The organism is Hoeflea marina, assembly GCF_003182275.1.
GTDB classification, from domain to species: domain Bacteria; phylum Pseudomonadota; class Alphaproteobacteria; order Rhizobiales; family Rhizobiaceae; genus Hoeflea; species Hoeflea marina.
In genome coordinates, this window is record NZ_QGTR01000008.1 from 57,672 (window position 1) to 102,481 (window position 44,810).

General features: G+C 62.9%; 42 protein-coding genes and 1 tRNA gene (1 of these 43 only partly in view). 22 read left to right on the forward strand and 21 right to left on the reverse strand.

All coding sequences use genetic code 11. The features are described 5' to 3' along the window. From DFR52_RS22790 to DFR52_RS22810, 5 genes are all read right to left on the reverse strand, one after another. On the reverse strand, positions 1–455 hold the 5' portion of the coding sequence (locus DFR52_RS22790; protein ID WP_110034389.1) for an ABC transporter ATP-binding protein. 340 nt of this gene lie to the left of the window's left edge; the window shows 455 of its 795 coding nt (coding positions 1–455); its start codon is at positions 453–455; its stop codon lies beyond the left edge, outside the window. Then, on the reverse strand, positions 448–1,380 hold the full coding sequence (locus tag DFR52_RS22795; protein WP_110034390.1) for a branched-chain amino acid ABC transporter permease: 933 nt from the start codon (positions 1,378–1,380) through the stop codon (positions 448–450). Before DFR52_RS22795 ends, DFR52_RS22790 begins: the two co-directional genes overlap by 8 nt. Positions 1,381–1,383: 3 nt before the next feature. After that, on the reverse strand, positions 1,384–2,271 hold the full coding sequence (locus DFR52_RS22800; RefSeq protein ID WP_158285028.1) for a branched-chain amino acid ABC transporter permease: 888 nt from the start codon (positions 2,269–2,271) through the stop codon (positions 1,384–1,386). Between the two features lies 1 nt (position 2,272). Next, on the reverse strand, positions 2,273–3,433 hold the full coding sequence (locus DFR52_RS22805; RefSeq protein WP_110034392.1) for an ABC transporter substrate-binding protein: 1,161 nt from the start codon (positions 3,431–3,433) through the stop codon (positions 2,273–2,275). Between the two features lie 229 nt (positions 3,434–3,662). Beyond that, entirely contained in the window at positions 3,663–4,442 is a 780-nt protein-coding gene (locus DFR52_RS22810; RefSeq protein ID WP_110034393.1) for an IclR family transcriptional regulator, read from the reverse strand. 214 nt (positions 4,443–4,656) lie between these two features. Between DFR52_RS22810 and DFR52_RS22815 the strand changes: the two genes are divergently transcribed. Beyond that, positions 4,657–6,264 (forward strand): FAD-binding oxidoreductase, encoded by a 1,608-nt coding sequence (locus DFR52_RS22815; protein WP_210205900.1) that lies wholly within the window; start codon positions 4,657–4,659, stop codon positions 6,262–6,264. A 48-nt stretch (positions 6,265–6,312) separates the two neighbouring features. Here the strand turns inward: DFR52_RS22815 and DFR52_RS22820 are convergent, their stop codons facing one another. Together DFR52_RS22820 and trhA are read right to left on the reverse strand one after the other, a co-directional pair. Next, positions 6,313–7,098 carry a hypothetical protein gene (locus DFR52_RS22820; RefSeq protein ID WP_110034394.1) on the reverse strand — a complete coding sequence of 262 codons (786 nt, stop codon included), beginning with the start codon at positions 7,096–7,098 and terminating at the stop codon, positions 6,313–6,315. Between the two features lie 589 nt (positions 7,099–7,687). After that, positions 7,688–8,323: a PAQR family membrane homeostasis protein TrhA gene (trhA, locus tag DFR52_RS22825; protein WP_110034395.1), complete on the reverse strand. Its 636-nt coding sequence runs from the start codon at positions 8,321–8,323 to the stop codon at positions 7,688–7,690. Positions 8,324–8,609: 286 nt separating this feature from the next. Between trhA and DFR52_RS22830 the strand changes: the two genes are divergently transcribed. Next, the gene (locus tag DFR52_RS22830; protein WP_110034396.1) at positions 8,610–9,485 is read left to right on the forward strand and encodes a hypothetical protein; all 876 of its coding nucleotides are present in this window, start codon (positions 8,610–8,612) and stop codon (positions 9,483–9,485) included. A gap of 355 nt (positions 9,486–9,840) precedes the next feature. Here the strand turns inward: DFR52_RS22830 and DFR52_RS22835 are convergent, their stop codons facing one another. From DFR52_RS22835 to DFR52_RS22855, 5 genes are read right to left on the reverse strand one after another with little or no spacing between them, the layout of a single operon-like run. Beyond that, positions 9,841–10,830 (reverse strand): sugar-binding transcriptional regulator, encoded by a 990-nt coding sequence (locus DFR52_RS22835; RefSeq protein ID WP_110034397.1) that lies wholly within the window; start codon positions 10,828–10,830, stop codon positions 9,841–9,843. A gap of 37 nt (positions 10,831–10,867) precedes the next feature. Continuing rightward, on the reverse strand, positions 10,868–12,148 hold the full coding sequence (locus DFR52_RS22840; protein ID WP_110034398.1) for an acetoin dehydrogenase dihydrolipoyllysine-residue acetyltransferase subunit: 1,281 nt from the start codon (positions 12,146–12,148) through the stop codon (positions 10,868–10,870). Beyond that, positions 12,148–13,158 carry an alpha-ketoacid dehydrogenase subunit beta gene (locus DFR52_RS22845; RefSeq protein WP_110034399.1) on the reverse strand — a complete coding sequence of 337 codons (1,011 nt, stop codon included), beginning with the start codon at positions 13,156–13,158 and terminating at the stop codon, positions 12,148–12,150. The genes DFR52_RS22840 and DFR52_RS22845 overlap by 1 nt, the downstream gene beginning before the upstream one ends. Continuing rightward, on the reverse strand, positions 13,155–14,159 hold the full coding sequence (locus DFR52_RS22850; RefSeq protein ID WP_110034400.1) for a thiamine pyrophosphate-dependent dehydrogenase E1 component subunit alpha: 1,005 nt from the start codon (positions 14,157–14,159) through the stop codon (positions 13,155–13,157). Before DFR52_RS22850 ends, DFR52_RS22845 begins: the two co-directional genes overlap by 4 nt. Then, entirely contained in the window at positions 14,152–15,483 is a 1,332-nt protein-coding gene (locus tag DFR52_RS22855; RefSeq protein WP_110034429.1) for an NAD(P)H-dependent oxidoreductase, read from the reverse strand. The genes DFR52_RS22850 and DFR52_RS22855 overlap by 8 nt, the downstream gene beginning before the upstream one ends. A gap of 237 nt (positions 15,484–15,720) precedes the next feature. On the opposite strand from DFR52_RS22855, the gene DFR52_RS22860 reads away from it, so the two are divergent. The 7 genes from DFR52_RS22860 to DFR52_RS22890 are packed head-to-tail and all read left to right on the forward strand — an operon-like array spanning position 15,721 to position 22,430. Beyond that, a complete protein-coding gene (locus DFR52_RS22860; RefSeq protein WP_110034401.1) occupies positions 15,721–17,274 on the forward strand; it encodes an ABC transporter substrate-binding protein in 1,554 nt (517 codons plus the stop codon). A 32-nt stretch (positions 17,275–17,306) separates the two neighbouring features. Beyond that, positions 17,307–18,251 (forward strand): carbohydrate ABC transporter permease, encoded by a 945-nt coding sequence (locus DFR52_RS22865; RefSeq protein WP_245415457.1) that lies wholly within the window; start codon positions 17,307–17,309, stop codon positions 18,249–18,251. 3 nt (positions 18,252–18,254) lie between these two features. Next, the gene (locus DFR52_RS22870; RefSeq protein ID WP_110034402.1) at positions 18,255–19,100 is read left to right on the forward strand and encodes a carbohydrate ABC transporter permease; all 846 of its coding nucleotides are present in this window, start codon (positions 18,255–18,257) and stop codon (positions 19,098–19,100) included. A gap of 3 nt (positions 19,101–19,103) precedes the next feature. Continuing rightward, the gene (locus tag DFR52_RS22875) at positions 19,104–20,153 is read left to right on the forward strand and encodes an ABC transporter ATP-binding protein (protein WP_110034403.1); all 1,050 of its coding nucleotides are present in this window, start codon (positions 19,104–19,106) and stop codon (positions 20,151–20,153) included. Positions 20,154–20,183: 30 nt separating this feature from the next. Next, the gene (locus DFR52_RS22880; protein WP_110034404.1) at positions 20,184–21,158 is read left to right on the forward strand and encodes a carbohydrate kinase family protein; all 975 of its coding nucleotides are present in this window, start codon (positions 20,184–20,186) and stop codon (positions 21,156–21,158) included. Positions 21,159–21,202: 44 nt separating this feature from the next. Further along, on the forward strand, positions 21,203–21,832 hold the full coding sequence (locus tag DFR52_RS22885; RefSeq protein WP_110034405.1) for a hypothetical protein: 630 nt from the start codon (positions 21,203–21,205) through the stop codon (positions 21,830–21,832). A gap of 1 nt (position 21,833) precedes the next feature. Further along, positions 21,834–22,430, forward strand: coding sequence for a hypothetical protein (locus DFR52_RS22890; protein ID WP_110034406.1), 597 nt, complete (start codon positions 21,834–21,836; stop codon positions 22,428–22,430). Positions 22,431–22,652: 222 nt separating this feature from the next. Here DFR52_RS22890 and DFR52_RS22895 read toward each other — a convergent pair whose 3' ends face one another. Further along, on the reverse strand, positions 22,653–23,786 hold the full coding sequence (locus DFR52_RS22895; protein WP_146215656.1) for a ubiquitin-like protein: 1,134 nt from the start codon (positions 23,784–23,786) through the stop codon (positions 22,653–22,655). A gap of 416 nt (positions 23,787–24,202) precedes the next feature. Between DFR52_RS22895 and DFR52_RS22900 the strand changes: the two genes are divergently transcribed. The 4 genes from DFR52_RS22900 (at position 24,203) to DFR52_RS22910 (ending at position 28,115) form a co-directional block, all read left to right on the forward strand. Beyond that, positions 24,203–24,400, forward strand: coding sequence for a hypothetical protein (locus DFR52_RS22900; protein ID WP_110034408.1), 198 nt, complete (start codon positions 24,203–24,205; stop codon positions 24,398–24,400). A gap of 84 nt (positions 24,401–24,484) precedes the next feature. Next, positions 24,485–25,651 carry an ABC-three component system protein gene (locus tag DFR52_RS22905; RefSeq protein ID WP_110034409.1) on the forward strand — a complete coding sequence of 389 codons (1,167 nt, stop codon included), beginning with the start codon at positions 24,485–24,487 and terminating at the stop codon, positions 25,649–25,651. After that, complete coding sequence (locus DFR52_RS24350; protein ID WP_146215657.1) at positions 25,652–26,152, forward strand: three component ABC system middle component; 501 nt, start codon at positions 25,652–25,654, stop codon at positions 26,150–26,152. A 1-nt stretch (position 26,153) separates the two neighbouring features. Further along, positions 26,154–28,115, forward strand: coding sequence for a DUF3732 domain-containing protein (locus tag DFR52_RS22910; protein ID WP_110034410.1), 1,962 nt, complete (start codon positions 26,154–26,156; stop codon positions 28,113–28,115). A 284-nt stretch (positions 28,116–28,399) separates the two neighbouring features. On the opposite strand, the gene DFR52_RS22915 is transcribed toward DFR52_RS22910, so the two are convergent. Further along, a tRNA-Met gene (locus DFR52_RS22915) sits at positions 28,400–28,476 on the reverse strand. 988 nt (positions 28,477–29,464) lie between these two features. On the opposite strand from DFR52_RS22915, the gene DFR52_RS22920 reads away from it, so the two are divergent. Then, positions 29,465–30,430, forward strand: a complete 966-nt coding sequence (locus DFR52_RS22920; protein ID WP_110034411.1) for a Gfo/Idh/MocA family protein — start codon at positions 29,465–29,467, stop codon at positions 30,428–30,430. Between the two features lie 44 nt (positions 30,431–30,474). Here DFR52_RS22920 and mnmA read toward each other — a convergent pair whose 3' ends face one another. Continuing rightward, on the reverse strand, positions 30,475–31,668 hold the full coding sequence (gene mnmA / locus DFR52_RS22925) for a tRNA 2-thiouridine(34) synthase MnmA (protein WP_110034431.1): 1,194 nt from the start codon (positions 31,666–31,668) through the stop codon (positions 30,475–30,477). Between the two features lie 258 nt (positions 31,669–31,926). Between mnmA and sciP the strand changes: the two genes are divergently transcribed. Then, positions 31,927–32,202 (forward strand): CtrA inhibitor SciP, encoded by a 276-nt coding sequence (sciP, locus tag DFR52_RS22930; protein WP_110034412.1) that lies wholly within the window; start codon positions 31,927–31,929, stop codon positions 32,200–32,202. Positions 32,203–32,381: 179 nt separating this feature from the next. Here sciP and DFR52_RS22935 read toward each other — a convergent pair whose 3' ends face one another. Continuing rightward, a complete protein-coding gene (locus DFR52_RS22935; RefSeq protein ID WP_245415458.1) occupies positions 32,382–32,900 on the reverse strand; it encodes a paraquat-inducible protein A in 519 nt (172 codons plus the stop codon). Between the two features lie 159 nt (positions 32,901–33,059). Between DFR52_RS22935 and DFR52_RS22940 the strand changes: the two genes are divergently transcribed. Next, a complete protein-coding gene (locus tag DFR52_RS22940; protein ID WP_110034413.1) occupies positions 33,060–33,341 on the forward strand; it encodes a GNAT family N-acetyltransferase in 282 nt (93 codons plus the stop codon). 618 nt (positions 33,342–33,959) lie between these two features. Here the strand turns inward: DFR52_RS22940 and DFR52_RS22945 are convergent. After that, on the reverse strand, positions 33,960–34,316 hold the full coding sequence (locus tag DFR52_RS22945) for a flagellar export protein FliJ (protein ID WP_110034414.1): 357 nt from the start codon (positions 34,314–34,316) through the stop codon (positions 33,960–33,962). A 432-nt stretch (positions 34,317–34,748) separates the two neighbouring features. Between DFR52_RS22945 and ctrA the strand changes: the two genes are divergently transcribed. Next, positions 34,749–35,450, forward strand: a complete 702-nt coding sequence (gene ctrA, locus DFR52_RS22950; RefSeq protein ID WP_110034415.1) for a response regulator transcription factor CtrA — start codon at positions 34,749–34,751, stop codon at positions 35,448–35,450. A 109-nt stretch (positions 35,451–35,559) separates the two neighbouring features. Here the strand turns inward: ctrA and DFR52_RS22955 are convergent, their stop codons facing one another. After that, positions 35,560–35,922 (reverse strand): response regulator, encoded by a 363-nt coding sequence (locus tag DFR52_RS22955; RefSeq protein WP_110034416.1) that lies wholly within the window; start codon positions 35,920–35,922, stop codon positions 35,560–35,562. A 114-nt stretch (positions 35,923–36,036) separates the two neighbouring features. Beyond that, entirely contained in the window at positions 36,037–36,678 is a 642-nt protein-coding gene (gene chpT, locus DFR52_RS22960; RefSeq protein WP_110034417.1) for a histidine phosphotransferase ChpT, read from the reverse strand. 284 nt (positions 36,679–36,962) lie between these two features. Between chpT and DFR52_RS22965 the strand changes: the two genes are divergently transcribed. Together DFR52_RS22965 and DFR52_RS22970 are read left to right on the forward strand one after the other, a co-directional pair. Continuing rightward, the gene (locus DFR52_RS22965; RefSeq protein WP_425351251.1) at positions 36,963–37,508 is read left to right on the forward strand and encodes a DUF1134 domain-containing protein; all 546 of its coding nucleotides are present in this window, start codon (positions 36,963–36,965) and stop codon (positions 37,506–37,508) included. 163 nt (positions 37,509–37,671) lie between these two features. Further along, entirely contained in the window at positions 37,672–38,886 is a 1,215-nt protein-coding gene (locus DFR52_RS22970; RefSeq protein ID WP_146215658.1) for a coiled-coil domain-containing protein, read from the forward strand. Positions 38,887–40,229: 1,343 nt separating this feature from the next. Here DFR52_RS22970 and DFR52_RS22975 read toward each other — a convergent pair. After that, a complete protein-coding gene (locus tag DFR52_RS22975; protein ID WP_110034420.1) occupies positions 40,230–41,060 on the reverse strand; it encodes a TrmH family RNA methyltransferase in 831 nt (276 codons plus the stop codon). Position 41,061: 1 nt separating this feature from the next. Continuing rightward, entirely contained in the window at positions 41,062–41,448 is a 387-nt protein-coding gene (locus tag DFR52_RS24555; RefSeq protein ID WP_158285029.1) for a hypothetical protein, read from the reverse strand. A 30-nt stretch (positions 41,449–41,478) separates the two neighbouring features. On the opposite strand from DFR52_RS24555, the gene DFR52_RS22985 reads away from it, so the two are divergent. From DFR52_RS22985 to DFR52_RS22995, 3 genes are all read left to right on the forward strand, one after another. Continuing rightward, a complete protein-coding gene (locus DFR52_RS22985; RefSeq protein ID WP_110034421.1) occupies positions 41,479–42,510 on the forward strand; it encodes an RluA family pseudouridine synthase in 1,032 nt (343 codons plus the stop codon). A gap of 159 nt (positions 42,511–42,669) precedes the next feature. Then, positions 42,670–43,569, forward strand: a complete 900-nt coding sequence (gene rpoH / locus DFR52_RS22990) for an RNA polymerase sigma factor RpoH (RefSeq protein ID WP_110034422.1) — start codon at positions 42,670–42,672, stop codon at positions 43,567–43,569. A gap of 579 nt (positions 43,570–44,148) precedes the next feature. Next, the gene (locus DFR52_RS22995) at positions 44,149–44,442 is read left to right on the forward strand and encodes a GIY-YIG nuclease family protein (RefSeq protein ID WP_110034423.1); all 294 of its coding nucleotides are present in this window, start codon (positions 44,149–44,151) and stop codon (positions 44,440–44,442) included. Positions 44,443–44,810: the final 368 nt, after the last annotated feature.

Sequence of the window (44,810 nt, forward strand, 5' to 3'; positions counted from 1 at the left end):
CCGGCGCGATCGGCCATGCCGACGCGCTCGAGAAGGTGCATCGCGGTCTCGCGGGACGCCTTCCATTTCCGGCGCGCGTCCGGCGTGCCGAGGAAGGAGGCGAAAAGGCTGGTCCCGCGCCCGAGATAGCAGCCGGTCAGCACCTGTTCGAGCACCGACATGCCGCTGAACAGGCGGACATTCTGATAGGTCCGGCTGATGCCGAGGGCCGCGATCCGGTGCGGCTCGAGCGTGTCCGTGCGCTGCCCCTGAAACAGGATGCTGCCGCTGCTGACATCGAACAGTCCGGTGATCAGGTTGATGACCGTGGTCTTGCCGGCGCCATTGGGGCCGATCAGGCCGTGCACGGTGCCCCTGTTGACGGTCATCGAGAGGTCGTTGACCGCCGTGACGCCGCCGAACCGCTTGACCACGTTGCGGAGTTCGTGAAGCACTGGGGTGTCGGAGCTAGTCATGGGCGTGTCCTGCCGTGCTGCTGCCCGGTCGCGCCTCGACCGCGTCGGAGCCGTTCAGCGCCGATTGCTGGCGCTGGCGGGCGGCCTTCCGCAATCCGCGCGCCCGCGGATCGATCAGCCCGCGCGGCAGGTAGATCATGATCACCAGCAGGACCACGCCCTTGGCGATGTCCTGGATCTCCGGCAGCACCGCCTGGGTGATGGTGGGAAGGGCCGTGAACACGAAGGCGCCGACGATCGGGCCGAACCAGAAGAAGGAGCCGCCGAGCACGGTCGAGGCGATCATGGTGAAGGCCACGCCGAGATAGAAGGTGTCGGCCGAGATGTACTGCAGCGTGGTGGCCATCGCCGCCCCTGCAAGGCCGCCGACCACGCCGCTGATCAGGAAGGCGATCATCTGGATCTGGCGCGCGCTCACCCCCATCGTCGAGGCGGCGGCGGCATCCTCGCGCACGGCGCGGATCGCCAGCCCGTACCAGGACTTGTGCAGCCTGAAGAACACCAGCGAGACGATGGCGAGCAGCACGGCGAGTTCCAGCACCGACGCCCGCACCGGCACCACCATTCCCATCACGCCGCCCGTCAGCGAGGGCGTGTTGAGCACCACGACCCGCGAGATCAGGATCAGCGCAAGGCTGGCGAGCGCCATCCAGTGGGTTTCGAGCTTGAGGAAGAGGGCGGCGATGATCGCCGAGGCAAGCCCGCCGAGCAGGCCGGCGATGACGACGGCGAGCCACAGCGGCAGGCCGAACGTACCCATCATCTGCGCGGCGGCAAAGCCGCCGACGGCCGCGAACACCACCGTGGTGAAGCTCAGGATCCCCGCCGACAGCACCGAATACATGCTCAGCGCAAACAGCGAGTTGACGAGGCCGAAGGCGAGCGTCGCCGAGTAGGCGTACCAGAAATCGAGAAGTGCTTCCATGGATCAGGCTCTCATGAAATCACGGCTGCCGAACAGGCCGCGTGGCCGCGCCACCAGGAATGTCAGCAGCAGAACATAGGTGAATCCGTCCCGGTAGGTGGTGGACAGATACTGGGCGACGAAGACCTCGCAGATTCCGAGCAGGATGCCGGCGATGACGGTGCCGCGCACATCGTCGAAGCCCCCGACCACGACGGCGGCAAAGCCCTTGAGCAGCAGGCCCTCTCCGAGCATGTAGGAAATGTTCGAGGTGGCAGCGCCGCCGAGCACGCCGGCGAGCCCCGAGGTGGCGCCCGCCAGGAAGGCGGTCAGCAGGATGACGATCCGCGGATTGACGCCGCTCAGCGCCGCGGCCTCGGCATTCCAGCCCACGGCGCGCATCGCCGCACCGATCCCCGTCTTCTGGATCAGCGCATAGATGCCGCCGCCGCAGACCAGCGTCGCGACGATGATGATGATCTGCATCTCGGGGATGCGGATCAGGCCGAGGTCGACCATCCCGGAGGGAAAGCTCGACGACGGGAAGGCCCAGCTCTGGTGGTTGGTCGCCATCCCCGCCAGGCTGTCGAGAATGATGAGAAAGGCGATGCTGGTGATCAATGCCCCCAGCATCCCCGTCTTTCGTCCCCTGAGCGGCTGGAAGCCGATCTGGTCGACGGTGACGGCGATCAGGCCGCCACCGAGAACCCCGATCGCAACGGCCGCCGGAAACGGCACGCCGAAATAATCGACGCTGAAATATCCCAGGATGGCCGCCCAGCTCGCATAGGCGCCATGGGCGACATTGAGCACGCCGAGCGTCGCGAAGACGAGCCCGAACCCGATGCCGAACAGGGCATAGAGCGACCCGAGGGAAATGCCGTTCACCAGCTGCTCAAGGAACAGGGTCATGTTATGGCTTCTCCCACAACTTGACTTCGCCATCCTTGGTCCAGTTGACGATCAGCGTGTTGGGCGTGCGGGCCTGGCCGCTCTCCATCGGCTGGCCGCCATAGGGATTGACCGCGATGTCGCTGGTGCCCCACATCGCCTTGGCCAGATCCTGGCGCGTCGGCTTGCCGCTGAGCGTCTTCAGCCCCTGGGCGATGAACTGGATGGCCATGTAGCCCTGCGCTGCATAGACGTCCGGCAGGGCATTGTACTGAGCCTTGTAGGCGTCGATGAAGGCCACGGCGGCCTCGCTGTCCGAGACGCCCGGCTGGAACGACAGGGCGAAGGGAATGCCGGTGATGGTCTCGCCGGATTTCTTGAAGATCGCCGGCGGCGACAGCACTTCCGAGGTCACGATGGTGCCTTCGTAGCCGCGCTGGCGCAGCGCCGTGATGATGCCGACCGTCGGCTGCTGCGTGGTCATGACGACGATGAGGTCGGGATCGGTGGCGATGCCCTGCGTCGCCGGGCCGGTGAAATCGGTGTCCGCGCTCAGCGTCGAGATTTCGGCCACGGTGGCCGCGCCCGACTTCTCGATGACCTCCTTCATCGCCATGGCCCGCGCCTTGAAGATGTCGTTGTCGCCCGAGAGGAAATACGCGACCTTCTGCGGCTTGAGCTCGGCGGCGAGCCGCTCGGACATCGCCACTTCCTGCGGACCGGGCAGGGCCACGACCGAGGTGACATAGGGCTCCTGCGGCAGCGAGGCGCGGGTGGCGCCGTAGATGACCAGCGGCACTTCGTTGCTCATGGCAATCGGGCTCACCGCGGCGGCAATGGCGCTGAGGATGCAGCAGGTGGTGGCCAGAATGCCGCGGTCGGACCCGAACTGGGTCATCGCCTGCACGGCGCGGGCGGCGTCCGAGCCGCTGTCCTTGATGTCGAGCGCCAGGGTGACGCCCTCGCCCGCCAGGCCCTTGCTGTTGATTTCGGCCACCGCGATGTCGGCGCCCTGATGGTAGGACTGGCCGGCGGAGGCGATCGGGCCGCTGTCGTCGGAAATCATGCCGATGCGGTACTCGCCCGCGTCCGGATCGGCGTGGGCCGGCGCGGCAATGCCGAGCGCGACCGCCATGTAGACAGCAGACAGCAATGTCCGCTTACTGGTTTCAAGCATGTTCATAGTGACCTCCCAAGCTCCTGTGCGATGGTCTCAGGAGGAAGTCTCACATGAATGTCGGGCGGGCGTGCCGGTGCGGCAGCCTGCGAACCGACACCGAAGTCCCCTCCCGAAGCCTCCCGTGCATGCTGATGCAATGCCTGCACAGACTAGGCAGGCAGCCACCCACAAGTCAATCCACAAAATTTGGTTCACCTAGTGAAACGTCGATGGAGCCCGTTTTGCGACCCGCCTACGCCTCGATGCCGGCGCGCACCGCATCCGCCGCGGCCTGCAGCCGGCGCAGGTAGACCGGCTTGCCGCGTTCCACCATCTGCGGCGTCAGCCCGGCCATGCTGACGCAGCATGTCACCCGGCCCTCGGCGTCGAAAACCGGGACGGCAAGCGCGGTGATGCCGACGGCGACGTCGTCGATCGCGCACTCCCAGCCGCGCTTGCGGATGGTGCGCAGCTGGCCGCGCAGCACGTCCGGATCGGTGATCGACTTGGCGTTGAGCTTCTCCAGCGGACCCGAGAGGATCTGCTCGATCACCTCCTCGGGCTGATAGGCGAGGAACACCTTGGGCGCGCCGCCGCAATTGAGCGGCAGCGTGCCGCCGATCGCCCACCAGTGCACCTCGATGCCGCGCATGTCATGGACGCGATCGAGGCACACGGCGCTGTTGTCCTGGAAGACCGAAATGAAGGCCGTCACGCCGAGCTCGTTGGCCAGTTGCAACAGGATCGGCTGGGCGATGGCGCGCAGGTCCAGGCTGTCCTCGACATTTGCCGCCAGCTTGCGGATGGCCGCACCCAGCCGGTAATGCTGCGTGACCGGGTCCTGGCTGATGAAGTCGCTGTGCATCAGGGTGAGCAGCAGCCGGCGCGTCGTCCCCTTGTCGAGCCGCGTCGCGGCGCTCACCTGCGCCAGCGACTGCAGGCCCTTGCCCGCAAACGAATTGAGCACGGAGAGCGCGCGGGTCACGGCTCGGACATTCTGCACCGCCGCCACCTTGGTGTCTGCTTCTTCCATCACGATGAATTCGCTCCCAGATTGTAGTCCGCCCGTCGGGCCGCGTCATGATCAGCTTGTCTGATACCCGATTGGCCCGCTTTGGCCAAGATGCCGCGGCGTTGCCGGAGTATAGGCGAAAATATCACCACGTGAAATAAAAATTGCCTGTTGACATGCTGCGGGCGCCGCGATTTGCTGCGCGGGAAATCGAGCACCGTGGAGGAGACCAGGCATGTCGATCAGTGAACACATCCGTGCCGACGATCTGATGGCGCTCGAGACCCTCCGGCAGGCGCTCGGCGACGGCATGGTTCGCCACGACGTCGAGACCCGCACCTATTACGCCAACGACGTCTTCTGGCAGCCCGGCATCGCGCCGCTGGCGGTCGTGCTGCCCGGGACGGCGGCGGAGACCGCGCTCGCCGTGCGCACGGCCACCGACTGCGGCCTTTCGGTGGTGCCGCGCGGCGGCGGCATGTCCTACACCAAGGGCTACATTCCGGACCGGACCGACTCGGTCATCATCGACACCCGCAAGCTCAACGCGGTCATCGAGGTCAACGCGGCCGACCGCTATGTCACCGTCGAGGCTGGCGCCACCTGGAATGAGGTCAACGCCGCGCTCGAGGGCACCGGCCTGCGCACCGGCTACTGGGGGCCGCTGTCGGGCATCAACGCCACAGTCGGCGGCGCGCTGTCGCAGAACAGCGCGTTTTTCGGCTCGGCGCTCAACGGCACCGTCGCCGACAGCGTGCTGGGCGTCACCGTCGTGCTGGCGGACGGCCGCATCGTCACCACCGGGTCGGGCAACCGCAAGGGCGCCAGGCCGTTCACCCGCTACGGCGGGCCGGATCTGACCGGCATGTTCCTCGGCGACAACGGCGCCTTCGGCATCAAGGTCTCGGCCACGCTCAGCCTCTGGCCCCGGCCGGAGGAGGTGGAGTTCCTGTCCTTCGGCTTCGCCAAGTTCAGCGACATGGCGCTGGTCCAGGCCAGGATGGCCGAGACCCGGCTGGTCTCGGAGGGGTTCGGCATCGACCGCACCAAGGTCGAGCACTCGGCCAGCGTCAACAAGCTCTCCGACGGGCTGCAGGCGCTCGGCAATGTCGCGACCTCCGCCAAATCGCTCCTCTCCGGCGTGCGGCAGGCGGTCAATGTCGCCACCTCCGGCACCGCGTTCCTGAAGGACCATGCCTTCACATTGCACATCGTCACCGAGGCGCGCTCGCCGGCCGCGCTCAGCGACAATGTCGCCAGGCTGCGCGCCATCGCCAGGAACACCGGTGTCGAGTTGCCCAACAGCGTGCCGAAGGTGATGCGCTCCAAGCCCTTCGGTCCGGTCCGCGGCATGCTCGGGCGCAACGGCGAGCGCTGGGTTCCCATCCACGCAGTCTTCCCGCTCGGCGAAGCCGTCAGGATCGCGGAGGCAAATCAGGCCTTCTTCGCCGGCGAGGCCGGATTCCTCGAGCGCCACGGCATCGTCTATTCGGTGATGACGATGACGGTGGGCAACGAGTTCTTCATCGAGCCTGCCTTCTACTGGATGGACGAGATCACGCCGCTGCACGCGCGCAGCGTCGGCGAGGCGACCGTGGCGCCCTGGATGGACCGGCCCGCCAACGCCGCCACGCGCCAGGCCGTGGCCGAACTGCGGCGGCGGACACAGGAATTCTACGCCTCGATGGGCGGCATCAGCTGGCAGGTGGCCGGCGACTATCCCTTCCGCGAGACCATGGATCCCGACAGCTACGCCATGCTCGAGGCGGTCAAGTCGGCGCTCGATCCGCGGCGGCTGATGAATCCCGGCATGCTCGGCCTCGACACCGTCCCGCGGCGCTGAGCGGCGCCCCGAGCGCGCGGGTCAGAGCCCCGCTCGGCCGCCCTCCGGTCAGCCGGACGTCCCGGCCCTGAGCGTGGCGATGCCGCGCTGGCGGCAGTCCTTGAGGATTGAGCGCGTGCTCGCCGCCACGTCCTGGGCGACGAACAGCTTTGCCCGTTCATCGTCGAGAAAGTCGGTGCCGAAATTCTTCGTCAGGTGCACCGACACGTAGGACTCGCCGTCGAAATCCTCGCGGCTGAAGTACCACGACTGCTGGTAGCCGTTGATGTCCACATAGCGGCCGATCGCCCATTGCAGGTCGGCCTTCAGCGGCGCGAGCCGGTCATCGCCCTCGGCGGGAAAATAATAGGAAATGGTGATCTCCCCGACATTTACCTGGCAGCGCAGCCGGATCGCCGCCTCGGTGGTCCTGATGAGGTAGGAGGCGGCGTTCTCCCCGGGATTGTGGCTCATGCTGATCTCGGTGGGTGAAGCGCGGATGGTCCGGGCGATATGCCGGAGGCCGAGATCGACCTCCTTCCAGGGGCGCATTCCGGCCCGCGGCACATCGATATAGGCCATCATCCGCGGCAGCGTGCGGCACAGAAAGCGGTCGGCCTTGAGCTGCAGTCCGATGGCGCCGACATCGCGCGCCGAAAAGAAGATCACCAGGGCGACGACCAGCCCGGAGGCGGCGATCTGCGCCAGCGAGAGACCGAGCAGCATCCAGTCGGACCGGTCCTGGCCGAGATAGTACCAGACCACGGCGAGGGCGAAGACCAGCGTGATGCCGAGCACGGCGAGCGCGGTGATCCGCACCCAGAGCGGCGCATGCAGAAAATTGTTGCCGTCCAAAATGACCTCCTCGTCTGGCGATGCGCCGGCTCGAGCCTGTCCGGACGAAGTCGATTCCCCTTCGTCGCGGGACAATGCGACAGGACCGACAATCCGGAGCGCTTGCGCGATTCCCCCGGAAAGCAGAACCGCTCTACCCCATCCGCGGCGCCCGGACCACCCTGCCCCTTCCCTCATCCTGAGGAGCGACCCTGAGCCTGTCGAAGGGGAGCCTGCCGAAGGGGAGCCTGCCGAAGGGGAGCCTAGAAGGGCGAGGGAAGGCCCGTTCGGCGGATGGCCATTGCGGCAGGTCCGGTGGCTTCACCCTCGCCCTTCGAGGGTGGCTCGCGCGGCCGCCTTAGGATGAGGGTGAAGAAGTGGCGCGGATGCCCACGTCCGCCATCATACCGGGCTTGACCCGGCATCCAGCGGGCTCGCGTCCGCGAGCCGGGGGACCCGTTGCGGAGGTGGGGGACAGTTTACGTCTGGCGCTGTGCCCGCTCGCCTGGTGCGGTGCCGAAAGTAAACTGTCCCGGGCATCCCGAATCCCGTGCGCCAAACACGACGGCGCAGCATCCCCTCCCCGCGCCGCCTCATCCGGCGCGGGCAGCTACAGCGAACCGGCCTCCATCACCTGCAGCGCGATGGCCGCGAAGAAGCAGGCCGAGGCGGCGATGACGAAGCCGTGCCAGATGGCGGTGGAAAACCGCATCCGCTCGGCCGCATGGAAGATCACGCCGACGGTGTAGAGCAGGCCGCCGGCGACGATCAGGCCGGTCGGCAGCTCCGACCAGGACGACCAGATCAGCACGACGCTCATCCAGCCCATGACCAGATACAGGGCGGGGCCGGCGCGGCCCGGCGTGCGCCAGAACGCCACCTTGAGCGTCATGCCGACGAGCGCCAGCGCCCAGACGATGCCGAGCACCACATAGGCAAGCCCGCTGCCGACCATCACCACCAGCGGCGTGTAGGTGCCGGCGATCTTGAGATAGATCGCCGCATGATCGATCCGGCGCAGCACCGGCCGCAGGCCCTCCCAGGGCGCCAGGTGATAGACGGCCGAGGCCGAGAAGGTGGCAATCAGCGTCACCGCATAGATCGCCACCGCGGTGATCTCCCAGGGCGAGTCGAGCCGCGCCGACCACATCAGCATGAGCGCCGCCCCCGACAGGGCGCCGATGACGCCGATCACATGCATGCCGCCATCGGCGACCCGCTCTGATGGCGTGTGGACAGGGTACATTGCGACCTCCCGGTTTGGGTCGTTGTGGCGTCAAGCGGGACAGGCCGCAGTGGTGCAGGGAATATGGGGGCGGATTGCCGGGCCCGCCAGTGACACGCGGTCGCGGGCGGGGAAATGATGGAGGGAGGTGGGTGGCGGGGCTCGGGATGGGCGGTAATGCTGGTGACATTATGAGCAGGGAAAGGTGATGAGCAAATCGTCCGAGCATTCTCAATTCGCTGCCGTGGATTTATCAAATCTTTAGACGGCAAGGATAATTTTTGCGGCGTCTTCAGAGGGTTAGCGTATGCGTGCAGTTCAACAATTCACCTATCCGACTTTCATCGGCGTTTGCTCGATACTCGCAGCATTTGCCGACATTCTGCAAAATCAGGCAATTTTCTACAGTGTACTCGTGATCCTTGTCATGCTGGGGGGCCTCACAGCCCTTCTCTCCTGGAATGTTGTGGCAAGCAAAGTGCCGGAGAAGTGGCTGTCGGAAGACTTGCTTCGGAGTTATGGCGTCGATCCCTCAATCAAGAAGGCTCTTCTTCCGTTTTCCTGTTCCTGCCTGATTCTGGCGGCGGGGATTTATGCGTTTTCGGCAATATCTGCAAAAGCCTCGGAAGACGGTGGGGAAGGCGCGCTGACCAGTGTATTCCCGATCCTTCAGGAGGTTCAGGTAACGATGGGACGCATCGAGCGGGATGTCGCTGAAGTCAAACAGCAGTCCGCTGCAATAAAGCAGGATACAGGGCAACTGGTGGAGACGGTGGTCAAATGGATCAGTATTGACGTCAACCTTGGCAGCTATGAGCGAACCACGACCGCTGGTGAAAAACACCATTTCCAAAGAGGAATTTACGCCAATTTCTCAAACGAAACGGGCCAAATTTTCGAGGACGTATCCTTCCTGGTCACCGATGGCAGCAGGGAACTCATTGCTGAAACCGTGAGAATATTGCCGCAGAACGGCTACAAGCATAATTCCCATGATGACGGCGAACCCTACGACAAAATCAGCGTGTGCTTGACTGCCAAGCGCCGGGGCCGTGATGAATGGGTGCAGGAATACCGCGTTTACAAAGCCAAACAGGCGCGGCTGACCGACGAACCGCAGTTTGAATTGATTGATGCTACCGGACAGAGGGTGCTGGAGCAGAAGCCGAGTTGCTCCATTTGATGTCGCAACGCGTGTTGCTGCAGAGGACAGCTCGTGGGCAGAAAGAGCGCAGATCGCAGGGACCAGCCGGCACCGGCACCGAACATTTTCAAGTCCTGTCGTTGTGAACGAGAGACAACTGCGAGGCAGACCAGGACTGTCAGTTGTTTGTTTGTGGCCGGTCTGTTGAGCATCACGCCGCCGTGGTTCGGATGAAGCGCTCGCCGAAGATAACGTCGGGCTGGGCTTGAGCCATTGATCACTCGCGTGGCGGCATTTCCACTCTTTCTCTCCCCGTTTCAAGATCAGGTTTGTGGCGGCATCGCCGACATCCGGGCGTGTGCCGACAAGGCCTCGGCTCCGCGGCCGCAAGCTCTCAATGATCACCCGCCAGCAGGCGCCTGGCTGTGGCCTCATCGGTGACGAGAGTGTTTGGCTTCACCGATTTCAAGGTTGCCTGGATGATGTGCGTTTTCTCTATACCGCCGGAAATCAACACCTTGTTCGAAAGGCGCGACAGGCGATCGACGGAAACGGAGATGCAGCGCTCATTGACCGGGTGGGGAACCGGCTGTCCGTCCTTGTCAAGAAAGTTGTACAGGACATCCCCCACCGCCCCTGCCTCGATGAGAGACATGCGTTCGGCTTCCGAAACATGGCCGGTTCGGTAGGATGTTGTCAAAGTCGAGATTCCGCCGCAGGACAATAGAACGACATCGCAGGTTTCGGCCATGCCCATGATGTGGTCGAGGCCACAATGTTCAAGCAGAGCATGCTTGGTCTGGGGGGAATCGACGATCGCCGGCGCGGGGATCAGAAAGCCCTCTGCGTCAAACAGCTCAGCAAACTGCCAGGCGAATTCTGCCGGATTGAAGCGGCGTGCCTGAGCGATCCCGCCAAGCAGCGACACCACCTTGGCGCCCTCGAGGCTGCGGCCCTCGACATAGGGGAGCATGGTGTGGAGCGTTCGCCCCCATCCGACGCCAATGGTTACGTTGTTGCGCATCAGACTCGAAATATATTCGCCTGCAGCCGCAGCGATGACCCGTGTCGGATCGCCGTCGTCATCAGGGAATGGCGCAACAATTGCCTTGGCCAGTCCAAACGCTTCCTCGAGCTGGATCTGGGCTTCGACCAAGGGTCCGAGTTTCGATTTGATCCTGATCACGACTTCGCCGCGTTTGCGGGCTTCTGACAGCAGCCGAGTGACCATGATGCGGTTGACCCCGAGCCGATCCGCCACGTCCGACTGGGTCAGGCCCTCAATATAGTAGAGCCACGCAGCCCGGACCCGCAATTGGCCTTGCGGATCGGTCACCGGTTTGCCGCGGCCGGCTGCTGCATTTGTCGGTGAGACTGATGACATGAAAAATTCCCGCACTGATAATCGTATTTCTCAGCCATCATAGATGGGCGCGCAGGAGTTTTCCAACCTCGTCGGGAATTTCGAATTGCGGAATGTGCCCGACATTGTCGAACAGGTGCAGGCTGACCCGGCCCGGAGCCCTCAGCGCGTGCTGCCAGGGAATGATCCGGTCTTGCTTGCCCCAGACGATTCGCGTCGGCACCTCGATCCGGTCCAATGCGGATTTCAGGTCAAAAGCCTGCACGCCATCGGGAAAGACCGCATCCGCGAGAGCGCTTTGAGCACTGCGCAAGCCGGCATCGGCACGCGCGGACATTGCCGCGCGGACATATCCGTCCGAGATCAACCGCTCATTACAAACCATCAGCTTCAGCCAGGGCCCCAGGCTTTCGGGGCGCGTGGCGTTGCCGAGTCCGGCAAGCGCCGCACCATTGATATCGGGGCCAAGGCCGGCGGGAGCCAGAAGTGTCAGGGAGGACACAGTTTTGGGCCGGGTGTCGGCGATGGCGAGGGCAACGGCGGCGCCAAGACTATGGCCAATCAGGTGCGCCGAGCCGAGATCGAGCTTGTCGAAGGCGCGCCGCACTTCACACACGAGATCGGCAAACCCGGATATGCGAAGCTTGGGAGACTTTCCGTGGGCCGGCAGTTCGATGCGTATGATGGGATGGTCGCCAAGGTGGCGTTCCAGAGGCCCCCAGGATTTTGCATCACTGGCAAAGCCATGAAGCAGGATGATCGGCGTTCCGGCCCCACCTATGCTCCGGGAGACTGCCAAGGGCCCGTTCTCTGCGGTGAAGCCCGCCGGTGCCGCACCCTTCGAAGGCGGAGGCTGGTGCAGCTCGCCACGCACATCCTCGGCCTGAACCCGGCCGCGAGGTCCACTGCCCGCAATTTCACCGATGTCGAGCCCGGCCTTGGCGGCCAGATGGCGGGCCAATGGCGTGGCGCGGGTTTTCGCGTGCGGCTCCGGCGCAGGAACTGTCTCTGCTGCCCGCTCGGATGCAGGTCCCGGCCCCGCTTCGGCTGCCGTGCCGGCGGCCGACCGTGCCGCAGCTTCGGGCGGGGCGCCGACATCCTCGCCCTCGGCATAGATCCAGGCCACCGGCTGACCGATTGGTACATCGGTGCCTTCGGCAACCCGATGATGCAGATATCCGCTCGCGGCGGCTTCGACCTCCATGGCAGCCTTGTCCGTCTCGATATCGAAGAGCGGATCACCCTGGCCAACCCTGTCGCCCGCCGCGACATGCCAAACGGTGATCTTGCCGCTGGCCATATCCATGTCGACTTTGGGCATGATGACTTCAACAGGCATCAGACACGGCCTTTTGCGATGTTGCGAGCGGCTTCCAGAATGTCAGGCACCTGCGGCACCACAGCCTTCTCCAGCTCGGGATTGTAGGGAATTGGGCTTTCCGCCCCGCCCAGACGAAGGATGGGCGCCTCGAGGAAATCGAAGGCGTCGCTCTCGGCAACCATGGCCGATATTTCTGCGCCCACACCCAAAGTCTTGACGCCCTCATAGACGCAGATCAATTTTCCGGTTTTGCGCACGGACGCCAGAATTGTCTCGCGGTCCATCGGCCGCACGGTGCGAAGATCGATCACTTCGACATCAATGCCCTCGCCGGCGAGCGTTTCCGCCGCGGCCAATGCCTTGTGCACCATCAAGGACGTGGCAACGATGGAGACATCGGTGCCAGGCCGGCGGATCGCGGCCTTGCCGATCGGCGTTGTATAGTAACCCTCGGGAACATGGCCCTTCATCTTGTAGAGGATCTTGTGCTCGAAGATCATCACCGGATCGGGGTCCTCCAGGGCCGCCAGCAGCATGCCCTTGGCATCTTCCGGCGTCGACGGCTGAATGACCTTGAGGCCGGGAACATGACCAAACCACGCCTCAAGGCTTTGCGAATGCTGCGCAGCGGCCCCGGTTCCCGATCCGGCAGGAAACCGCATCACCAGCGGAACCGAAACGGCGCCGCCAAGCATGTAGCGGATCTTGGCCGCCTGATTGACGATCTGCTCCATCGCCAGGGCGGCGAAATCCGAGAACTGAAATTCGAAGATCGGCCTCAGCCCAGTCAGGGCAGCCCCGACGGCCACGCCGGCGCCGCCAAGCTCGGAGATCGGCGTGTCCATTACCCGGTCCGTGCCGTATTTCTCGACCAGATTGCCGGTCACCTGGAAGGCACCGCCATATACCCCGATGTCTTCGCCCATCAGAATTACGCGCTCGTCGCGCCCAAGAGCGATGTCCATCGCCTCGCGGATAGCCTCCGCGTAGGAGAGTTCCCGCAGTTCCTCTCTGCTGTCAGCGCTCATGCCGCGGTCCCTTCGTTGTAGACGAAACGGATGGCATCCTCGATTTCCGGCGCCGGACTTGCTGCCGCGAACTCGATCGCGTCCTTGATCACTTGCGTGGTTTCGGCCTGCAGCGTCTCGACCTCGGCTTCCGAGATGACCTTGTGGGAGAGAAGCAATTCGGTCATTTGCAGGATCGGATCGCGTTCCATCCAGTCGCTGATTTCCTCCTTGGTGCGGTAGCGATTGCGGTCGGACTTGGAATGTCCCCGCCACCGATAGGTCAGGTTTTCGACAAGACTCGGACCGTTGCCGGCCCGTGCATGAGTCACGGCGGTGTCGACGGCTTCACTCACGGCAGAGAAGTCATTGCCGTCGACCGTCACGCCCGGCATGGAATAGGCAGCCGCTCGCTCGGCTATGTTCTTGACCGCCGTCGATCTTTCCGTGGAGGTCGACATGCCGTATTTGTTGTTCTCGCAGACAAAGACCACCGGAAGCTTCCAGACCGCAGCCATGTTCAACGCTTCATGGAAAGCCCCCTCATTGTTGGCGCCGTCGCCAAAGAAACAGATCGTCACTGCTCCCGTCCCCAGGCGTTTGGCCGACAGAGCTGCGCCCACGGCGATCGGAAGACCCCCGCCGACAATGCCGTTGGCGCCGAGATTGCCCTTCGCCACGTCGGCGATGTGCATCGAGCCGCCCCGCCCCCGGCAATAGCCGGTATCCTTGCCAAAGAACTCGGCGAACATCTTTCCAAGATCGGCATTCTTGGCAATGCAGTGGCCATGGCCGCGGTGGGTCGAGGTGATCTTGTCCTCATCGCTCAGCGACATGCACGATCCGACCGCGGAGGCTTCCTGCCCGATCGACAGATGCATGGTTCCGTGGATCAGACCGCGGGTATAGCAGTCTTCCGCGCCCTCCTCGAATTTGCGGATCAGGATCATCTTGCGCAACGCGGCTTTCAGGGCCTCCGGGCTGTAGGCACGGATGGCATAGGGGATGTTGACTTCAGACATTGGCCGCGACTTTTCCATAGAGCATCTCATCCTGGCGGCGGCGGAGCTCGACAATCTTTGCGTTTGGCAGGGTTACGTTAAGAGCCGTGATCAATTCACCCTTGCGGATCGGCGCAATCACCGTTGCGCCGGTCAGAAGTCCGGCCGGGTGCGCGAGCGCCGCCCGCGCGCGGGAAACTTCCATCGCCCATGCGCGATAGGTGTATTCGCCGATCTGATCGAGCCTTTCGCCCGGCTTGAGATCGCGCTTGGCCACTGCCGCCACCTCGGCGACAGGCCTGTCGAGTGGAACCATGTCGGCCTTGCCGTAAAGCACGGCGCGGGCGCAGGTCAGCGGCACTTCCAGCGAGGTCAGATGATAGGGACGTATGAATTCGAAATAGGGCCCATCGCCCATCTTCAGGTCGGTCAGGCGCTCGCGGATGCGCGGGTGCTCCGCTTCGATAATGACGAACACACCGGGAGAAACGCCTTTGCCGATCGAATAGTCGACCCGGCCGACCCCTTTCAGCAGCCCGCCGTCCTTTTCAGGGATCAGCATCTTGGCCAGATCTTTCGGACCCGCGGCAGGGCCATGCATGCCATCGCAATCCGGTATCAGGCCGGTGGCGTTGGCGATGGCGGACATTTCCACCATGGTCTTCGAACCGTCGACGAACTCGACCAGCAGGCGCGGATTCATATGGCGCTGCAGGGCTTCGGCCTCATAGGCATCAGGGGTCGCATCGATGTTGAGCGGGTTGTTCTTGCCCTTCCCGGCGCAGATGATCTTGTGACCCATGGCCGAAACGAATTCGATCAACTCCATGCAGGACGACGGCTCGTCGCCGGCACCCAGGCTGTAAACCACTCCCAGCCGCTCTGCCTCGCGCCGTAGATAGGATCCGATGGTGACATCGGCCTCAACATTCATCATCACCAGATGCTTGCCGTGCTCCATGGCGCGCAAGCCGATTTCGGCGCCAACCGCCGGTACGCCGGTCGCGTCGATGACGACGTCGATCAGGCCCGACTGCAAGATTGCCTCGGCGTTGTCGGCGATCGCGATCTTGCCGCTCTCGATTGCCGCATTCAGAGCGTCGGCCGTGTTTGCGTCCTGGCTGTACCCTTCCGCTCGTCGTGCAATCGCCACCGCCCGGTGCGCCGCCGCGGGATTGATCTCAGCAATTGCCGCAACGTCGACCCCGTCCATCATGGATGCACGCGTGACGATATCGGTTCCCATTTCGCCTGAACCAATCAGGCCAATTCGCACAGGCTTGCCGCTGCTTGCCCGCACCGCGAGATCCCTGGCCAGTCCCGTCAGTGCTATGTTTGACCCCATTTCATTCACCTTCCGCTGTGCAATTGCTGCGCGGAGCATCGTGAACTTTCGTTCAAGTGTCAACTCAATTGTACATATTGATCGGCGCTTTTTGGTTGACTTGCCGAAAAAAATGAACAAACTTAAATTTATGAACTCAAATGTTCTGGCATTGCCAAAAGACCGCAACTGCCTAATACGTAATCCCGGGGAGATTGCGATCCGGGCACTCAAGCGAAAACTAGGGAGGAGAACCTAATGGAATTCAGAGGCAAGCTCTCACGACGCACTTTTCTGCGAAACAGCACAGCGACTGGAATTGCGATCGCCGGCACCACGTGGGGCACTCCACTGCTCGCGGCGTCCAATCTTCCAGATCCGCAAAGCGTGCTCGACGATATTTCCATCTCGAAATACGTGCGCAAGGACTATCAGAAACTCTACGGAATGTCTGACGACAAGCCGATCTGGGACAACAGCAAGGACTGGATCCGGACCGTAGACTGGGAAGCCGTCCGCAGCGAGCTTTCGGGCACCACCGTTCGCTTCGCAGTTGGCGCCGCCGACGCGGAATCCGCGGCTGAGGGCCTTGTGCCGTTCGAGAAACTTTCCGGCATCAAGGTCGAGCTGGTTCCGATCCCGGATGACAGCTTCTACGACAAGGCGCTGGCCGAATTCATCTCCGGCAACGCGTCCTTCGACGCGCTGCAGTTCTTCTCTCCCTGGCTCGGAGATTTTGCCGCGCCCGGCTTCCTCCACGAACTGGATGGTTTCGCCGACAAGTGGAAGTTGCCGCTCGACGATTTCTATGACACCTACCGGATGAATTACGGCTTCTTCAACGGCAAGATGTACGGCATCCCGTTCGACTGCGACGTTCAGATGGTTCATGTCCGCAAGGGCTACATGGAGAAGCTCCTGGGCGGCGAAGTCGACCGCGTGAATTCGATCCCCACCTACGACGAACTCATCCGTGTTTCGCGCGAGCTCAACAAGGTTGAGCCGGGCGTCTCCGGCATCGGTCTGATGGCGGCACCTGGCTTCTGGTCGACCTACACCTGGGAGCATGTATCGGCCCAGGCCGGCATGATGCTGTTCAACGAAAACTGGGAGCCGATCTTCAACGGCGATGCCGGCATGAAGGGCCTCGAGATCATTCTCGAACTCTCCAAGAACGCCAATGAAGGCTTTGCGGGCGCAGGATGGCCGGAGAACCGTGCCGCCTGGCTGGGTGGTCAGGTCGCCACCAACATCAGTTGGCAGGATTCGGGCACACAGGCCATGCGTCCGGACCAGTCGCAGATCGTCGACGACTTCGTCACCATCTACGAGCCCCGCATCGCCGGTGGCCGCTTCGCGCCGCCGAACATCGCAGGATCCACCTCCTGTGTCGCTGCATCAGCCCAGAACGCGGAAGGAGCATTTCTCATGCTCGCCTTCCTCACCACGGGCTCGATCATGGCCATGAACGAAGCCAATGCCAACGGCGTCGCGCCGGGATACAAGTCGGTGCTGCAGAACCCGAACCTGCAAGCCGTTTCCCAGCCAGCCAAAGTCTGGGCCGATTCGCTTGAGCACGCATGGTGTTCGCCGCGTTTGCCGGGAGCTTTTCCGATCGAGCAGGCCATCGGCAACGAAATCAACCGGGCCGTCGTCGGCCAGATCACGGCCAAGGAAGCCCTCGACAACGCCGCAACGGCCGTCAAGGCGATCATGGCGAGCAACGGCTTCTATCAGGGCAAGGATCCGGTCGACTACGCCGAAGCCGCACCCGGGCTCTATGTCGGCGAGGGCAAAGCCCTTCCGTTCTGACCGGACCAACAACAGACAGACAGGATCTCACTGTGAGCAAATCCTCCCTGTCGGACACCGGGGCGACCATGGTCGCCCCGGGAGCGCCGACGCATCAGAGAGCAAGGCGGCGAAGCAAGCGCCTCAAGGCGTGGTTCCCCTATCTGCTGGTGGCGCCCGCGGTCCTTTACCTCATGCTGATCACGCTCTATCCCGGCGTATATGCTGTCATACAGAGCTTCCATCAGGTGAAGTTCGGACCATGGCAGCCTGTCGGTCTGGCCAACTACGCACGCCTGTTCCAGGATCACCAATTCTGGGGAGCAATCTGGAACACCCTGGTGATCGGCTCGTTTTCACTGGTCCTCCAATGCGTTCTGGCTCTTGCGGTTGCGTTCTATGCCTATCGCGACCCCTGGGTCAAAGGATGGCGGATCATCTTCCTGGTTCCGATGCTGTTCATGCCATCGGCAGTGGCATTCATCTACAAATTGTCGTTTCTCGACGCCCGCGTCTTTGCCGATCTTCTGATGAGGGTCGGCCTGATTGACGGCAACATTGCCTATCAGTCGTCAATCTGGATGAGCCGCGGGATCCTGATTCTGGCCGATGTCTGGCAATGGACGCCGTTCCTCTTCATCATCTTCGTCGCCGCCCTGCAGGGTCAGGACGAAGAGGTCGAGGAAGCTGCACGGCTCGACGGCGCATCCTGGTATGCCATTTTCTGGAACATATCACTGCCGATGATGAAGCCGGTGATTGCGGTTGCTCTCATCCTGCGCGCCATCGACATCACCACCATGTTCACCAATGTCTTCATCATCACCAAGGGCGGACCAGCCTTCGGCACGGAAACCATCAGCTATTTCATCTACCGAACCGGCTTCAAGTTCTTTGATTTCGGCTATGCCTCTTCCGCCTCGGTGGTCATGCTGGTGATCACCGTCATTGTTGCGCAGCTTGTCGTGAAGCGCGCCTTTATCTCGGCGAGGAGCTGACCCATGGCCTCCCAACGCAAGAATTCCCGAGGCGAAAGCCTGCTGCTGCGTTATGCGATCCTCGGAGCCTGGGCCTTGTTCTGCCTGGCTCCGGTGCTGTGGTTCCTGTCCATCGGGCTTCGTCCTCGAACGGAAATCATCACACCGCAACCCATCTACTGGCCGAGTTTCTCGCTTGATGCCTGGCATATGATCTGGGAAGACTGGCCGATGGCGAAGTACCTGCGCAACTCGGTCGCGGCTATCTTCGGCTCGGTGATCATCGATCTCGTCCTCGCAATTCCAGCGGCCTATTCGCTGGCTCGCTACACCTACCGGGGCAGAGACGATATCGGCTTCTACATTCTGTCGACGCGCATGATGGCCCCGGCAATCGTCGCAATCCCGATCTTCTTCCTGTTCAGGAATGTCGGCTTGCTGGACACGGTCTGGGCATTGATGCTGGTCTATGCCGCAATCAACCTGTCCTTTGTGACGTGGATCATCCGTTCCTACATGCTCGACATTCCCAAGGAGCTTGAGGACGCCGCACGGACCGACGGCGCCGGCGATCTGCGGATTTTATGGGAAATCATCATTCCGGCGATCCTGCCGGGAATCATTACAGCTTCGGTGATCGCCATGATTTTCGCGATCAACGAGTTTCTCTTCACGCTTCTGATCGCGTCGACGCCCAAGGCCTACACCATGTCGGTAGCGCTGGCGAATTTCACCGGCGGATCGGATGGCTTGATTTACAACGCAATCGCACTTGTTGCCTTCCTCGCCTTTGTGCCGGTTTTCCTGGTGGTTGTCGCCATACAGAAACACCTGTCGCGCGGTCTGACCATGGGCGCAGTGAAAGGATAGAAAATGGCGAGAATTGAACTTACGGGCATTCAGAAAAGGTGGGGCGCGATCTGGGGCGTGAGGGATGTCAACATAGACATCGCGGATGAGGAATTCATCGTCTTCCTCGGACCTTCTGGCTGCGGCAAGACGACGACGATGCGGATGATCGCGGGTCTGGAGGATCCGAGCGAAGGCGAAATCCGCATGGACGGCGAACTCATGAACGGAATCGATGCCCGGGACCGGGATGTGGCGATGGTCTTTCAGGGATATGCGCTCTATCCCAACATGTCGATCTACGAGAATATACGGTTTCCCCTGCGGATGCGGGGAGTCGACAAGGCCGAGCATGACACATTGGTCAGGCGTGCTGCGGATCTGGTCGAACTGAGCGACTATCTCGACCGCAAGCCGGGCGCCCTGTCGGGTGGTCAGCGCCAGCGCGCCGCTCTCGCGCGTGCCATCGTCCGCCAGCCGCAGGTCTTCCTGATGGATGAGCCCTTGTCCAATCTCGACGCAAAGCTCCGTCAGGCCATGCGGGTCCAGATCAAGCACATTCAGCGGCAGTTGCGGATCACCACGGTTTACGTCACGCACGACCAGATCGAAGCCATGACCCTGGCGGACAGGATCGTCATCATGCAGGCAGGCCTGATCCAGCAGATCGGCACGCCCGACGAGATCTACAATGATCCGGCCAACACCTTTGTGGCAGGCTTTATCGGCTCTCCGCCGATGAACCTGGTCGAGGGTGATCTGCAGGACGGCAGGTTCACGGCGCCCGGGATCGACATCGCCGGACTGACATTGCCGCGAAACGGCAAGGTTACGCTCGGAATCCGCCCGGAGGACTGCACCGTGGGCGGCCACAGCACGCAGCTCAAGGGCGACGTCTACGGTGTTGAGCCAACCGGTGACATCACCTATCTGACAATCAAGGCGGGCGAGAAACTGATCGAGGTAAAGGCGGATCGAAGCTACCGCTCGGAACTGGGCGTGCCGGAAACGGTGGCATTTGACCCGGCGCGCATTTACCTCTTCGATTCCGAAACCGGTCAACGCCTTCGCTGACCGGCGCCGCGCTTGCCTTGCGAGGACCAGATGACGTTCGATTACACTGCCGTGGGGTTCTACACCTTTGACGCGCTCTGTCGGCCGGTGAATGACCTGCCCCCCGGCGGCGGTACACTGTTCGTCGACGACTTCGCCCTGGCCGTCTCCGGCGCGGCCGGGTCCGCCTCCATTGTGGCGGCGAAGCATGGTCTGAGTGTGCAGGCGGTCGGTGGCGTTGGCCATGACCTCATGGGTGACTGGGTTCTGCGACGGCTAGACGATTTTGGCGTGGACCGCGTCCTGGTCCAGCGCTGCGAAGGATTCGCGACCTCGTCGAGCATAGTCACGACTCGGCCGGACGGCGCGCGGCCGGCGCTGCACAAGCGTGGAGCGACCGCCGGCTTCTATGTCGACGATGCCCAGATGGACCGCGTTCTCGACACGAAGATCCTGCACATCGGCGGAGTCGGGCTGATGGACGCGATGGATCAGGGCAGGAATGCCGAGATCCTCAGGGAAGCCAGGAGACGCGGCTCCACCACGACGCTGGATGTGTTCGCCTCGACCGCTGCCGATCTGGCCTTGATCAAGCCGCTTCTGCCCCATACCGACTTCTTCATGCCTTCGGAGGAGGAGGCCGCTGCGCTGTCGGGCCTGTCTGATTTCGAGGACATTGCGAGCTTTCTGCTCGATCATGGCGTCGGCGCTGTGATCCTGACGCTCGGCGCCGACGGCGCAATGTATCGGGACGCCAGGGGAAACAGAATCGACATACCATCCTATGACATCGACCCGGTCTGCACCTGCGGCTGCGGCGACTGTTTCAATGCTGGTTTTGCGACGGGGCTTCACCTGGGCAAATCCATCGAGGACTGTATCCGGCTCGGCCAGGCCAGCTCTGCCCAGAATGCGTTGGGGCTGGGATCGCAGGCCGTGCTCAGGGATCTCGAAACCACACTTTCATTCATGGAAAAGACGCGAGTTCGCGCCTATGATGGGTTCTCACGAAAGAAGGGCCCTTGAAGATGTCTGTTCCGCATCCCGACCCACGAGAACTGGAGTTGCCTTTGCGCGACCTCGTCAGGGGCTTGCGCCAGAAGACCTCCCTCCCGCGTGCCATTCTCGCTCCCGCTCTGGCGTTTCTGCCCGGTCCTTTGCGCGATGCATTGAAGGACATGGGTCAGGCAGGCCGATCGAGCTGGCCCGCGTCGTTGAAAGGGCGAGCGCCCGAAAGGACGGTCATACTCAGGTCCGCGGCGGCGCTGCGTGGCGCGGATGCATCCGCGCTGGACATCGCCGCGGCTGCGCATTTTTGTACACGGGTTTTGCTTGACGCCGTCCAGAAGAGCGATCTCCTGGTCAGCGAGACGATGCTCGCGATGTGCTGGCACGATGCGGAGCCTCAACCGTTTCGAGCCGCAGCTCTTTTGCATGCTCTCTTTGATCGGGCGCCGTTTGGCGTGGCTCCGGGGCTTGTGCAGAGCGGCGATGATCTGTCGAGTGACGAACGCCTCCGGATCTGCGTGGCTGTGATGGTCTGGCTTCTCGCCGATCACCAGGAGGACGGGATTTCGGAAGCCGAACTGGTGAAGATCGCCGGCTGGCTCGCTGCCGATTGTCTCGCGGCCTGTCAGTCCCATTGGCGGGATCAGCAAAAGCTCGAATCCGTTCTGCTGGCGACAGCGGAGAGGATCTGAGATGAAGGACGCACTGCATGTCCTGGAAAAGCGCGATCTTCCTGTGCGCAAGACAATTCGCCGGGCACGCTGGTTCGTTGCCGCCTTTCGGGATTTTCTTGGCACGGTCGAAGATGAAACGAAGCGGAGTTTCATCCTCAACGAGGCACACTTGATGTCGGCTTTCACCGCCTGGTTCCGCGCATTTGAAGCGCAGAAATACAAGGCCAAGGAGCACAGGCTGGAATATGTGACCTTTGCCGCCGGACTGATGCTGCGCGAGCTGGTGCGGTACGCTCCGGTGTCGGTCGCTCCGGTTGCCAGTCCCTCCGATCAGACTGTGCCGGCAAAATTCTGGCCAGAGGGCTATTTGTACGTCACCTTCTGCCTCGCGGTCCGGGAGGCCGTCATTGAGCAGGACTTTTCACTGGTCAAGGACACAACCCCTGAGCTCGCCGACCTGCGGACCTGGTGGTCCTTTCGAGAGAACACTCAAGAGGACATCGACATGGCCGTGGGTTTCTTCGAGCGCTTCGCGGGCGAGACGCCCAACTGGTCCATGCCGGGGCTCTTTCTGCCAAAGGACGACGAGACGCGGTTGCCGAACTCACGTCAGTAACAGGTTGAACATGGTGATGCGTACCCGCCGCAAACAACGCGCGCTGCCGGTCTCGACCTGAATTCCACCGGTGTTTCAGATTCGCGACGACCTGTCCGTGAGCAAATCGCTTCAGGCTCGGTGATGATCGATCTGCTGGTCTTCAGGGCGAAGAACCGCGCTAAGCTGTCGATTTCTTGCACATTTCCGCGACACAATGAAAGTCACGTCCTCTGGAAATCTCTAGAAGCGGATGGCATAACTCGCCGAGATCTGACTGATTGTTGTGTCCGCAAGAGCATCGCCACTGGAAATTTCGAGGGAAAACAATCCCTGCCCGAGCGCACCGGCAAGGCCCAAGGCTCCCCGGGCCGTGCCGAAAGACTGCTTGCCTTCCAGGGTGGACCTTTGGCCGGCCCTGCCACCCGCAATTTGCAGATAGGGTTTGAGATCGGTATTGCCTATCCCGGCGTTTGCCGAAGCGCGCATGCTCGCCTCGACGGACCAGTACTGCCTGTCGTCGGCTTCAAAGCTGTTTGAACCTTCGCTGTGCGCGGGGAGGGTTTCGTCATACCCACTGATCCTGACGCCCGGCGCAAACGTGACCATCTCCGTTTCCCATGAACCGGAGAAGCCAACCGAGCCCATCATTCGCTCGCTGTCGAATGACGAGCCCGCGACCTCGTAGTCGGGTCTCGCAACGCCGAAATGGGCATCCAGAACAAAACGGTCGGCCAGTCTGGCGCCCAGGTAGACACCAACCGCAGGGGCCCTGGCGGTGCTGTCTTGCCCGCCTTCGATGAGCTTGGTCCAGTCATAGGCCACGTAGAAACCGGCCACAGCGTTGGCGCTGATGCTGGTATCCGCGCCCAGAGTGACATTGCCGCCGTTTCCGTCATCGTCTCCGGAGAACCGGAGGGCGGAGGAACTTGCCCAGACAACCCAATCGGTCTCGGCATCCGAACTGGAAACCGACGCTGGGTCGGCGACGGGCGTCGCTCCGATTCGCGACACGACTCTCGCCCCGACCGCGCTTGTAACCGACTGCAGTTGCGCCACTGCGCTTGCGTCGGCAATGCCGCTCGAGCTTGCAGCAGGGGCCAGGAGCAAGTGCAGCGTCGACTCCTTCTGGATGTTGTAGTCGGCCAATGTGCGGCCGTCTTCCAGTTGCTCACCGGCAAAGATCAGCAGCTGTTGGTCCGGAGGAATGCCGTCCTTTTCCTGGATTTTGGATTTGACGGACTGAATGCTGTCCGACCCCTCGACATCCAGGGTTATCGTCTTGCCCGTCGGCGTCTTGACGAAAATCTGCATGGCATGGGCCGGCACAACGGAAACCACAGCTATGGCGGCACTCGCCAGGAACGTGCGAATCATCATTTCGAGCCTATTGAGACGACATTCCCCAATCGGCCCGCCGTGTGAGGGCAAGCTCGCCTAACGAGGCATTTAAATCAAGCGCTTTCTGGGTGCGGCAGCTGAGGCCCATTGATTTCGGCGTCGACTGCCGCCCGACCTCGGCATCCCCCGCTTGCTCGCGGACTGCATCATGCGGTGTGAGGAGGCTGAACGATAGGCAATCTTTTCTGGGCAGGCGCGACTCAGTTGCCGACGGTTCGGAGAACCGACGCATCGACGTAATCGAGTTCATCGCATTTGCGCGGGCTATCGGTGCCGATCCAGCAAGACTGCTTGCGTCTGTGTCCGAGGCAACCGAATGATCTAGGATTTTCCCTGACAAGCCCTTTGTGGTCGTCTTATTGGATAGATCGTCCAACTAAAAGGAGACGATCATGTCCGACATCATCACCCTCAAGCAGCTTTGCACCGAACTGAAGATTGACCCGCGCGAGGCCCGCGAACGCCTGCGTGCTGCTGCCCGTGACCCAAAGAAGCACCCCGAACTGGCAAAGCTGCACAAGCCCCGCGCACCGTGGAGCTGGGTTAAGGGTTCGGCTGGGGAAAAGGAGGTCCGCTCTATTTTTAGTTGAAATATGTGATATGTACCAGCGGCCTTGTACGAACTCTTTATGACCTGCTACCGTGACAGAAGAATAGGAATTCTTTGACGCAAAATGAACGTGGCAAGCAAAACTTCAACGCACAAGGCCGCCGGACAGTATCTTGGATACTCCGAGCAAGAAGCTCGTTTTTGCTATCACCTGCTCGTTTCCGCCGACGACGCTCAAGTCGTTATGGAAGGCGAGGACGATGTTTCTGTTCGCTTTGCAAATGGTGACAAAATTCTTGAACAGGTCAAAAGCGCGACAAAACACAATGCGCTTTCCGACTGGTCCAACGATCTCTGGAAAACGATTGGAAACTGGATAGCCGACATTGAAAGCGGTGCCATTGATCTACATCGCACACAATTTCGACTATACGTAACACCGTCTCAATCTGGCGAGATCGCAGTTTCCATTCACACAACGAACGACGAACAGAGCGCCAAGGAATTAGAGAAACTGGTCCGCGAAAGAAGGGATGCGCTAACACGGCAACCCAATTGCAATAAGTACGTCGAAGCCTTTTTAGGGCTCGATGAAAAAGAGTTTTCTGAATTTGTGGCTAGGGTGTCGATAGAGAGTGTCCACGCGCGCCCCGAGCATTCAGTAGAGAATCTTTGGGGACCAACCTACAGTAAAGAAACCAAGCAAAGGCTAACAAACTACGCCATAGGTCTCGCGCGTGAAAAGGCCAATGCACTCATCAAGTCGGGCGGTGAAGGTATCGTCGACGCAAACTCTTTCAGGAAGGAAATCCAGCTCTTTGCTGCTCGCCTGAATCTTCCAAATTACTTGGCAAGCGTATCCGCGGAACCCACTACTGCGGCTGTGGTCAGCGTTCACTCGCAGCGCCCAGTTTTTGTTCGCCAACTTGAGATCATCGGCATCGGTCAAGACCAAGAAGTCCGCGCAGTAGCAGACTACCTTAGGGCGTCTGCAGATAAGACTATCTGGGCGGAAGAGGGTGACATCGTGCAAAGTGATCTATTTGATTGGGAAACGACATTGGTCCGCACCTTCGATTTGAACAGAGGTGAGATAGAAGACGTACTTTCGGCCTCTCCAGCTGAGGCCAAAGGGAGACAGTTACTAAGACTTTGCCTTCGGACCAAGACGAAACTCGCTGGCCAAGATGTACCTGACCACTTCGCACCGGGTTCCTTCCATGACCTATCGGATCAGCTTCGGATCGGTTGGCATCCCGACCACAAGTCCATCTTGGAAGAAGGTAAGTAATTGCTTGAATTTGATCAACACTATTCAGAGCTCGAGATCACCCAGAATCCCGCTTTGGGGGCATACGCGCTTTGGCAGTTTGGCTTGGGTCACCAAGAGGGCGATGCCGACCTAGCTCCGATCCCTCTGGTCTTCTTGGTTATACCAATGGTCTTTCATGCAAGAACTCTAGCGCGCATTTCTTCGACATTCGAAAGTTCCGGCCTGGGGAAGCTTGTGCAAAAAATCAGTGAGAACCGCGAAGAGTTGCTTTCTATTCATCAACGAGCATTGGCCATGCGGGAACTCAGCTTGAACTCTCTCGTGCTCGGCATTTCCAGAGGACTGATCACGCCATATTACGAAGCTGCGACTATCCGTTCGACGTCTCCTGACTTACTCCCAAAAGTCAAAGTGCCTGACAGAGCAAAGAAGGTAGGGACAGCTTCGCGAAAACTCGGAATATGGTTTTCACAGTTTGATACCACCGATGTGGTGCGCGCTCTCAACGTGAGTCTATGAAATGTATTTTCAAATTTCCAAACTGATTATCTGGCCTAAATCGGGAGCGACTCCTCGCGAGCTCAATTTTCAAGTAGGAAAAATCAATGTTATTACAGGAGCGTCAAAGACAGGCAAGTCGGCGATTATTCCGATTGTAGACTACTGCCTTGGCTCCGATGGCTGTTCCATTCCAGTCGGAGTCATTCGAAAATCTTCGGCTTGGTTTGGGGTTGTGGTGAACACAGTCCAAGGTCAAATATTGATCGCCAGACGAGAGCCAGGAGAGCAAAAGAGCACAGATGACTTCTTCGTCCTTGAAGGTTCTTATGTAGAGATTCCACATGCAGTACCCGGCAAGAACAGGGATAGATCCCACTTAAAACGAGACCTAGATCGGTTGGCCGGGCTTTCCAACCTTGGTTTCGAGCCGGGAAGTGAGAATTCGTTCAAGACGAGACCATCATTTCGTGACCTAATGGCTTTTACGTTTCAACCACAAAACGTCGTTGCGAACCCTGACGTACTGTTTTTCAAAGCAGATACAACTGAGCACCGAGAGAAGCTTAAGACCATGTTTCCCTATGTGCTAGGGGCGGTGACAGTGGACGTTCTGTTAGCCAGGTACGAAATCGATCGGCTCACGAAAGAACTGCGCCGGAAAGAAGCACGGCTCTTAGCGGAGTCCAGTTCAACCGATGCATGGCGAGCCGAAGTGAGTGCATGGTTTAGACAAGCGCAAGAATTCGGGCTGTTATCACCTGACCAGGAAGTACCTTCCGACTGGAACAGCACCGTTGAAATCCTTAGGTCAGTAAGCGAACAGCGAGAATCGGCAGCAAGGCCAGACCTACGGGGAATGTCACAAGCACTGGAACACCTTGAAGTTCTGAGACGCGAAGAGACTGATTCCTCAAAGCGCCTGTTCAAACATCGCAGTAATCTGAACGAAATGCGGCGCCTGATTGAGAGTAGCGAGCATTACGGGGACGCTTTGCGTATTCAGCGTGATCGCCTTTCCTTGTCCACCTGGCTTAGAACCCTCGGCAACCCAAGCGGCGAGGACGAACTTGCCAAACTGGAGGCAAGTCAACGATGGCAGATAGAGACGCTTTGCAAAGCACTAGAAAAAGTTGAAATCCAAGCCTCTTCTCAGCCGTTATTATCGGACCGTATGGATAAGGAATTGATCCGTGAAAGGGCAGCCGCTGAGGCCGAGTTTAGTCGACTGAATGAAACCCGACAAGAAATACGTGAACTCGAGAAGAGGTCTGAGGAAGTACATGCTGAACTAAAGCGCAGCGAAGATATTTCGCGTTTCCTTGGGCGACTAACTCAAGCGTTGACCGTCTACGACCGCGCTGATCAGACTGGCCCGCTGCGCGAGGAGGTTAACTCCCTGAAGGAACGCATCGAAGAATTACGAGGGGGAGTCTCTGACAGCGAGATAGCACGCAGATTACGCAACGCACTTTCAGAAGTCGACGCTGAGGCGATGAGGCTGGTAAAATACCTAGACGCTGAGAATCCAGATAATCCTATTCGTCTGATGATCCGCGAGCTCACGGTGCAAGTCGTCGACGATGGGAAAGAAGCATATCTCTGGGAAATCGGTAGCGGTGCGAATTGGCTAGCTTACCACGTCGCTACTCTGCTTGCGCTGCACGTGTTCTTCTTGAAGACCCCACATCACCCGGTCCCATCATTCCTTGTGTTCGACCAGCCAAGCCAAGTCTACTTTCCACGCGCACTCGTTGAGCGGGATGATTTGGCGACAGACTTCGAGTGGAGGGATGAGGATATCCGAGCTGTTCGGAAGATCTTTCACGCCCTCTCAAGCGTCATGGCTAAGGCCACGCAAAGGATCCAAATCATTGTTCTCGACCATGCTGGCGAAGACGTCTGGGGTGACTTTGAGCATGTGTACAAAGTGGCCGAGTGGCGTGACGGTGAAAAGCTTATTCCCGAAAGTTGGCTAGGATGAAGCGCTCGCCTAACAATAAGCGGGCCAAGAATCGCCGGTAACCAACAACTGAAGCCCCGCGGTTTCGGTCCATTGCAAATATTTGTATTTCACCCTGTAAATCGGTTCGGTTGCGTAACTAGCCTCCAAAAAGGGGAATTTCAGCCCAAAGAGCTAGTAACTCCACCCCAGGCCCTCGCATCCAAGCCCAAGCCTTTGTCACCCAGAATGATACCCCGGGCGCTTCACGTGCAAGTTGCCCCGCGACGCGCGAGACCTAACTATCTGCAATACTTAAGAAATTTTGGTAGCGGGAGAGGGACTCGAACCCCCGACACGCGGATTATGATTCCGCTGCTCTAACCAGCTGAGCTACCCCGCCGCAACCGCCCGGCGCACGAGCGCCCGACCGATTTCGCGGCATATAAGGGTGGGGTGCCGGGGGTGTCAAGCGCCCTTTGGCGAAAAGCCGCACAATCGCCCGGCCCCCGGGATCGTTGCCGCCCGGGCCGCGACCCGGCGCGGGATCGGCGGGTTGAAGGGCTGCGGCGCGGCCGCCTCGATGCGGGCGCGGTCCGCCCTTCTCATTTGATCCGTGCGACCCGCCCTCGCCGGGCCAATCCCCGGATATCCAGCGCTGCCTCCTCATGCCCTGCCCCGGCCGCTCGGCGGCCTTCGCACATCGTTGGGTGGCCCATCGGCGAAGATGAAAGGACGCGATTTCAGCGCCATAGTGCAACTGCGCAGCAGCAGGCAAGCGATGTTTCGGATGCCTCCGACCCCCTCACCAACAAAATCTACAGCTTGGCAAGCCCCCTCTCCGGCGTCATCGTCGGCCCTCTCCGGCATTTTCCACCGCCCCCATCGGCGTCATCCTCGGGCTTGTCCCGAGGATCTGCTGAACCGTCGGTTTTCCCGCTGGTCCATTGGTTTCGGGGCGGGCTCCTCCGGATCCTCGGGACAAGCCCGAGGATGACGAAAATGAAGCACAGCCGGAACCCGCGCGCGCCCCTCTCCCTGCTGGGAGAGGAAGCAATTTCAGCGTCTTAACGCAGTTAAGCGCTAGAAATTGCAGGTGAGGGGGTTGTTCGCGCGCCGCCCGGACCTGCAGTCGTGCTCCGCACATTCGCTCGGGCGCCACGCTGTCAAGCATGCGCAGCCCGCCCCCGCCCCCTCCCGCACATCCCGGCCCGGCCGGGGCCGCGGTTTGTCGCAGTCGGCGCTTGCCTCCGCCGGCCGCGGCTTGTACTCCTCGCCCATCCCCGCGGGGACGGCAGGCGCGGCTCTCAGCCGCCGGCCGGCCGCGCGCAGTCTTTCCCCGGAGCCGCGGCGCTGCCGCCGCGCGCCCGCCAGCAACGGACCCGCCTGACATGAGCCAGACCAAAATTCCCTTGATCGGCGTCGTCGGCTGCGGCTACTGGGGCTCCAACCATGCCCGCACGCTGTCGGGCCTCGGCGCGCTCGCCGCCGTCGGCGACCGCCACGCCGACCGCGCCGCGACCCTCGCCGCAACCCATCAGGTGCCCGTGCTCAGCCTTGAGGAGATGATCGCCGACCCGGCCATCGACGGCATCGTGCTGGCGCTGCCGCCGCACCATCACGCCGATGCGGCCATCGAGGCGCTGGAGGGCGGCAAGCATGTGCTGGTCGAAAAGCCGATCGCGCTCTCGGTCTCCGACGCCCGCCGGGTGGTGGACGCCGCAGCCCGCGCCGGCGTCGTCGCCATGACCGGCCACGTGCTGCGCTTCCACCCCGCCTTCGAGCGGCTGATGGAACTCATCGGCGCAGGCGAACTCGGCGCCGTGCGCTATATCCATTCCCACCGCGTCGGGCTCGGCAAGTTCCACGCCGAGAACGATGCGCTGTGGGACATCGCCCCCCACGACCTGTCGCTCATTCTCGCCATCACCGGCGAGCGGCCCGACCAGGTCCATGGCGAGGGCTCGGCGATGCTCAACCGGCTGAGCGATTTCGCCCATCTGCACCTGCAGTTTCCCGGCGGCATCCGCGGCCATGTCTTCACCTCGCGGCTCAATCCCTATCGCGAGCGACGGCTCACCGTCATCGGCTCGAAGGCGATGGCGGTGTTCGACGACATGGCGCCGTGGGCCGAGAAGCTCGCGCTCTACCGCCACAAGCTGTGGGAGGACGAGGCCGGCTGGCAGTCGGAGATGGTCGATCCCGACTATGTCGGCATCGAGGATGGCATGCCGCTCACCCGCGAGTGCCGGCATTTTCTCGATTGCATCGCCACGGGTGCGGCGCCCCGCACACCGGTTTCGGAAGGCCTGGCGGTGATCGAGATCCTGTCGCAGGGCACCGTGCGCCACGACTGACGCGCGGCTTCCATTCCGATCGACGAAAACCGCGGCCGCGCCGCTCAGGCGGCGGCGGGCCGGAGCAGCCGGGTCAGCATCGCTTGCGCCTCGGGCGAGCGCTCGGTGCGGTAGATGAAGCCGCCGCCATAGACACGGGCCTCCTCGCCGTCCGACGAGTAGAGCACGCAGGCCTGGCCCGGTGCGACGCCCATCTCGCCCTCGAGCAACTCGACGCTGACGACGCCGTCGCGGGCGCGCAGCACGGCGGGCGCCGGCGGCCGCGTCGAGCGCACCTTGGCAAAGCAGGCCAGGCCTTCCGCGCCGATGGCGCCGAGTTCCGCGTCGCCCAGCCAGTTGACGTCGCGCAGCACCAGCTGCCTGGTGTCCAGCGCCTCGCGCGGGCCGACGATGACGCGGCGCGAGCGGGCGTCGAGATGCACCACATAGAGCGGGTCGCCGACGGCGACGCCGATGCCGCGGCGCTGGCCGATCGTGTAGTGGACGATGCCCTCGTGCTCGCCCAGCACGCGGCCGTCGATGTGGACGATCTCGCCGCTCAACGCCGAATTCGGCCGGATCTTCTCGATCACCGCGGCATATTTGCCCTGCGGCACGAAGCAGATGTCCTGGCTGTCGGCCTTCTGCGCCACCACCAGGCCCATCTCCTCGGCCAGCTCGCGGGTGCGCGCCTTGGAGAGGTCGCCGAGCGGAAAGCGCAGATAGTCGAGCTGGTCCTGGGTGGTGGCGAAGAGGAAGTAGCTCTGGTCGCGCGCCGCATCCACCGGGCGGTAGAGCGCGCGTCGGCCGGGATGGCCCGGCGCCGGATTGGGCCGCGAGCGGATGTAGTGGCCGGTGGCGAGCGCATCGGCGCCGAGATCGCGCGCGGTCGCCAGCAGGTCGGCGAACTTGACCGTCTGGTTGCAGGCCACGCAGGGAATCGGGGTTTCGCCCGCGACATAGCTCTCGGCGAAGGGGTTGATCACCGCCTCGCGGAACCGCTGTTCGTAATCGAGCACATAATGCGGAATGCCGAGCGTCTCCGAGACGCGGCGCGCATCGTCGATGTCCTGGCCGGCGCAGCAGGACCCGGCCCGGTGCACGGCGGCGCCATGGTCGTAGAGCTGCAGCGTCACGCCGAGCACGTCGTAGCCCTCGCGCTTGAGCAGGCCGGCGACGACCGAGCTGTCGACCCCGCCGGACATGGCGACGACGACGCGGGTGTCGCGCGGCGACTTATCGATATCGAGACTGTTCACTGTGTTCCCCGTCATTCAACAGCGTTCAAGGCGCTGATCAAGCGGTTGATGGACTGCCCTTGCAGTGCGGCAATTATAGGGAGTTTGCCGGGCGACAACAAGGCCGGTCGACATCCGCGGTCGCAAGCGCCAAGCTGTCCGGCTGAAATCGGCAAGCTGTGCCAAATCCTTACTGAAACCTTAGGAGGTCCTTAGGCAAATTTTAAATCCCACGCGCTAGTCTGCCTGCAATAGGTCTTGAGTATGTAAGAGAGTCCAATGACCGAGATGGTACGACCACGCGTCAAATATGTAATCGGCCCCGACGGGAGCCCGCTGACCATTGCTGATCTTCCGCCCCCCAACACCCGCCGTTGGGTCATTCGCCGCAAGGCCGAAGTCGTCGCCGCCGTCCGCGGCGGGCTTCTGAGCCTCGAGGAGGCCTGCGACCGCTACACGCTGACGGTCGAGGAGTTCCTGTCCTGGCAGTCCTCCATTTCCGATCACGGTCTCGCCGGCCTGCGCACCACGCGCATCCAGCAATACCGCCACTGAGACTTCCCCCCACAATCAATCACGTCGCCCGAACTCGGCAGCGGTTTCGGGATCGCGACATGCGTCACGGCCCGGAGCGAAAGCACGTCGCCCGTTCCAAGCAAGGAACATATCATGCGGCCCCGCCCGCATGACCGGGTGATTGCGCCCGCGCCGTCCGGCCGCGCGCCTGAAACCCGTCAGTCCGCCGGGCGATCCGGCGCGACCGCCTGTGGGGCGAGGCGGGCCGGGTCCCGCGGCGTCCGCGATGCCGCCGGGCCGACCCGGTCAAGCAGCGTATGGGCAATGACGGCCAGCACGGCCGATCCGGCGTAGAACCACAAACCCGATTGCGACAGCGCGCTGGCGATGCCGCCGGTCTTGGCGGCGACGATGACGATGGCCACCAGCAGCACATCCATCAGCGACCACCGCGCCAGATGCGGCAGCGCCCTGCCCGCCCGCCCCCCTGCCGGCACCATGTCGAGGGCACGGGCCACCATCACCAGCATTTTCAACAGCGGAAAAATGATCGACACCACGAGAACGATTGCCGCCAGCACCCAGTCCTGATCGCTCGCCAGATTGACGATGATGGCCACGAGAGACGGCGACTGGTCAAACACATACAGCGTTTCGAAGCGGGCCAGCGGCAGCACGATTCCGAGCGCCAGGCAGAACGGCGCCAGAACCAGCGAAATCAACAGAAGCAGCTTCAAGACAAACACTCCGGAACAGGCGACGGTGTGACCGGCATGACTGAACCGCACCGGCGAGGCGGGCCGGTCCGGTTCCTGGCGCGGACCGATCCCCATGAGTTGAAACCCTGCGGTTTCCTGCATAGCTTGGGCGGAAGGCCAACGCAAACGGAGCCGGCGATGACGATTCAAACCGAAGACGGGCCGACGGGCGGGCGTTACTCCCTGCAGAAGGATGGGGCGATGGCCGAAATGACGTTTTCGCGCGCCTCGCCGGACTTGATCATCATCGACCACACCGGCGTGCCTGATTCGATGCGTGGCCAGGGCGCCGGCCAGGCGCTGGCCGAATTCGCCGTCGCCGCCGCCCGCGCCGGCGGCTGGAAGATCTTTCCGCTGTGCCCGTTCTTCCGCGCCCAGAGCCAGCGCAATCCCGAATGGCGCGACGTGCTGTCGGGCTGAGCTGGCCCTCGCCCTTCGGCGGCGGCCCCAGCCGCACGCCGGCGCCTGATCTCTGACGACGCCCTCTCCTCCGTCATGCCGGGCTCGACCCGGCATCCAGCGGCTCGCGTCCGCGAGCCGGGAGACCCTTTCGGACCGTCGGCAAGCAGCGAGTCTCTCCCCGCGCGGACGCGCGGGTCTCTGGACCCCGGCTCGGGGGCCGGGGTGACGGTGTGGAGGGTGCGGCATATGCAATCCTGCTGCGCATCTTCACTCAGGCCCGCGCGGTCAACACGCGCGGCCACCTCGGAAATGCGTGACTGTCGCAGCCCCTCAAGCGGAGCGGGAACCGGCCGCGTTGGCGGTTCGCCCCATAGATCCGCTCCTTGAATCTGTCACGGATGCCGCCCCGCACGCGGAGCAACCTCCCTCGCCCTCGAGGGGGTCCGAACGACGGCGAGCGACCCGCGGCGCGAGCCAGATTGAGGGTGCGGGTACTTTGACAGCGACCCGTGGCGCGAGCCGGGTCGAGGGTGCCGGGCCGCCCCGACGCAACGCGACGCCGGATGAAACCTTCATCCGGCGTTCCGTTGTCGCATGGTCAGGTTCGGGCCGGCCGGAGCCTGCCCGCGCGGCCGGTCAGCCGACCCTGCCGGTGCGATGGCCGATGTCGCGCTCCTCGAGCGCGGCAGCCTTGGTGTGTTCCGCCTGGGCTTCCTCAAGCGCCAGTTCCGCCGCATCGAGCTGCACCTTCAGCTCCTTGATCGAATGCTGCAGGTTGTCGGCGCGCTGGCGCGCGGCCTTGGCGAAGGTCGGATAGGCGAAATGGGCGACGTCGCTGATTCCGGCCTTCTTCTCCTCGACCGCGATCTGGTATTCCAGCTCGGCCGACATCTTCTCCATTTCCGCCATCATCAGCTGAATCTGGCTGAGTTGGCGGGTCTTCTCGTTGACCTGAAACAGCTTCAGGCGAACGTGGCTCTCACGTGACTTCATACGCAATACTCCCGTGATGCGAGACCCCGGTTGGAACACAAGGCCGGACGAACTGCCGGCACCTGGCGAATGAAAAGTGACCGGGCGTTAACTTTTGCGCGCCGCGGTAACCATTCATTTACAGGCTTCGTTAATAATAGCTCACATGGTTTAAGGGCGGGTAAACGGAAACGACGATTTTTCCGGATGCCTTTCCGGAGTCAGCGGAGTCACTTGCGCCGGATTGCTAAGGCAGTACCTTAACAGGATGGAGAAGAATTTTCGGTTAAAAATCATGGGTCTGCCGACGAAAACTAACATAAGATGAATGGTTGCCTAACCCACTCAGAATTTGTTAACCATTGCGTGGCAACCTCCAAATCAGGCAACGACTGGATCCGTATTGCGTAGAGGGAACACAGTGGCTCTGCGGCGGCGGAAAAGGGGACTAATATGCGGGTATTATTGATTGAGGACGACAGCGCGACAGCGCAGAGCATCGAACTGATGCTGAAGTCCGAGAGTTTCAACGTCTACACGACCGATCTTGGGGAAGAGGGCGTCGATCTCGGCAAGCTCTATGATTACGACATCATCCTGCTCGACCTCAACCTTCCCGACATGTCGGGCTACGAGGTTCTCAGGACGCTCAGGCTGTCCAAGGTCAAGACGCCGATCCTGATTCTCTCCGGCATGGCCGGGATAGAGGACAAAGTCCGCGGCCTCGGCTTCGGCGCCGACGACTACATGACCAAGCCGTTCCACAAGGACGAGCTGGTCGCACGCATCCACGCCATTGTCCGCCGCTCGAAAGGTCATGCCCAGTCGGTCATCACCACCGGCGACCTGGTGGTCAATCTGGACGCCAAGACGGTCGAAGTCGGCGCCCAGCGCGTCCACCTCACCGGCAAGGAATACCAGATGCTGGAGCTGCTCTCGCTTCGCAAGGGCACGACGCTGACCAAGGAAATGTTCCTCAACCATCTCTACGGCGGCATGGACGAACCGGAACTCAAGATCATCGACGTCTTCATCTGCAAGCTGCGCAAGAAGCTCGCCACCGCGGCAGGCGGCAAGAACTACATCGAAACCGTCTGGGGCCGCGGCTACGTTCTGCGCGAGCCGGACGAGAGCGAGATCCGCGAAAGCGCCTGACCTCTTGAACACCGCCTGAGCATTCCCGCGCGCATCCGAGAACCCGCCCTCCCCGGCGGGTTTTTCGGTTCCGCCGGCAGGCCGACGACGGCGTGCCGGAACGGGGCGGTCAGGCAGCCAGCGCGTGCGGGGCGAAGGCGGCCGTGAGAATCCGGCGGTCGAAGGGCTTGAGCAGGAATTCGTCGGCGCCGGCGCGGCGGCCGATCATCATCTGCTTGAGATCGTTCTCGATGAGGCAGTAGAAGATCCGCACCTCCTTGCCGCCGTTCATGGCGCGCACCGAGGTGATGAGATCGAGCGCCCCCGGCATGCCGGCATCGACCACCATGATTTCCGGCAGTTGCGCCTGGCACATGATCATCGCCTCGCCGGTGTTGGACGTCTCCACGACGAGAAAATCCATCCCCGACAGGATGCGCTTGGCAACCTTGCAGATCACGGCGGAATCGTCGGCGATCATCAAACGGCGCATGCCAGGTCTCCCTCTCTTGCCGGCGCGCCCGGGGGCGCGCGCGTTGGTAGAGGGAAACCTATCAGGCTGCTGCGAAGATTTGGTAAGCAGACACGCTTAACAATCGGTTGCCGCTCAGATTGTGGTGGCTGTAAAGACAACCTCGTCGGCATTGGCGCTGCAGGCGAGCTCGAGCCCGGCCTCGTCGGCGAGCAGCACCGTGTAGTAGGGCTGGATCGAGTGCGCGTCGACCGCCTCCTCCATCACGCCGGAATGGATTTCGAGGAACTTCGGCGGCACCCGCACCATGCGGCCCTTGCAGACCATCCGGAAGAAGGTGGTGGTTTCGGGATTCTCGATGGTCACGTCGATCGAGCCGCCGCGCGGGATGGCGCCATAGGCGACCAGGAACAGGTTGAGCAGCAGCTTGACCTTGTTCTTCGGGATGATCGCCCGCGGACCGGACCAGGTCACCGTCGTCTTCTTGTCGGCGGAGACGAAATCCAGCACCGCCTTCTCGGCCTCGCCGGTGTCGATGGAGGCGCCGACGGAGCCCGAGGCGCCGAAGGCCAGCCGGGCGAATTTCAGCCGCACCGAGGCGTTCATCGCGCTGGTGCGGATGAGATCCATGGCGTCGGCGTCGGCGCCGCCCTCGTCGAGCAGCTCGAGCCCGTTGTTGATCGCGCCCACCGGGGAGATGATGTCGTGGCAGACCCTGCTGCAGAGCAGGGACGCGAGGTCGGGTCCCGAGAGGGTGAGATTGGGGTTCTTCGGCATATCGTGTCTCCTGTGCCTTCCGGCAACGAATCTTGGATGGTGACGTTGCACCCGCAGCGGTGGGATCGCAAGCGCCGGAAGCCCGCGCAGGCAGCAAGACGGCCTGGCGCGGGACCTCATGAATGAGCCCGGCCATAATGACACCATATTTGGTAAACCGCTTATTAAGATCATCAGCCCACAATGGCCTGATTGAACATTGCAGCCGGGCCGGCCCCGGCGGCCACGAAGGGAGTCATGTCATGGCACACGCAACGTTGCGCCTCCGCCCATTGGTCCAGCTGATGCTGGCGGTCTCGCTGCTCGTCGGCCTGTCGGGCCTTGCCCGTGCGCAGGCGACCGGCAACGCCAACTACACCGCCCAGGAGATCGTCGACGCCGGTCACGGCTTCTTCGGCTCCACCTCCGGGGGGCTCGCCAAGATCGTCGAGAAGGCGTTCAACGCCTACGGGCTGCCCAACGGCTACATTCTCGGCCAGGAAGCCTCGGGCGCCTTCATCGGCGGCCTCACCTATGGCGAGGGCGACCTCTACACCAAGAACGCCGGCCAGAGCTCGGTCTACTGGCAGGGCCCGTCGATCGGCTGGGACTACGGCGCCGATGGCAACCGCACGATGATGCTGGTCTACAACCTGCCCAGCGTCGACGGCGTCTACGGCCGCTTCGGCGGCATCAGCGGCAAGGCCTATGTGTTTGCCGGCCTCGGCATGACGGTGCTGCAGCGCAACAACGTGATCATGGTGCCGATCCGCACCGGCGTCGGCGCCCGCCTCGGCATCAACGCCGGCTATCTCAAGATGACGCCGAAGCCGACCTGGAACCCGTTCTGACCCGGCCCACCCCCCGCAATGGTGGCAAAAGCGGCGCATGCGCCGCTTTTTTCATGGCCCGCCGCCGGCGCGGCGATGCCCGCGTCTTGCCCGTTTTCCCCGCCCGTGCTTTATGCATCGCGACCGGCAGATGCCGGCCCGACTGCGCCACAGTGGGATCGATGTGATAGAATTTCTGCTCCTCTTTGCCTTCGGCTTTCTTGTCGCCGCGCTGATCGCACTCATCGTCGCCCCGGTGATTCGCGGCAGGGTCGTGACGCTGACCGAGCGCCGCATGCGCGCCAGCGTGCCGCTGTCGACGGCCGAGATCCGGGCCGAGAAGGACCTCGCCCGCGCCGCCTTCGCCGCGGAGAACGCCCGCCTCAGCGTCGACCTGCGCGACAACCGCGCCAGATTGTCGGAGCAGAGCGCCAATCTGGTGCGGGTGACCAACAATCTGGTCGCCATGCGCGCGGCCAAGGAGGAACTCGACGCAGCGCTCGAACAGAGCGGCCTCGAATCGGGCCAGCTGCGCTCCGAGCTGCGCGACCGCGAGGCCGCGATCGAGACCCTGCGCTCCGATCTCGGCGCCGCCATCCGGCTTGCCGGCGCGCGCGAGCGCGAGATCGCCAGGCTCAACGACCGCCTCAACCAGCTGGGCTCGGATGTCGAGGAACTCAAGATCGATCTCGCCACCCGCGAGACCGAGATCGACAATCTGCAGGTGACCATCCAGGCGCTGCACGACGAACGCAAGCTGCTGCGCGACGAGCTGCGCGCGGCCATCAGCAGCGAGCGCGAGGCCGAGATCCGGCTCGACAACGAGGAGAAGCGCTCCACCGAGCTCGAGCAGCGGCTGGCCCGCACGCAATCCACCCTGTCGGACCGCGATCAGTCCCTCGAGCAGCGCCAGCGCGAGGTCGAGCGGCTCAAGAGCCGGCAGGCCGAGCTCAACGATGACCTGCAGCAGGCCCTCGGCCAGCTGAAGGCGGCTGGGACGGGCCAGCGGCAGCCGACCGTTCCCGCAGCGCGGCCGACCGCCCCCGCCGCGCGCCCGACGGCGACCCAGCCCGCCGTGCCTGTGCGCGGCAAGGGCGCCGAGTCCGCCGCCCCGCCGGCGCGTGCGGCGCGAAGCAGCGACGAGCGGGTGGAACGGCTGCGCGCCCGCCAGGCCGCCCTGGTCGAGCGGCTGGCCAAGGCCGGCAATGGCAAGAACGACGCGGCCCTGCGCACGGAACTGGTCGAGGTCGCCGCCATGATGGTGGAGCTGACCGCGCAGACCGAAGGCGAGACCTCGCCGATCCGCAAGATCCTGTCGAGCGGCGGCACCAGGCGGCCCGCCGGCGCGCCGGTCAGTCTCGCCGAGCGCGCGCGCCAGCTGATATCCGCCGGCAAATAGCCGGCAGCCGAAGCGTATTCACACATCTGGTGGCCCATGGCGCTGGGGAAACTCTTCTGCTGCTTCGGCATTTCGGTTTCCTTTCAACTCAAGAAAGTCTCTCCACTTTTTGATGCCGTCCAAGGCCATTTCCCGTTTGTGCAACCGGTGACACCCCCACCCCTAACCCCTCCCCTCAAGGGCTACGCGATTCACACATTTCGGAAAGGCCCGGGGGTCTTGCGGAGCCCATTCTCCCCCCTTGCGGGGGAGATGTCGGCGCCAGCCGACAGAGGGGGGTGTGTTTCCATCCATTCCAGCCGTTCCGTTTGCGCGGCGGCCTACCCCCCTCTGTCACCTTCGGTGACATCTCCCCCACAAAGGGGGAGAATGGCATCGTGCCCGCGGCAGTCCCGGCAAGCCGCATGAGCCTTCGCGCGGCGCAGCGCTCAGGCTCGGCGCCTGTATCGACGGGTAGGGGGTCTTGCGGTGCCCATTCTCCCCCCTTTCGGGCTACGTGATTCACACATTTCGGAGGTGGCTGGGCATGTTGACAGCGTGGGGCTCAATGACAAGAGCCAGGCGGCGGGCGGCAACAACCCCTTCACCTGCAATTTCTAGCGCTTAACTGCGTTAAGACGCTGAAATTGCTTCCTCTCCCACCAAGGGAGAGGGGGTGCGCCGCGGGTTCCGCGTTTCCACCTCTCCCCTGGTGGGAGAGGCTTCGGAGCGGTGGCCGCAGGCCAGAAATCGACGAAGTCGATTCAGCGAGCGAAGGCCTGAGCGCGACGCCGCGCGAAGGCAGGCACAGCCTTGGACCGAAGGGCCAAGCTGTAGATTTTGTTGGTGAGGGGGTCGGAGGCATCCGCAACGTTTCTCGCCTGCGATTTCCGGCGCGCGAGTGGATCAGCACGCTGAAGTCGCGTCCTTTCAGCTTCGCCGATGGGCCACCACAACGATGTGTGAATTCCGTAGCCTCAAGGGGGAGGGGGACAAGGCTGCGTTGCGGGCCTTGCGCTTGCATCCCTGTTCGTCCTGCCGATTGGAATTGGACCGGATGCCGCCAGGCACGCGGAGCAAAGCCTCCCTCCCCCTTGAGGGGGTCCGAAGGACGGCGAGCGACCCGTGGCGCGAGCCAGATTGAGGGTGGGGGTACTTTGGCAGTCGCGATGGCGCGAGCCAGATCGGGGGTGGGGTGCGTTCGCGGTCGCGATGGCGCCAGCCAATGCGTGCCGGGGGGAAACCATCGCGCCCGCGACCGTTTCCCATCCTCCGGTCCGGGTGCATGTCGCCCGGAAGTCTGCGGCGGTTTCCGGATCACGGCACGCACAGGTCCGACGAGCCGAGGCAAATCCCCGGCTGAATCAGGGCAGTCGCCCCATGGCGCCTGCCACGCGCCACAGCGCGATGCCGGTGGCCGTGGCGACATTGAGGCTGTCGAGGCCGGGCGCCTGGGCGATCCGCACGCTGGTCACGCGGTCGAGCACCGCCTGCGGCAGGCCGGCGCCCTCGGTGCCGAGCAGCAGCGCCACCCGCCCCGGCGGCCGGTAGTCCTCGAGCGCCACGGTTCCCCTGGGCGACAGGCCGATGAGGTCGAAGCCGCTGCCGACGATGGCGCTGGCCATCGCCTCCACCGAGCCCGAGCGGCAGAACGGCACATGCAGCGCCGCACCCACCGACACCCGGATCGCCTTGCGGTAGAGCGGGCTGCACGAGGTGGCGTCGAGCGCCACGCCGTCGGCGCCGAAGACGCCGGCATTGCGGAAGATCGAGCCCATGTTGTCGTGGTTGGAGATGCCGCAGCAGGCCACCACGAGCGCCTGGTCGGGCAGGCCGGCGAGGAAGCTTGCGAGATCGGCAGGTGGGCGGCGCACGCCGAGCGCCAGCACGCCGCGATGCATGGCGAAGCCGACGACGGCGTCCAGCACCGGCGCGGCCGCCACATGCACCGGCACGGCGGGGTCGAGGCGGGCGATGAGATCGGCCAGCCCCCCGACCCGGTTCTCGAGCAGCAGCAGCTTGACGATGTCAAAGTGGCCGCGCTCGCGGGCGTCAAGCAGTGCCTGCAGCACCACCGTTCCCTCGGCGATGAACTGCTCCCCCCTGCCCGCCAGGTCCCGCTCGCGCATCGAGACGAATTCGGCGATGCGCGGATCGCCGGGATCGTCGATGCGGATCAGGCGGGCCGCATCCATCTCAGGGACGGTTGATCACGGCGATGTCGGCGACGATGCGCGAGGTGGTGATGTCGTAGAGCATCACCCGGAGCTTGCCGTCGGCCATGCGGCCGTTGAAGGCGATGCGGTTGCCGTCGAGCGCGATGCCGGCGATGGTGAAGCCGGCCGGCAGCGCCGCCACCGCCTCGACCGGCGCGTCCGAGGGAACCGCCTGCGAGGCGGCCACCACGGGCTGCTGCGGCGAGGGCCGCGTGAATTTGTAGACAATTGCGCCCAGCACCGCCATAACACCGACAAACATGATGCCGATCGACACGGCCAGCAGCCGCACCATCTTGCGGCGGACCTTTTCCATTTCCGGATCCAGCGGCTTGTCGTCCTGATCGTCCTCTGGTGCATTCGACATGAAAATTCCTCTCAAGGCAGGTCAGGCAGTTTGAACACCGCGACACCCTTTAACGAAGCCGGCGGCGATAGGAAAGCCTTGAGCGTCGATGAGCATGGCGAAGGCCGCCTCGACGCCTGGCTCGCCCGTGAGCTGGCGCCCGATTTCTCCCGCAGCCGCATCAAGGCGCTCATCGAGGCCGGCGCCGTCACGGTCAATGCGCTGACCGTCACCGAGGCCAAGCGCAAGGTGCAGCCGGGCGACGAGATCGCGGTCGTGCTGCCCGAACCCGAGGATCCGGAGCCGATGGGCGAGGACATCCCGCTCAGCATCCTCTACGAGGACAGCGACCTGATCGTCGTCGACAAGCAGGCGGGGCTGGTGGTCCATCCCGGCGCCGGCAACTGGACCGGCACGCTGGTCAACGCGCTCATCCACCATTGCGGCGCGAGCCTTTCGGGCATCGGCGGCGTCCGGCGTCCGGGCATCGTCCACCGGCTCGACAAGGAGACCTCCGGGGTCATGGTCGTGGCCAAGAACGATCATGCCCACCGGCATCTCGCCGACCAGTTCGCCGACCACGGCCTCACCGGCCCGCTCGAGCGCGCCTACAAGGCCTTCGTCTGGGGCCAGCCGGCCATTCTCAACGGCACCATCGATGCCCCCCTCGGCCGCAGCCGCGACCGCACCCGGCGCGCCGTGCGCACCGACGACGGCGACGATGTCCGCCATGCCGTCACCCACTACACCGTGCTCGAGCGCTACGGCGCCAGGGAAGACGGCACGTCGGACGCCACGCTGGTGGAGTGCCGGCTGGAGACCGGCCGCACCCACCAGATCCGCGTCCACATGGCGCACATCTCCCATCCGCTGCTCGGCGACCCCGAATATGGCGGCGCCTTCCGCACCAAGGCCAACCGCCTGCCTGACGCCGTCCGCGCCGTGGTCAACGCCTTTCCGCGCCAGGCGCTGCATGCCTATCTGCTCAAGATCGAGCATCCCGTCACCGGCGAGACGCTGCGCTTCGAGGCGCCGCTGCCCGCGGACATGGAGGATCTGCGCACGGCGCTGGCGCAGGTTTGAGTTGCGCGGCAAGGCGGGTCACGGCACTGTGAACGGGTCGAAGCCTTGATACCGGCTTTCGCCACAATTAAGTGACAATCTGCAGGGGCCCGGATGCGCGTGCCGATCCGGGGCTGGGGCTCGCCGTCAGGGAGCCAGGGATCAAAAAGGGGTGCTCACATGGCCCGAGCTAGTTTGCCGACCGTCTCCAGCGGGGAGAACGGTCTCAACCGCTATCTCGCCGAAATCCGACGATTTCCGATGCTTGAACCGCAGGAAGAGTACATGCTCGCCAAGCGGTTCCTCGAGCATGAGGACCGCACCGCCGCCCACAAGCTGGTGACCAGCCATCTCCGGCTCGTCGCCAAGATCGCCATGGGCTATCGCGGCTACGGCCTGCCGATCGGCGAGGTGATCTCCGAGGGCAATGTCGGACTGATGCAGGCGGTGAAGAAATTCGACCCCGAGCGCGGCTTCCGGCTTGCCACCTACGCCATGTGGTGGATCAAGGCCTCGATCCAGGAATACATCCTGCGCTCCTGGTCGCTGGTCAAGATGGGCACGACCGCCAACCAGAAGCGGCTGTTCTTCAACCTGCGCAAGGTCAAGAGCCGCATCCAGGCGCTGGAGGACGGCGACCTCAAGCCCGACCAGGTGGCCGAGATCGCCACCAAGCTCAACGTGTCGGAGGCGGAGGTGATCTCGATGAACCGCCGGCTCTCCGGCGACGCCTCGCTCAATGCGCCGATCAAGGCCAGCGAAGGCGAATCCGGCCAGTGGCAGGACTGGCTGGTCGACGATTCCGACAGCCAGGAAGACATGCTCATCGAGCAGGACGAGATGGAGACCCGCCGCTCGATGCTGACCCAGGCGCTGGGCGTTCTCAACGAGCGCGAGCGCCGGATCTTCGAGGCGCGGCGCCTGCGCGACGATCCGATCACGCTGGAGGACCTCTCGAGCGAGTTCGACATCAGCCGCGAGCGCGTCCGCCAGATCGAGGTCCGAGCCTTCGAGAAGGTGCAGGACGCCGTCCAGAAGGCGGCGCTGGCGCGCCGGGAAGCGCTGGTCCCCGTCAGCTGACGGCCGCCGGGGAGGATCTTGGCCGCCGCAGGATGAGGGGAGAGGGACGCGCCGCACCCTCCACCCGTCACCCCGCCCCCCGAGCCGGGGTCCAGAGACCCGCGCGTCCGCGCGGTGAGAGACTCCCCCGAACACGCATCAAATAGTCTCCCGGCTCGCCGACGCGAGCCCGCTGGATGCCGGGTCGAACCCGGCATGACGGCGAAAAGGGTGGCGCCACCCTTCACCCTCATCCTGAGGCGGCCGCGTCAGCCGCCCTCGAAGGGCGAGGGAGAAGCCACCCGTCTTGCCGCAATGTCCAGGCGCCGCACAGTATTTCGGTAGAGCGCGCCGCACCCTCCACCCGTCACCCCGGCCCCCGAGCCGGGGTCCAGAGACCCGCGCGTCCGCGCGGTGAGAGACTCCCCCGCACATACGTCAAGGAGTATCCCGGCTCGCGGACGCGAGCCGCTGGATGCCGGATCAGGTCCGGCATGACGGCGAAATGGGCGACGCCCGGCCTGAGGAATCGACGGATGCGGCATAGTCCCCAAAGCCCCAGGACTTTCCGGGAGGCGGACCTCATGCCATCATCGACGGATGCGGAAGGGCTATGTCTATATCCTTGCATCCAGACGCAATGGCACCCTGTACACCGGCGTGACCAGCGACCTGCCAGGCCGCTTGTATGAGCACCAGAACGATCTGACGCCGGGCTTCACTTCTAAATACGGTGTGAAGACCCTGGTCTGGTTCGAAGAGCATGATCTGGTCACGGACGCGATCGCACGGGAGAAAGCCATCAAGAACTGGCCGCGGCGATGGAAGATCGACCTGATCGAGGCCATGAACCCGGACTGGGACGACATCGCCCACTATCTCCACGGATTGTGAGCAAGCCGCCGGCAGCACACCCTCCACCCGTCACCCCGGCCCCCGAGCCGGGGTCCAGCCACCGCGCGTCCGCGCGGTGAGAGACTCCTCCCGCAGAGGCGTGAAGGGGTCTCCCGGCTCGCAGACGCAAGCCGCTGGATGCCGGATCAAGTCCGGCATGACGGTGGAGAGCCACCCTTCACCCTCATCCTGAGGCGGCCGCGTCAGCGGCCCTCGAAGGGCGCGGGTGAAGCCATCCGTCTTGCCGCAATGTCCAGGCGCCGCACAGTATTTCGGTAGAGCGCGCCGCACCCTCCACCCGTCACCCCGGCCCCCGAGCCGGGGTCCAGAGACCCGCGCGTCCGCGCGGTGAGAGACTCCCCCGCACA

Excerpts from the sequence above, each read along its gene's own strand:
- DFR52_RS22795 (WP_110034390.1), bottom strand. The coding sequence starts at position 1,380 with ATGGAAGCACTTCTCGATTTCTGGTACGCCTACTCGGCGACGCTCGCC.
- DFR52_RS22835 (WP_110034397.1), bottom strand. The coding sequence starts at position 10,830 with ATGTCATCAGTCTCACCGACAAATGCAGCAGCCGGCCGCGGCAAACCG.
- DFR52_RS22805 (WP_110034392.1), bottom strand. The coding sequence starts at position 3,433 with ATGAACATGCTTGAAACCAGTAAGCGGACATTGCTGTCTGCTGTCTAC.
- DFR52_RS22855 (WP_110034429.1), bottom strand. The coding sequence starts at position 15,483 with ATGGGGTCAAACATAGCACTGACGGGACTGGCCAGGGATCTCGCGGTG.
- ctrA (WP_110034415.1), top strand. The coding sequence starts at position 34,749 with ATGCGGGTATTATTGATTGAGGACGACAGCGCGACAGCGCAGAGCATC.
- DFR52_RS22890 (WP_110034406.1), top strand. The coding sequence starts at position 21,834 with ATGAAGGACGCACTGCATGTCCTGGAAAAGCGCGATCTTCCTGTGCGC.
- sciP (WP_110034412.1), top strand. The coding sequence starts at position 31,927 with ATGACCGAGATGGTACGACCACGCGTCAAATATGTAATCGGCCCCGAC.
- DFR52_RS22920 (WP_110034411.1), top strand. The coding sequence starts at position 29,465 with ATGAGCCAGACCAAAATTCCCTTGATCGGCGTCGTCGGCTGCGGCTAC.
- chpT (WP_110034417.1), bottom strand. The coding sequence starts at position 36,678 with ATGCCGAAGAACCCCAATCTCACCCTCTCGGGACCCGACCTCGCGTCC.
- DFR52_RS22910 (WP_110034410.1), top strand. The coding sequence starts at position 26,154 with ATGTATTTTCAAATTTCCAAACTGATTATCTGGCCTAAATCGGGAGCG.
- DFR52_RS22875 (WP_110034403.1), top strand. The coding sequence starts at position 19,104 with ATGGCGAGAATTGAACTTACGGGCATTCAGAAAAGGTGGGGCGCGATC.
- DFR52_RS22845 (WP_110034399.1), bottom strand. The coding sequence starts at position 13,158 with ATGAGCGCTGACAGCAGAGAGGAACTGCGGGAACTCTCCTACGCGGAG.
- DFR52_RS22905 (WP_110034409.1), top strand. The coding sequence starts at position 24,485 with ATGAACGTGGCAAGCAAAACTTCAACGCACAAGGCCGCCGGACAGTAT.
- DFR52_RS24555 (WP_158285029.1), bottom strand. The coding sequence starts at position 41,448 with ATGTCGAATGCACCAGAGGACGATCAGGACGACAAGCCGCTGGATCCG.
- trhA (WP_110034395.1), bottom strand. The coding sequence starts at position 8,323 with ATGTACCCTGTCCACACGCCATCAGAGCGGGTCGCCGATGGCGGCATG.
- DFR52_RS22965 (WP_425351251.1), top strand. The coding sequence starts at position 36,963 with ATGCTGGCGGTCTCGCTGCTCGTCGGCCTGTCGGGCCTTGCCCGTGCG.
- DFR52_RS22880 (WP_110034404.1), top strand. The coding sequence starts at position 20,184 with ATGACGTTCGATTACACTGCCGTGGGGTTCTACACCTTTGACGCGCTC.
- DFR52_RS22800 (WP_158285028.1), bottom strand. The coding sequence starts at position 2,271 with ATGACCCTGTTCCTTGAGCAGCTGGTGAACGGCATTTCCCTCGGGTCG.
- DFR52_RS22995 (WP_110034423.1), top strand. The coding sequence starts at position 44,149 with ATGCGGAAGGGCTATGTCTATATCCTTGCATCCAGACGCAATGGCACC.
- DFR52_RS22895 (WP_146215656.1), bottom strand. The coding sequence starts at position 23,786 with ATGATTCGCACGTTCCTGGCGAGTGCCGCCATAGCTGTGGTTTCCGTT.
- DFR52_RS22945 (WP_110034414.1), bottom strand. The coding sequence starts at position 34,316 with ATGAAGTCACGTGAGAGCCACGTTCGCCTGAAGCTGTTTCAGGTCAAC.
- DFR52_RS22860 (WP_110034401.1), top strand. The coding sequence starts at position 15,721 with ATGGAATTCAGAGGCAAGCTCTCACGACGCACTTTTCTGCGAAACAGC.
- DFR52_RS22900 (WP_110034408.1), top strand. The coding sequence starts at position 24,203 with ATGTCCGACATCATCACCCTCAAGCAGCTTTGCACCGAACTGAAGATT.
- DFR52_RS22955 (WP_110034416.1), bottom strand. The coding sequence starts at position 35,922 with ATGCGCCGTTTGATGATCGCCGACGATTCCGCCGTGATCTGCAAGGTT.
- DFR52_RS22810 (WP_110034393.1), bottom strand. The coding sequence starts at position 4,442 with ATGGAAGAAGCAGACACCAAGGTGGCGGCGGTGCAGAATGTCCGAGCC.
- DFR52_RS22830 (WP_110034396.1), top strand. The coding sequence starts at position 8,610 with ATGCGTGCAGTTCAACAATTCACCTATCCGACTTTCATCGGCGTTTGC.
- DFR52_RS22975 (WP_110034420.1), bottom strand. The coding sequence starts at position 41,060 with ATGGATGCGGCCCGCCTGATCCGCATCGACGATCCCGGCGATCCGCGC.
- rpoH (WP_110034422.1), top strand. The coding sequence starts at position 42,670 with ATGGCCCGAGCTAGTTTGCCGACCGTCTCCAGCGGGGAGAACGGTCTC.
- DFR52_RS22840 (WP_110034398.1), bottom strand. The coding sequence starts at position 12,148 with ATGCCTGTTGAAGTCATCATGCCCAAAGTCGACATGGATATGGCCAGC.
- DFR52_RS22870 (WP_110034402.1), top strand. The coding sequence starts at position 18,255 with ATGGCCTCCCAACGCAAGAATTCCCGAGGCGAAAGCCTGCTGCTGCGT.
- DFR52_RS22815 (WP_210205900.1), top strand. The coding sequence starts at position 4,657 with ATGTCGATCAGTGAACACATCCGTGCCGACGATCTGATGGCGCTCGAG.
- DFR52_RS22850 (WP_110034400.1), bottom strand. The coding sequence starts at position 14,159 with ATGTCTGAAGTCAACATCCCCTATGCCATCCGTGCCTACAGCCCGGAG.
- DFR52_RS22940 (WP_110034413.1), top strand. The coding sequence starts at position 33,060 with ATGACGATTCAAACCGAAGACGGGCCGACGGGCGGGCGTTACTCCCTG.